We start from the raw sequence: 56,824 nt of genomic DNA on the forward strand, positions 1-56,824 counted from the left end.
CGTTCTTTCCAAAGGACATCTGATCGAAGCGGAACGTGCCGATCTGGTCGGTGAATACATCGGACACACGGCGCAAAAAACGAGAGATCTGATTAAAAAATCGCTCGGGGGCATTTTATTCATTGATGAAGCATACTCACTTGCAAGGGGCGGAGAAAAGGATTTCGGTAAAGAGGCGATTGATACGCTTGTCAAACATATGGAAGACAAACAGCATGAATTCATTCTGATCCTGGCAGGGTACTCAAGAGAAATGACACATTTCCTGTCATTAAATCCCGGTCTGCAATCGCGTTTCCCTATCAGCATCGATTTTCCGGATTACTCTGTCACTCAGCTGATGGACATCGCAAAGCGCATGATAGCAGAGCGGGAGTATCAATTAAGCCAGGAAGCCGAGTGGAAGTTAAAAGATTACTTAATGACAGTGAAAAGCACGACAAGCCCCATTAAATTCAGCAACGGGCGCTTTGTCAGAAACGTGATTGAAAAATCGATCCGCGCTCAGGCCATGAGACTTTTAATGGGAGACCAATACTTGAAAAACGATTTAATGACGATCAAGAGCCAGGATTTACTTATAAAAGATGAGGCGGCAGCTCACGAATAGACCTCTCAGCCGGTTTGAGGGGTCTCTTTTTTATTTCTCTCTTTAAAACCCGCCGGATGTGTGGTATACGCCCTGCGGGTTTGGTATGATAGTACTACTGCCCAATACGACACAGAAAGGAACATCCATTTGAACGAACAGGAAGGAAAAAAAGAAACGGTCATTTTGGTCGGCTGCCAGCTTCCGCACATGACAGATGAGCACTTTGAACATTCCATGGAAGAGCTTGCTTCATTGACAAAAACGGCTGACGGAACGGTGCTGACCCGGATTACGCAAAAACGGAACAGAGCGGATGCCGCTACATACATAGGCAAGGGGAAAGTAGACGAGCTGAAGGCGCTGTGTGAAGAGCTTGAAGCGGATCTGGTTATTTTTAATGATGAACTGTCACCGAGCCAGCTTAAATCACTCGCCACTGCAATTGAAGCGAAGATCATCGACCGCACGCAGCTTATTTTGGATATATTCGCAAAAAGGGCGAAGACGAGAGAAGGAAAGCTTCAGATCGAATTGGCCCAGCTTCAATACGCGCTGCCGCGTCTGAGCGGACAAGGAATCAATCTCTCAAGACAAGGCGGCGGAATCGGGACGAGAGGGCCCGGTGAGACAAAGCTTGAAACAGACCGGCGCCACATTAGAAACCGCATACACGAAATTAACGTGCAGCTGTCAACGGTTATCCGCCACAGAAGCCGTTATCGGGAGAGACGTAAAAAGAACGGCGTGCTTCAGGCTGCACTCGTCGGTTATACCAATGCAGGAAAATCAACGTGGTTCAATCAATTAACAAGCTCAGACAGCTATGAAGAAGATCTGCTGTTTGCAACACTTGATCCGATGACGAGAAAGATGGCGCTCCCAAGCGGCTACAGCGTCCTTTTGTCTGATACGGTCGGTTTCATTCAGGATCTGCCGACGACGCTGATTGCCGCTTTCCGTTCAACGCTTGAGGAAGTGAAGGAAGCAGACTTGATCATTCATGTCATTGATTCATCCAATGAAGATTATGCCGGGCATGAACAGACTGTCCTCGGTCTGTTAAAAGAGCTTGAGGCAGATGATATTCCGGTGCTGACCGCTTATAACAAACGTGACGAGACACTTCCTGACTTCATCCCGACAGCGGGAGAAGGCCACATCATGATCAGCGCCAGAATCGCCGGGGATGAAGCAAAACTAAAAGCGGAAATCGAAGCTTATTTGCGCCGAGAGCTGATGATGCCGTATGAAGTTCATGTGCCTGCCGCCGAAGGCAAATTGATGTCACGCATCAAATCAGAGACCATGATCGACAGCCTTTATTTTAATGAAGAAAATGAACGCTACGAAGTCTCAGGTTATGTACAGGAAGAACAAAGCATACTCGGAGAATTGAAGAAATTCATGTAAGGAAGGTATACACAACATGTTTGACACACTGACCCACGGCGCTCTTTTACAAAAAACCGCCGAAGAAACAGAAGCGGAAATCTCCGCCGTTCATAAAAGAATAGAAGAAATCAGTGAACGGAATGAATGGAGAGTCCTGCAAAGCTACAGAAAACATAAAGTAAGCGATACGCATTTTACGCCTTCAACCGGATACGGTTATGATGACATCGGACGAGATACACTGGAGAAGATCTATGCTGATGTGTTCGGAGGAGAGGCGGGACTTGTGCGGCCGCAAATCATTTCGGGTACGCATGCGATTTCAATCGCGCTCTTCGGTGTGCTGAGACCCGGGGACGAATTGCTTTATATCACAGGCAAGCCTTACGATACACTCGAGGAAATCGTCGGAGTAAGAGGCGGGGAGTATTCAGGCTCGCTTAAGGAATTTCAAATCGGATACAATGCAGTCGATTTAACATCAGAAGGCAGAGTGAACTTTGAAGCAGTCCGGGCTGCAATCCAACCGAATACAAAAGTGATCGGCATCCAGCGTTCAAAAGGATATGCGAATCGTCCGTCTTTCAGAATAAATGAAATTGAAGAGATGATTCGTTTCGTAAAGGAAATCAAAGAAGATGTCATTGTTTTTGTGGACAATTGCTACGGAGAATTTGCAGAAGAGCGGGAACCCTGCCACGTCGGAGCGGATCTTATGGCCGGCTCCCTGATTAAAAACCCGGGCGGCGGCCTTGCTAAAACGGGCGGCTATCTTGTAGGGAAAGCCAAGTGGATTGAGGCCTGCTCTTACCGGATGACCTCCCCGGGAATCGGAAGTGAAGCCGGGGCTTCGCTTTATTCACTGCAGGAAATGTATCAAGGTTTCTTTCTCGCTCCGCATGTAGTGGCGCAAAGCTTGAAGGGAGCGGTATTTACCGCCCGTTTTCTTGAAAAGCTCGGCTTTACGTCAAACCCTGCATGGAATGCGCCGAGAACGGATCTGATTCAATCAGTTGAGTTTCAGGACCCTGATAAGATGATCGCTTTTTGCCAGGCGATACAATATGCTTCACCGATTAATGCGCATGTGACGCCTTATCCGAGCTATATGCCGGGATATGAAGACGATGTCATTATGGCAGCGGGCACTTTCGTACAGGGAGCAAGCATTGAATTATCAGCAGATGGACCTATCAGACCGCCTTATGTCGCGTATGTCCAAGGAGGATTAACCTACGCGCACGTGAAAAATGCGATTTGCAGCGCCGTAAATGCTTTAATGGAAAAAGAGCTGATTTAGGCCGTTTGCAATTTTCAAAGAATTTGATGTTAAGATTCCTTACATTGTATTGACACAAAATATAACATCACCTATAATGAGACTAAGATAAGAAAAGGAGGAAATTGAGATGAGTGATAACATTCGCCGCTCAATGCCTTTATTTCCAATTGGGATTGTCATGCAGTTAACAGAACTTTCTGCCCGGCAAATTCGATATTATGAGGAAAATGGATTGATATTTCCAGCGAGAAGCGAAGGAAATAGACGATTATTTTCATTCCATGATGTAGATAAACTGTTAGAAATCAAAAATCTGATTGAACAAGGCGTCAATATGGCGGGGATCAAACAAATTCTGGATAAGGCATCTGCCGAACCGGAAGAAAAATCCGAAAAAACCGCCAAACCGATGAAACACAATCTGTCTGATGACGAACTCAGAAAGCTTCTGAAAAACGAACTGATGCAGGCAGGCCGTTTCCAGCGGGGAAATACTTTCCGCCAAGGTGACATGTCCCGATTCTTTCATTAATCCGTTAGCAACTGTTTTGCTATATACATTTACCTTTTAGAGGAGGAGTTTTACGAAATGGCAAAGTACACAAGAGAAGACATCGTAAAATTAGTAAACGAGGAAAACGTAAAGTATATCCGCCTTCAATTCACAGACATTCTCGGAACGATTAAAAACGTGGAAATTCCTGTGAGCCAGCTTGAAAAAGCACTTGATAATAAATGCATGTTCGACGGTTCTTCCATCGAAGGTTTCGTCCGTATCGAAGAGTCTGATATGTACTTATATCCTGATCTGAACACATTTGTAATCTTCCCGTGGACGGCTGAAAAAGGTAAAGTAGCACGCTTCATCTGTGACATTTACAATCCGGACGGCACGCCGTTCGAAGGTGACCCGCGTAACAACCTCAAACGGATTCTGAAAGAAATGAAAGAACTCGGTTTCAGCGATTTCAATCTTGGACCTGAGCCTGAATTCTTCCTGTTTAAATTAGATGAAAAAGGCGAACCGACGCTTGAATTGAACGATAAAGGCGGATACTTCGACCTGGCTCCGACTGACTTGGGAGAAAACTGCCGCCGCGATATCGTGCTTGAGCTTGAAGAAATGGGCTTTGAAATCGAAGCATCTCACCATGAAGTTGCTCCTGGTCAGCACGAAATCGATTTTAAATATGCCGGTGCCATCCGTTCTTGTGACGACATCCAAACTTTCAAACTGGTTGTCAAAACAATCGCCCGCAAACACGGTCTGCATGCGACATTCATGCCAAAACCGCTGTTCGGCGTAAACGGTTCCGGTATGCACTGCAACCTATCACTCTTTAAAGATAACGTTAACGCATTCTTTGATAAAGACGCTGATCTTCAGCTGAGTGAAACAGCAAAACATTTCATTGCCGGTATCGTAAAACACGCGACAAGCTTTACGGCTGTCACAAACCCGACAGTGAACTCTTACAAACGCCTTGTTCCGGGCTATGAAGCACCTTGCTACGTGGCATGGAGCGCGCAAAACAGAAGCCCGCTGATCCGTATCCCGGCTTCCCGCGGCATCAGCACGCGTGTTGAAGTCCGCAGCGTAGACCCGGCGGCAAACCCGTACCTGGCGTTAAGCGTATTGCTTGCAGCAGGCCTTGACGGAATCAAAAACAAACTTGAAGCACCGGCTCCGATTGACCGCAACATCTACGTCATGAGCAAAGAAGAGCGCATGGAAAACGGCATCGTAGATCTTCCGGCGACACTGGCGGAAGCTCTCGACGAATTCAAATCAAACGAAGTCATGGTTGCAGCGCTCGGCGAGCACCTGTTCGAACACTTCATCGAAGCAAAAGAAATCGAATGGGATATGTTCCGCACACAGGTTCACCCTTGGGAGCGCGAACAATACATGTCTCAGTATTAATCTCTCAATCCCTTGGCACTATTGGTGTCAGGGGATTTTTTAAGTTTTGGTCAAAAGGTTAAGAGGTCGATATTTTGGTCCTTGACCAAAAAAAATGAAGTTATGAATCTAACTCCATAATTGAGGACACGTATTTATTGTAATCCCTTATTCGGTTTAGGATGAAGGCTAAATGAAGCCAATTATGCTCTAAAATTGAACCGGCCATTTTTATTTTCAAAAAGCAGGAGCAGGAAATTCATCAATTTTGATACGAAGTAAACTATAAGGTTTCTGTCGTAAGTCTTCTCCATAATGAAATCTAGCCTGCCGATGTAATTGGTTCACGATGACGTATAAGTATCCATCCGGACCAATCGAAAAAGTATCCGGCCATAAAATTCTCGGATCATGTGCGATGGTTTCCATTGTGCCATTCGGCAGCATCTTTCGAATACTATTGTTCTCGTAATCTCCGGCATAAACGGCTCCTTTTGCATCTGTAATCATTCCATCAGACGCGCCTTTTTCTCCCCAATACGCCACATGATAAAGTAAATCCATGTCCGATATATTTCTATCTCTCAGGGCTTCTGTTGAGATAGAGAACAAATGGCGGCTGGTCAGGGGACAAAAAAATAATACCTTTCCGTCGGGAGAGATCGCAATACCGTCGGATGCCAGCCTAAATGGGGAAGTTGAACCATCCTTGTTACGATTCATCAAAATTTTGCCTTCTACTTTCGGTATAAAAGAGGAATCCGGTGAAGTTGGATTTGCTCCATTTAACCGTCTAAATGCGTTTCCGGTTTCTAAATCAACGACGATAATAGCTCCTGGTCCTTTGGAAGAAGAATCCGTTATATAGGCATAACCTGCAGTTCCGACACGAAAATCAAATCGGACATCATTCAGGTAAGTTGTTGGAAGGACAACATCTTCTGTAAAGGTATACACTCTTCTGATTGTATTGGTTTTTAAATCAACAGCGACTAATTTTGCCCCGCCTTTAATTGGTTCAGAAAAATTGGGCGCCGCTGTATCTAGTATCCAAAGCGCTCCTCTTCCATCAGCAACTACACTTTGGACACTGATGAAAGTCATTTTGATATTCTCAAAGTTAACCAAATTGGTTTGTAAATCAGGATAAGGCTGCAATTTATCCCCAATTATTTCCGCTACCGTAAATTTAACATCGTCTCCCCATTTCGGAAAACAAATGAATATACGTCCGGTTTCTGAGACAGTAACACCGGTAGGCATAGCTCCATAAAATGCATAAACCAGTTCTAAATCACCAAAATATTTTTCAAAAGGCAGCATAGGTTTCATCATATCCTCCTCAACCAATTAAACGGGATATCACTTATATATGATTCGCATTTTTTCAAGTGCATGTTTCTTAATAAGTTTTTCTAAACAAAAGATGATGGAAGTGCTTATCATTTAATAAATCAGTCAGGTGACACATAGGGTTTTTACTTAACGTCTGTCGAAGGAGCCGGCAATTACAACATGGTATGTCCTTTGATCGGTTTTAAATTTTCTGAAAAAAGAGTTGAAAAAGCAGAAAAGATTTTATAATATGAAATCAAGTTAGTTTGTTCGATCAACAAACTAATAAACCACTTTAATTGTCCTTCATGTAAAGGTCTTAAATGGAAGGGGGATAAGAGGCTCAATTTAATTGGAGGTATATATAAAACGAAAGCCAAGCTTTTATTCTGTTCACTATGATGAAAATGCTCTGTGAAAGTAAACCGCTATCATTTTTTTGAAAGCGCTTTTATAAAGCCTTAACTGGCCGATAAAATTGAAGAAATGTACCATTCATCATGTTCCTTATGTAAAGGATCGAAAAGGGGAGGAAATCATGCTCAGTGAAAATGTAAAGAAGATCAGCATGGTTGAAAAAGTTGGATATGCGTCTGGAGATTTTGCATGTAATTTAATTTATGCAACAGTGTCTACTTATCTTTTGTTCTTCTATACAGATATATTTGGTTTACCGGCAGCAACAGCCGGTACGATGTTTTTAGTGGTTAGAATCATCGACGCTCTCGCTGATCCTTTTATTGGAACGATAGTAGACAGAACAAATAGCAGGTTTGGACGCTTCAGACCGTATCTTTTATTCGGAGCTTTTCCATTTGTCATATTGGCAATACTCTGTTTTACAACCCCGGATTTTTCGGATATGGGGAAATTAATATATGCCTATATCACCTATGTCGGCTTGTCGCTTACATACACAATGATAAACGTGCCATATGGCGCGTTAACATCTGCAATGACCCGAAATAATCAAGAAGTTGTTAGTATAACGTCTGTCCGTATGTTATTTGCGAATCTTGGGGGACTTGTCGTTGCATTTTTTGTTCCCTTGCTGGCTGCTTATTTAAGCGATACTTCCGGCAGCGAATCTCTTGGCTGGCAGCTAACCATGGGTATTATGGGAGTTATAGGCGGGTGCCTTTTAATCTTTTGTTTTAAAAGCACAAAAGAGCGTGTCACGCTTCAAAAATCTGAAGAAAAAATTAAATTATCGGATATATTTGAGCAATTTCGTGTTAATCGGCCTCTAGTTGTATTAAGTATTTTCTTTATTATTATTTTTGGAGTGAATTCAATCAGTAATTCGGTTGGCATCTATTACGTAACGTATAATTTAGAAAGAGCGGATTTAGTGAAGTGGTACGGTTTGTTGGGAAGTTTGCCTGCTTTGGTCATTTTACCGTTTATTCCAAAGCTTCATCAATTATTAGGGAAGAAGAAATTACTAAACTATGCATTATTACTGAATATGATCGGCCTCTTAGCTTTACTGTTTGTTCCGCCAAGTAATGTATTCCTGATACTTTCCTTTCGATTGCTGGCCGCTGCAGGAAGTCTCACTGCCGGGGGATATATGTGGGCGCTTATTCCTGAAACAATCGAATATGGAGAGTATAAGACCGGGAAAAGAATGGGCGGTCTCATATACGCTATTATCGGATTTTTCTTTAAATTCGGCATGGCCTTGGGAGGGGTTGTACCGGGTTTGGTTCTAGATCAGTTTGGATATGTGGCAAATCAGGCGCAAACGCCGGAGGCATTGACGGGAATTTTAATTACAGCAACCATTATTCCCGTGTTCTTACTGGTTCTGGCCATGATTGATATTAATTTCTATAACTTAGATGAGAAAAAATATAAAAACATGGTTCGAGAATTAGAGAATAGAGACAAAGTTTATTTGGATCATATTGACGATTTCAAAGCTTAAAACATGATAGTCAACAGAAAATAGCTGAGGAGGCGTTCTGCATGAAGATTATCAATCCAGTACTTAAAGGATTCAACCCCGATCCGAGTATTTGCAGGGTGGGAGAGGATTATTATATCGCTGTATCTACATTTGAGTGGTTTCCGGGAGTCCAGATACACCATTCAAAAGATTTAGTCAATTGGCACTTAGTTGCACATCCATTACAGAGAGTTTCGCAATTAGACATGAAAGGAAATCCTAATTCAGGCGGAGTCTGGGCGCCATGTTTAAGTTACAGCGACGGAAAGTTTTGGCTGATCTATACGGATGTTAAGGTCGTAGATGGCGCTTGGAAAGATTGCCACAATTATTTAGTGACTTGTGACACGATTGATGGTGATTGGGGGGAGCCGATCACATTAAACAGCTCGGGGTTTGATGCTTCTTTGTTCCATGATACGGATGGAAAAAAATATTTATTAAATATGTTATGGGATCAGCGTATTGATCGGCACTCCTTTGGAGGCATTGTTATGCAGGAATATTCTGATAAATAGCAAAAACTGATCGGTAAACCGAAAGTGATATTTAAAGGAACTGAAAGAAAGCTGACGGAAGCGCCGCACCTTTATCATATCGGGAACTATTATTATTTATTAACCGCAGAAGGAGGAACGCGGTTCGAACACGCTGCTACAATTGCCCGTTCTGCAAATATCGAGGGTCCATATGAAGTTCATCCCGATAATCCAATCTTAACGTCATGGCATGATCCGGGAAACCCATTGCAAAAATGCGGGCATGCATCCATTGTACAAACACATACAGGTGAGTGGTATTTAGCCCATTTAACGGGACGTCCCATTCATCCGGACGATGATTCAATTTTTCAGCAGAGAGGATATTGTCCTTTGGGCAGAGAAACAGCTATTCAAAAGCTCTATTGGAAAGATGGCTGGCCTTATGTAGAAGGCGGAAAAGAAGGGAGCTTGGAGGTGGATGCGCCTTCTATACCTGAAACCATATTTGAAGACACGTATCCGGAAGTTGATGAATTTGAGGATGCAACATTAAATATTAATTTTCAAACGTTAAGAATCCCTTTTACGGAGAAATTAGGTTCATTAACTCAAGCGCCAAATCATTTACGATTATACGGCCATGAATCCTTAACTTCGACATTTACTCAGGCATTTGTAGCCAGACGCTGGCAAAGTCTCCATTTTGAAGCGGAAACGGCTGTTGCGTTTTATCCGGAAAATTTTCAGCAAGCCGCTGGTTTGGTGAACTATTACAATACAGAGAACTGGACGGCTCTTCAAGTCACGCATGATGAAGAACTTGGCCGTATTCTTGAATTAACGATATGTGATAACTTTTCTTTTTCACAACCGTTAAAAAATAAAATTGTGATTCCTCGTGAAGTCAAGTACGTCTATTTAAAAGTGAATATTGAAAACGAAAAATATTATTATTTCTATTCATTTAACAAAGAAGATTGGTACAAAATCGATATTGCATTGGAATCGAAAAAATTATCAGATGATTACATCCGCGGCGGGGGATTCTTTACAGGAGCTTTTGTAGGGATGCAATGCCAAGATACGAGCGGAAATCATATTCCGGCCGACTTCAGATATTTTCGTTATAAAGAAAAATGAATGTCCGCATGAAAAAGGAGCTTTCTATTTTGGAACTCCTTTTTCATATTAGAAAATGCCTGTGTGGAAAAACACGTCAGAAATGCTCCCATTCAGGATGAAAATAACAAAACAAAAAACCCATCTTTAAAGATGAGCGTAAAACATAGAAGTTTGTACATTTCAGTTATGAACCATGTCGAGAAAATGATCAATCACAATAGAGGACATTCCTAAAGCGGGTGCGTTTTTTCCTAAGAAAGATGGTAATAATTCATAACTATTGTCCAATTGGGAATAAACCCTGGACGATACTTCGCTTTTAATTGAATGTAAAACCATAGGATGCGATTCGATGATGCTGTTTCTTAAAATGATGGCTTGCGGATTAAATGTATTTAGTATATTGGTCAAGCCTATACCTAAATAGAATCCAAAATTCTGTAACGCATGTAAAGTTTCAATATCATTCAGATGGGCGAGGTCTATGATATCTTGAGTGGACACTTTTTTCTCTTTCGTCTGAAGAGATGTTAATAAAGCCTTTTCGGAAGCATACAATTCCCAACAGCCTCGGTTTCCGCAGCTGCATTTCGGACCATTAAAGTCTATTGTCATATGTCCCATTTCTCCAGAGAATCCGCCAACCCCTCTGTATAAATCATTGTTTATAATAACGCCGATTCCTATCCCTGTACCGATACTTGCATAAATCATGTTATCGTGATTTTTGGCAGCACCAAATACTTTTTCTCCATATGCGCCGGCATTTGCTTCATTTTCAATAAAAACGGGCACATTGAACTTCTTTTGGATGAAAGATTTTAAGTCAATATCTCTCCAGTTGGAGTTCGGAGCGAAAACAATTTTTTGATTTTTATCAATTAACCCGGGAACGCATATGCCTATACCAATAAGCCCGTACGGAGATTGCGGCATATTTGCAATAAAGTGATGAATCATCTCAATTAAAATATCTTTAGTGATTTCTGGAGAACTGCATTCCAAATGATGGTGTTGGTCAAGGACGATCGTCCCTTCAAGATCTGTTAAAATGCCATTAACATAATCCACGCCGACATCTATTCCTACGGAGTATCCTGCTTTTTTATTAAAAACAAGCATGACTGGTCTTCTGCCGCCGCTTGATTGTCCCTGACCGATTTCAAATACAAGATTTTCTTTCATTAATGTGTTTACCTGTGATGAAACAGTCGATTTATTTAATCCGGTCATTTCAGATAATTTTGCTCTTGAAATAGGAGCATTCTTAAGTATTTCGTTTAGTAATAACTTTTGGTTAACTTTTTTGACAAAGGCTTGATCAGCGATATCCACTTCATCCACTCCGTTTGTATAATCTTTAAATTAAGTTGAACGTTCTGTGTTTATCGTGCGAAACGCTACATAGCGAATCCAACCTTTATTATATCTAATGTGTTCGTAAAAAACTAAAAAAAATATTGAAAATACTGATGAGGTTATATAAGATGAAAATAAGTTAGTTTGTTTAGGCAACAAACTAATATATAACATGACATAAAATCATCTGTATTCGAATCATCAAGTTTAGAATTTATTTTTAAGGGGGAAATCACACATGGCTCACTCTCATTCCGGTTCAGTCAACTATTTTGAAAGCGTAAACAAAGTGATTTACGAAGGGAAAGAATCCACGAATCCTTTAGCATTTAAATACTATAATTCTCAAGAAGTAATTGGCGGAAAAACGATGAAAGAGCATCTGCGATTTTCTATTGCCTATTGGCATACATTTACCGCTGACGGCACAGACATGTTTGGCGCAGCTACGATGCAGAGACCGTGGGATCACTATAAAGGCATGGATCTGGCGAGAGCGAGGGTAGAAGCAGCGTTTGAGCTGTTTGAAAAACTGGATGCGCCATTTTTTGCTTTCCATGACCGGGATATCGCACCGGAAGGAAGTACGTTAAAAGAGACAAATCAAAATCTGGATATAATCGTGGACATGATAAAAGACTACATGAGAACCAGCGGCGTTAAGCTATTATGGAATACTGCAAATATGTTCACGAATCCCCGTTTTGTGCATGGTGCGGCGACTTCTTGTAATGCAGATGTATTTGCGTATGCCGCAGCCCAAGTAAAAAAAGGATTAGAAACAGCAAAAGAGCTTGGCGCCGAGAACTATGTATTTTGGGGCGGACGTGAAGGGTACGAAACTTTGTTAAATACCGATTTAAAATTTGAGCTTGATAATATGGCCAGATTTATGCATATGGCAGTGGATTATGCGAAGGAAATCGGGTATACAGGGCAGTTTTTGATTGAACCAAAACCAAAAGAGCCGACCACCCATCAATATGATACGGACGCAGCAACAACCATTGCCTTTTTAAAGCAATACGGCTTAGACAATCATTTTAAATTAAATCTCGAAGCCAATCATGCCACATTAGCCGGGCATACATTCGAACATGAATTACGCATGGCGAGAGTGCATGGCCTTCTCGGCTCTGTTGACGCGAATCAGGGTGATCCGCTTTTAGGATGGGACACAGATGAATTTCCGACAGATTTATATTCTGCGACATTAGCAATGTACGAAATCCTGCAAAATGGCGGTCTTGGAAGCGGGGGATTAAACTTTGACGCAAAGGTCAGGAGATCTTCTTTTGAGCCTGATGATTTACTATATGCCCATGTTGCAGGGATGGATACATTTGCAAGAGGGTTGAAAGCCGCCCACAAATTAATCGAAGATCGTGTGTTTGAAGATGTGATTCAACTCCGTTACCGCAGCTTTACTGAAGGGATTGGTCTTGAAATTGCAGAAGGAAGAGCTGATTTTAAGACACTTGAGCAATATGCGCTGAACAATCAGCCAATTAAAAACGAATCAGGGAGACAGGAACGGCTAAAAGCGATATTAAACCAATACATTTTACAGGTATAACAAATGAAAAAAGAAGCTCCAGATCCCGCCATAAAAGATGCAGGCAGCCAAGTTCCCGGAATTGCCCGTCATGAAGTTACTGTTATGGCGGGTCATTTCAACGGGGATCTATTTAGAGAGGAAGGAGTGAAAAAATGAAGTATGTCATTGGAATAGACCTTGGAACGAGTGCTGTTAAAACCATTTTAGTCAATCAAAACGGCAAGGTTTGTGCAGAAACGTCCAAAAGTTACCCGCTCATCCAAGAGAAGGCTGGATATAGTGAGCAAAATCCTGAAGACTGGGTGCAGCAAACAATTGAAGCGTTGGCTGAATTGATTTCGATATCCAACGTTCAAGCCGGGGATATTGACGGGATTAGCTATTCAGGACAAATGCATGGATTAGTACTGCTTGACCAAGATCGGCGGGTGCTGCGTCATGCGATTCTTTGGAATGATACCAGAACGACGCCTCAATGCAGCAGGATAACCGAGACATTTGGCAATCATCTGCTTGATATCACAAAAAATCGTGTCCTTGAAGGGTTTACATTACCTAAAATGTTATGGGTGAAGGAACATGAGCCTGAACTTTTTAACAAAACCGCTGTTTTTCTGCTTCCGAAAGACTATGTGAGATTCCGCATGACTGGCGCCATTCACACCGAATACTCCGATGCGGCGGGAACGTTACTTTTACATATGACCTGCAAAGAGTGGAGCGATGAGATTTGCAATCAATTTGGTATTTCAGCAGAAATTTGTCCTCCGCTTGTGGAATCCCATGCCTGTGTAGGATCGCTGCTTCCGAGCGTTGCGGCGAAGACAGGGCTGCTCGAAAAAACAAAAGTGTACGCTGGGGGAGCAGATAATGCTTGCGGTGCTGTCGGAGCCGGTATTCTTTCTTCCGGAAAAACGTTATGCAGCATTGGGACGTCAGGAGTCATACTTTCCTGTGAAGAAGACAAAGAAAGGGATTTTAAAGGGAAAGTGCACTTTTTTAATCATGGAAAAAAGGATTCTTTTTATACGATGGGGGTCACGCTCGCTGCAGGGTACAGCTTGGACTGGTTTAAAAGAACGTTTGCGCCGAACGAATCGTTTGAACAATTATTGCGGGGGGTGGAATCTGTTCCGATAGGAGCAAATGGACTGCTGTACACTCCTTACTTAGTCGGTGAAAGAACGCCGCATGCTGATTCATCTATTCGGGGAAGCTTGATCGGAATGGACGGAGCCCATAAAAGAGAGCACTTTTTGAGGGCGATAATGGAAGGCATCACATTCTCTTTATATGAATCAATTGAGCTATTCCGCGAAGCGGGAAAATCAGTTGATACGGTTGTCTCTATTGGCGGGGGAGCTAAAAATGAAACGTGGCTTCAAATGCAGGCTGATATTTTCAATACGAGGGTGGTTAAGTTAGAAAATGAACAAGGTCCGGCCATGGGGGCTGCGATGTTAGCTGCCTTCGGAAGCGGGTGGTTTGACTCTCTTGAAGAATGTGCAGAGCAGTTCATTCATGAAGCAGCTGCATTTTATCCAAAAGAACAAAATGTTCAAAAATATAAAACACTATTCGAGTTGTATAAGAACATTTACGTTCACACAAAAGATATCAATACAGCTTTAAAGAGCTTTAGACAAACCTAATTTTCAGGAGGTCAAAGGAAGAACAATAAACGGCCACTCATTATCAATGGCCTTGGTTTTATAAATCTGTTAACAAATGAGAAAGCCGGCATTAATAAACCATGGAATGCAATTCTTTCTCCCGCGCAATACACTAAGCGATTACAGTTTAGGTATATCAAAGCAGCGGCAGCGCTAAAATAACTTCAAATGTGTTAACACTATTGAAGGAAACAGATAAGCATTCTTGTAAGTTGTGACTGCATCAGTCTAAACTCATATGACGATGAAATGAGAAGTATACACACAAAACATCCCCTCACATTGCGTGGGGGATGTTTTTTATTATTGAGATTTTCCTGTTTCTTGAATCCGTGGGGATAGCCTTTCTGCAATGGATTCACAGGTATCACTCAACTTCAGGATTTCCTTAGAAAATGAAGAAAGAACCTCGCCAAATTGGCCAGGTTCTTTTTATATTGCACAAAAACAGACACGGTGATATAATCAGAACACGCGCGCTTTCTGTGTGAAAAGTCATAGTTATCCATCTTATATTATGATTATATCATGCTGAAAAGCTCTTGTCAAATTTTTTTGAAGGGGAGATATAGAATGAGTTCTTTGGTTCTCGGCATTCACGAAATTGAAAAAACACAGCCTTTGCTCGTTGGAGGAAAAGGGTTACATTTAGGGGAATTATCAAAAATTCAAGGAATACAAGTACCGGAAGGATTTTGTGTCACAACCGCCGGATATCAAAAAGCCATTGAACAAAACGAAACGTTACAAGCGCTGTTGGATCAACTGACCATGCTGAAAGCGGAGAATCGGGATCAAATTGGTGAAGTCAGCAAAAAAATCCGGCAAACCATTATGGAAGCAGAAATTCCTTCAGATGTAGTCAAAGCAGTCGCTTGCCATCTCTCCCGGTTCGGCGAAGAACATGCCTATGCCGTACGTTCTAGTGCGACAGCTGAGGATTTACCGCATGCCTCTTTTGCCGGTCAACAAGACACCTATTTAAATATTACCGGCGTCGATGCGATCTTGCAGCATATCGGTAAATGTTGGGCGTCCCTATTTACGGATCGCGCGGTCATTTACCGTATGCAAAATGGGTTTGGTCACAGCCAAGTTTATTTATCTGTTATCATCCAAAGGATGGTGTTCCCCCAGGCTTCGGGGATTTTATTTACCGCTGATCCGATGACCGGAAACCGAAAGCTGCTGTCCATCGATGCCGGTTTTGGACTTGGTGAAGCACTGGTCTCCGGCTTAGTATCTGCCGATTGTTATAAAGTACAGGACGGGAAAATCGTCGATAAGAGAATAGAAACCAAAAAAAAGGCTGTCTATGAACGAAGAGAAGGCGGAACGGAAACACGGGAGATTGATCTTGATCAGCAAAAGATTCAAACACTGACTGATGAACAAATTTTACAGCTGGCACGTATCGGGAGACAGATCGAAGCTCATTTCGGCCAGCCGCAAGATATCGAATGGTGTTTGGACCGCGATACTTTTTATATTGTCCAAAGTCGTCCGATCACAACGTTATACCCCGTTCCTGAAGCGAACGATCAAGAAAATCACGTCTATATCTCTGTCGGTCATCAGCAAATGATGACGGATCCCATAAAACCCCTTGGATTGTCTTTTTTTCTGTTGACGACTGCTGCACCCATGCGTAAAGCCGGCGGAAGGCTATTTGTCGATGTCACACATCAACTGGCATCCCCTAATGTCAGAGAAGTTTTCTTAAAAGGTATGGGGCAGCACGATCCGCTCTTAAAAGACGCACTTATGACCATAATAGAGCGAGATGATTTCATTAAACCGATACCTGATAAAACGGCGCCGATTCCCGGCAAAGGCAATGCAGATATGCCGGATCAAGCTGAAAACGATCCTGCAATTGTTTCTGATTTGATTAAGAGCAGTCAGGCATCGATAGAAGAGTTAAAACAAAACATCCAGACGAAATCAGGATCTGATTTATTTCGTTTTATTTTGGAAGATATCCAGGAATTAAAGAATATTTTATTTAATCCAAAAAGTTCGGTGCTGATTCGAACTGCAATGGATGCTTCATCATGGATTAACGAAAAAATGAACGAGTGGTTAGGTGAAAAAAACGCAGCAGATACGCTTTCTCAATCTGTACCCCATAATATTACTTCAGAAATGGGGCTTGCGCTATTGGACGTCGCCGATGTGATCCGTCCTTATCCAGAAGTAATTGCCTATTTAGAGAATGTAAAAGATGATCACTTTTTGGATGGGCTGGTGAAGTTTGAAGGCGGGCGGGAAACTCATGACGCTATCTATGCTTATCTCAACAAGTACGGAATGCGATGTGCCGGAGAAATTGATATCACAAGAACTCGATGGAGCGAAAAACCAATTGCACTTGTCCCTATGATTCTTAATAATCTCAAAAACTTTGAGCCAAATGCCAGCCAGCGGAAATTTGAGCAAGGGCGGCAGGAGGCGTTGAAGAAAGAACAAGAGTTATTAGACCGATTGAAGCAATTACCGGATGGTGAACAAAAAGCCAGAGAAACTAAACGAATGATCCAAATCATCCGGAACTTCAGCGGATTCAGAGAATATCCAAAATACGGCATGATCAGCCGCTACTTCGTTTATAAGCAGGCTTTACTGAAAGAAGCCGAACAACTCGCAAAAGCGGGGGTTATTCATGAAAAAGAAGACATATACTATCTCACTTTTGAAGAACTTCAGGAAGTCGTACGCACAAATGAATTGGATTACCAAATCATCAGCACACGAAAAGGCGAGTACAAAGTATATGAAAAACTATCTCCGCCGCGTGTTATCACGTCTGACGGTGAAATCGTTACAGGCGAGTACAAACGAGAAAATCTCCCGGCCGGAGCGATTGCCGGGCTGCCCGTTTCCTCGGGAGTCATAGAGGGCAGGGCACGGGTTATTTTAAACATGGAAGATGCCGATTTGGAAGATGGGGATATATTAGTTACCCCCTATACTGATCCCAGCTGGACACCATTGTTTGTGTCCATAAAAGGCCTGGTCACTGAAGTTGGCGGACTGATGACCCATGGAGCGGTTATCGCGCGTGAATACGGCTTACCTGCAGTTGTTGGAGTTGAAAATGCAACCCTATTGATAAAAGATGGGCAGCGAATCCGCGTTCATGGAACAGAAGGCTCTATTGAAATATTATAATAGCGGGTGTGTGCAGCACGTCACCAGATATTTCCCGCATTTTAACTGACAAATACCGAACAAAAAGAAAAGCCGGAACCTTTTAGAAGAGGAATCCGGTTTTTTTATGTGAAAATGATTTAATGTGAGAACACCGCATTTTGTGGGCGAACCCTTACAAAAAAGATTCAGTGGCTAAATCTAACGATGACAATTTTATAAAGGTGAGTAATATCCTTTTTAAGTTCACAGCCTCTGTAATCCTGATGAATTAAAAACGCCTTAGTTTTTTAACAACTATTTAGGGGTTTTGTTCATGAACAAGTCTTTATTCTGAATTGAATTGTTCGCCTTATTCTTCATAGCGGCAATATTGGCGCAGGCAGGGGAGAAAACTCTCCCGCTTACCAGAGTGAAAATAAAAAATGTTTATCTTAGATAGATTTTTTTAAAAAGTAAAGACGCCATAAAACTTCTTATGGCGTCTGTCCGAACTAAGGGATGCAATGTTTGGGAGACGAATATAAATCGTCAATGTGCTAGAAAAGGAATGCAGCACCTACAATGATTAACAAAATGAACAGCACAACGATCAATACGAAAGAACTTCCACCGTAATTTCCACCGTAGTTCCCCATATTATTGCCACCTCCTGTTGTTAGGATAGTACATAATATGCCGGACGATAAATTTCGACATAGATTTAAGTCTAAATAAGAAAAAATGGATATTAAGTCTAAAATGAAGAGCTTCTAAGAATATGAAATAATGGAAAGAGAGAAATGGATGGGACGGGTTGCTGTTTAAAGAGGAGGGATATGGCTCAACATGCAATAAAACTGTGTATGAAAGTGGTGAGCCATGACGTTACTTCATCATGCAGAGCCACATACGAAGAGGTACAGGGAAATTATAGTTAACGAAAATATTCATCATTTCCCGGGCAAGCGCAGTATACGACAAATCAAAACAAATCACAAAGGGACAGAAGGTACGATACAAGGAGGCTGCTTGCGGGTTTGTGGTGCAGATAAAGTTTCCGTTTCAAAAAGGTCATATGTTTATTCGACACTTTACTTTTATTTCTGCAGAATGCTTGGAAAAGAAAGTCGGCAAAACTGCCGACTTTCCTAACGGAATTTAGATCTCAACAGATCTAAAGAAACCATCGACACTATCACCGGTGCCGCTATCATATTTCAGGATGTATTCTCCTTTTTGGTTAACGCTGAATTCTTGAATGAACGTTTTCCCCGCATTTAATGTCGTAGAGGATAAGAGTGTATTTCCATTAGGATAATTAATGGTGAATTTGAAAGATTTGCTGCCGTCATTCGCTACAAAAACTCTGATTTTTCCTGGAGAGCTGCCTTGATAGTTGAATGAAATCTTACCGGTACCGCCAGAAAAAGGCTGACACGCAATATACGGAGCGTCACATGACCAACCGGCAGGTTTCATGACTTTATCTTGATTCGGCAAAGATTTTGCAGAAACATCTGCAGCCCCCATTAGCGGAATTAACCCAAAAGCAAGAGCGCCGGCAATAATTTTCTTTTTCATTCGTATTCCTCCTCTTAATAGTGAATGTGATACAGTTATAAATTCACAATATTTATAAAATAATTCCTTCTTTTTCAAGTTGAGAGAAGAAGAAAAATTTAAAGAGGACAAATAAATGTCACAAATTAACAATCCATGCACTGCAGTAAACTGGTCAAAGCATGAAGATGATTTTACGCTAATGTTTTACAAGGCGATCTTCTCACTGTGAGTTAAAGAACAAGACGATTGTTAACCCTGTGCGGGTACGTAACAACTGAAAGAAAGTAAATTCCCAAGCAAGGAGTATTTCTTTAACCTGAAACTTTTATAAAGCATTAACGTATTACTTTATAAAGGTAAATAAGGAGGCTTCTGAATGGGATTAAAAAATTTCTTTAATACTGAGTTAAAATGCTCTATCTGCGGAAAAACATTAAAATCAGGGGATGAGATAACAGCTTATCTTACACTTCCGAGTGAGAAGAAAATGCCTGTGGGGAGAATGGACAAAGTGTTAAGCAAACACTCTGATAAGGTCTGCTGTAAAAAGTGCAGTGAGTAGGTTTTTAGTGTTATGAGGAACCTCTGGTGGGTTTCCACATAACAGCTACGCTTCGGCAATGAATGACCTTGCATTATATTGGTATCAGGGTTAGTTCAGGCAGTACTTGCAAAATGAATGTCCGCCGAATGGTCTGTAGAGCTTCTTTTCTGAACTAAATGACAAAGTCTCATTCAGTCTGGGTGGGGCGCAGAGCAAGAATAGAGATCAAAGGCTGCCGTATCATTCCCGGCAGCCTTAATGATTAGGAAGTAAAATCGATAACCATGCGGCCGGTCACTTTGCCTTGCTCCATTTCTTCAAAAATATCATTCACATCTTCAATCGGGCGTTTTGTCACTTTAGGTACAACTTTACCGTCTGCAGCAAATTGAAAAGCTTCCTTCAGGTCTTCTCTGGTACCCACTAATGAACCTACTACCTGAATTCCATCTAACACGAGACGGGGAATATCTAAATCCATTTTGTCCACCGGTAAACCGACGGCGACTACGCGAGCTCCTGCTTTTACAACATCAATCGCTTGATTGAAAGGGGTTTTAGAGACAGCCGTGATGACCACTGCATCAAGCCCTAAATCGTTAGTCACTTCTTTTGCTTTAGCGACGGGGTCTTCGTTTAAACTGTTTACAACCGCATCAGCGCCTAAGCTCTTAGCAAAATTCAATTTTTCATCGCTAATGTCGAAAGCAATTACTTTAGCGTTAAAGACATTTTTTGCATATTGAACAGCCAAGTTGCCTAAACCGCCGACTCCAAATACACCGATCCATTGACCTGGCTTAATTTCACTGACTTTAACGGCTTTATAAGTTGTTACACCTGCACAAGTAATGCTGCTTGCTGCTGCAGGGTCTAAGTTTTCCGGCACCTTTATTGCATAATCAACTGCTACGATTGCTTCTTCAGCCATTGCGCCGTCAACTGTATAGCCGGCATTTTTTACATCCCGGCACAAGGTTTCACGGCCAGTTAAGCAATATTCGCAGCGGCCGCAGCTTTCAAACATCCAGGCAATAGAGACGCGGTCTCCCTTTTTCAAACTTGTTACGCCTTCACCAATCTCAGTTACAATGCCTATTCCCTCATGACCTAAAGTGATGCCTGTAACATCCCCGAAATCAGCATTTTTAACATGCAAGTCAGTATGACATACACCGCAGTATTCCATCTTAACTTTGGCTTCACCATGCCGCAAAGGACGTAATTCTTTTTGTACGATCTCTATACTTTTGTCTTTCGTTGCTACTACTGCTTTCAAATCATACACCCCTTTCAAATATTCGCAGAAAATTTTTACTTATCTTACAATTTAGCACACGACTCTTCTTTTGAAAACCCTTACATTTTTTTGCGGACAAGTGTCTCTACAAAAATTGAGGGAGCTATGCAGGGAGGATTCTACGGATGATTTGTCATCCGAAGGGTATTTAAATGGGGGTTTGTCATCTCCAAATGCACAGAATGCTTTGAATTTGCGGTCATAATCTTTCTATAGATATTTGACTTGCACTGCAGAGAATTACACCGGCAGGATATGATTTTACCCTTAGTGAAAAGAATTTCACGGGTAATTATTTGAACTTGAGCGCGGCTGATAAGGTGAATGGTGATGCAAACAGAAATCATTACTTATTGATCACAAAAGGAGCCGGCTGCGGAGATGTGTGGATTTCACGGATTCGAACACGATGAGCCGGATGCAGATTGGTGAGCGATCTTTTTTAATGGCAATAAAATTTCTGGATATTAAGATAGCGAATTGATGATATGCCAAAAAAACATAGATCTTTTAAAGTGATGGATATATACTGATTTTAAAAATAAAAAAATGGAAAATGTATTTTTATAAAAAGCAGGTGAAATTATGGGAGTGGCGTCTTGGAGCAAAAGTCGAAAGTATATTTACACGTTGGCTTTTTCAAGTTTGTCGTATGGTTTGATTTTCGGGCTATATATGTTTGTATACTCGGGTTTTGTGCCAATTGCATTGGTTACTGTAGTTATCATTGCTTTTTACGCATTCATTACTTACTTTTTGTTTGCTGTTCCTGTGCAACTATGGCTAAGAAAGAATTCTAAAAACTTTAGTTTGGTTCATCTTTTCATTTATACAGCAGTCGCCTTTTTTGCTGTGTTCTTGTTCTGGCACATAGATAATCCGCCAATTGATTTCGCAGTTTTCAGAAGTTTTATTTATTACATAATGAGCATTGCTGCTGCGTTCATATATTGGTTCTGGGACTCTATATTTCTGAGAAATTACAATGTTCACCGGAAGTAAAGCTGATGTTTCCAAAAGAAAGCAGGTGAGGAAAAATGGAATACATTGAGTTGACCAGGGACAATATTGATGACAATCATATTTGCTGTGCATTAGGTACGAAGCAATATGAGGATGCGGTAAATGAAAAGAAGAGTTGGCTCAAAGATCGGATGAGTGATGGCTTGGTGTTCTACCGCCTAAACGAACGGGCCAAAGTTTTTATTGAATATTTACCTGCAGAAGAAGCGTGGGTCCCGGTAAGCGCACCTCATTTTATGTTTATTAATTGTCTTTGGGTCTCAGGTAAATATAAGAATAACGGACATGCAAAACACTTGTTAGAAAAATGTGTGTCAGATGCAAAATCCCGCGGTATGGATGGGATAGTGCATATAGTGGGGAAGAAAAAACTCCCTTATTTAAGTGATAAGCATTTCTTCGAGCATATGGGATTTGCTGTGCAAGATGAAGCAGAACCCTATTTTCAGTTGATGTCACTGACGTGGAATGAACATGCACATCCTCCTGTATTTAAAAAACAGGTGAAAAGTAATTCCGTTAATGATGAGGGAATCACAATATTTTATACAGTTCAATGCCCATTTGCAGTCGGAGTGTTAAAGGATTTAAAGGAACTGACTGAAAAGAAAGGACTTCATTTTCAGGCCCGGCGAATATCGTCAAAAGATATGGCGCAAAAATCCCCGGCAGTTTGGACGACTTTCAGCGTGTTTTATAATGGGACATTTCTCACTCATGAGATGATGAGCGTAAATAAGTTTGAAAAAATACTCAATAAGCTTTTAATGGCTTAACTTTGTTTTATTACTATTGCTCGTTTTTATATTCGATACTGAGGGTTTTTCACGAAAATTGTTCAGTACTTTACATTGCGGGCGGCAAATGAATGATTATTGTTTTTGACAAAGATGATAACACTCTTCATTATAGTAAAAATAGATTGTGATAAGTTCTTCAACAAACGAAGAAGTTCTTTTCAAAGGTCGATAACAATGAAACAGGAGACTGCAAATGCAAAAAATTGAAACCCATCGCTTAATTTTAAGAAATTTTACCGAAAGAGATGCACAAGGTCTGTTGGAATATTCGGCACATCCGAGAGTGAATTGTTTTCTTGATGACAGAATATCTACGTTAGAAGAAGCTGCCGTAAATGTTCAAAAAAGAAGCCGAGATGACTCTTATATTGCAGTTTGTTTAAAAGACAGTAATGATCTAGTCGGAGAACTATTTTATTTAAAAGAAGAGCCAGATACCTATTCCGTTTGTTGGAATTTCAATGCCCGTTTTGAAGGGGCGGGATACGCAAGTGAAAGTGCGAAGGCTTTCTTTGAGTATCTCTTTATGCAAAAAGAAGCAAGAAGGCTTTATGCATATGTTGAAGATGATAACTGCAGGTCACAAAAACTATGTGAGAGATTAGGAATGCGTAAAGAAGGTTATTTTCTTGAATTTATTTCATTTACTGCCCACGAGGATGGAACACCTAAATATGAAAACACTTACCAATACGCATTGCTAAAGAAAGAATGGTTAAAACAAAAACATAGTTAGTTAATAGAATTTGTGGGGAAATAACCTCTCCTTTACCGAAAAAAACCTGCTGAAAGCAGGTTTTTTTAAGTTAAATACTTCATTAGGTTACCTAGTAACGATCAAAAAGATTCAGCTTGAAGGTTGGGAAAAACATGAAAATCATTATAGCAATGTTGTAAAATTAGAGAGAGGATGATTGTGACGGACATTTTGCAGTTTAGCGACAGAAGGTGCAGGAAGTAATTTGAATCAGCAATGTTCAATTCATTTTGATGAATTTAAAGAAGCGCTTGATAATCAAAATGTGAAAAGCAGTTCAGAGTCAAGACCCATTTTGCGGTGAGACCGGAAATATGCTCTTCATCTTCTGATGTTGTTCAAAGCTGACACCTCTTGATGCTTATGTATAAGAAAATAATACCATTGAAATATATGTATAAGGTTGGAAACGGAGGGGATCAAAGTTGGTGCGATCTTGTGTAAAAGAAAGGATCAGGATGAATGTGACCAGCATCCACCCTGATCAATGGGGTTCACAGTGTTCTATTTCATTGTATTCCAATCGGAATAATATTACAAGGGTGAAAAAGAAATAAGCGGAATGTTTTCGGCTTCTTCTGTCTCTGGAGCGGGAAACGGAAAGTGAGATGTTTGAATGAAAATAAATGATTATCTGAAGGAAAGGTTTCCGACTTTAAAATTAGTGCCCGGCATTTATCATCAATGGGACGTGGGAATTCATTTTTCTCTCGGCGGCAATATGTATCAATTTAATGAAAGCGGTGCTTTGAATCTTGAGTATTTTCAGCTTGTTCATCATCAAACCGCCGCACTTTTCAATGAACTGTTTGAACATAGCGATGACATGTACCTTGTTGCCAACGTATATAAGCACAAAACTCAAGGTAATCACCCGAGAAAATTAAAGGTTTATCAGCCGTTTCTGAAGTGTAAGGATGATTTATATCGGATCCAGGTGAAGACCTGCCCCTGTCCGTTTGAAGAAGATGATGCAGAAGAATATGAAATGCAGCAGTTTTCTTTATTATGTAAACGGAAAGATCTGCGTATTCCCCAATTACTTAAGGCAGCCGTCCACGAAGATTTTCCGCTGAAGCCAAGGTTCGGGGGCTGTTCCGTTGGGTATCCCGATGTTTTCTTTGTGAATATGACAAAAGATATTATTTTCTTTCTATATGATGACAGAGGGTGTGAAGTCATCGCTCTTGATGCCGGAAGAATAGGAAAGCTTTATGATCAATATCACGATTGGATTGAATTGGACTGAAAACGAACACATGAATTCGAATCCGCTTGTGCCGGCTTTGTTCTTGCCTAGTCCGGCTGCATGAGTATAATGGGCAGAATTGAAGGGCGCCGGAAACTTTTTTTCCTCTCATACCGGCCTTCTGCATGTTAAGCTTCTGTATTTATTTTGAATAAATTCCTATTTATAAAACGGCTGAATAGAATAACATAAAAGCTTTTTTACACAGTGCAGGAGGAGAGAAATGTGAGGGCTGAACACCGTGATTGTATGGAAATTGGAATTTATTCATTTGCAGAATTATATCCCGATCCTCTGACAGGGAAAACAGTCAGCGCAAAGCAGCGGATAGATGAATTGATGAAGCTGGCGAAACTGGCTGACGATGCAGGGCTTGATGTATTCGGGGTAGGCGAGCATCATCGTCTTGATTATGCGGTATCTTCGCCGCCGGCCATCTTATCAGCGATTTCACAGATCACTGAAAATATTAAGCTGACCAGTGCCACGACTGTATTATCCACCGCAGATCCCGTCCGTTTATTTGAGGATTTTGCAACGCTTGATCTGATTTCAGACGGCCGGGCGGAAATCATTGCGGGACGGGGCGCATTTTTAGACTCGTTTCCTCTTTTCGGTTATGACGTAGGCCATTATAAAGAACTGTTTGAAGAACACATTGACCTTTTTTTAAAATTAAATTCCGGGGAAGAATCGGTTACCTGGAAAGGACGTTACCGGCCGCCGCTGCGCGAGGCAGAAATTTCTCCTCGGCCTTTTTGCGGAAGCATTCCGCTATGGTTAGGTGTTTCGGGGACTCCGGAAAGCGCAGAACGGGCCGGGCGTGCAGGTGCGGGTTTGGCATTAGCTGTACTGAGCGGTGATCCGATGTCATCTAAGCCGCTTGTTGACAAATACCGGGAAGCGGCTTCTAAAGCCGGTCATCCTCCGGAAAATGTGAAGGTTGCCGTAACCGGACATATGTTCATTTCAAAAACGAATGAACAGGCAATACAAGAATTTTACCCGTATCATTCAAATTACTGGTCTCACGTTCATTCATATCACGGGATCGATGAGCCTTTAACGAAGGAAGATTTTGAGCGGGCGTCCGGAAAAGAAACAGCTTTATTTGTGGGAAGTTCACAGCAGATCATTGAAAAAATCATGCATCAATATGAGTTGTTCGGGCATCAGCGATTTCTCGCGCAAATCGATATAGGAGGTATGCCGTTTAAAAAAGCCGCGGAAAACATCGAACGATTAGCAGCGGAAGTAGCACCGGTTATCCGAAAAGAAACCCGCAAATCCAGCGAATGAAGTTCTGAGCATAAGGGGCGGGCCGGTTTTTGGCAATCGCGGATTCGACAACAGAATCGGCCCGACTTTTTCTTTATGATTATAAAAAACAAAGGGGAAAGCGCGAACCTCATTGCTTTTTCCTATCAAGAAAAGGAAGGTCATTTCATCCTCTATCGTGAAGTGTATATACCGAAAGGGTTTTTATTAACAAAAAAGGGAGGATGATGAAGTAATGAAGGGTTTGGTCAAAGCTGCAGTTTTAACTGTTACTCTTGGGATTGGAGGCGCTTTCTATTCAAGTGATGCATCTGCGCACGGGTATATAAAAGAGCCCGTCAGCAGAGCGTACATGGGAGCTTTAGAGAAACAAACATTGGGCTGGACGGCCGCTGCGCAGAAATATGGCTCCGTCATTGATAATCCTCAGTCTGTAGAAGGGCCGAAAGGATTTCCGGCTGCAGGTCCGCCGGATGGAAGAATTGCGTCTGCAAATGGGGGATCGGGACAAATTGACTTCGGTTTAGACAAGCAGACTGCAGATTATTGGGTAAAACAAAACATCCGCGGCGGTTTTAACACCTTTACTTGGTACTACACAGCTCCTCATGCGACATCAAAGTGGCACTATTATATCACCAAGAAAAACTGGAATCCGAATAAACCTTTGTCAAGAGATGAATTTGAATTAATCGGAACGGTAAACCACGACGGTTCCAAGGCAGATACGAATCTGACTCATAAGATTTTTGTGCCGACTGATCGAAGCGGGTATCATGTCATTTTGGGGGTATGGGACGTTGCGGATACTTCCAATGCCTTCTATAACGTCATCGATGTAAACCTTACACAATAATCTATGAATTACTGATCGGCTGCATGTTCATCGGCCGATCTTTTTAGTTTTAATGTGTGAAAGAAAAGGGGAAAAACAGCAGAGCGCCATAAACATTTCATTTATGGCGCCGTACGATCATGGAGGTGCTGCTGACATGGATGCGGAGGTAAGAGGATTCTTAATAACCGCCGAGGAAAGAAGCCCCAACGATGATTAATAAAATGAATAGCACCACGATTAACGCAAAGGAGCTACCATAACCACCTGAGAATCCCATATAATCTCACCTCCTAAAGAGGATTAATACATACTATGCCGAAATGAAAAGTTTGATAGGGATGCTAGTTTACTTTTTGAAAAAAGGTTTTTTAGTCTATATTTCCTTTACATGGCCATCCGTTAAAATGAGTAAAAGGAGGAATCGTACTGCTTCCTGTAATAGAAACGGATAGGCTCATACATTGAGAAGTTGCGAAGAGGATGCGCAGTTGGCTTGTTTTTTTAAAAATGAAAATGTAACACGCTATTAGGATTGGAACCTTTTGATTCAACGGAACAGGCTGAAGAAATGATTGGTTGGTTTCAAGAGCAGCAGCATGAAAAAAGTGGATGTGATGAGGAATAGAGAAAAAAGATGCGAAAGGCATAATCGGAACCATGTATCAAAACGGACTGCCTGGTGATATACGCGTATACTCCATTCCGAATGGGAACGTAACGATCTAAACAGAAGAACTTCAAGTGTTCTGCGGTAAATAAAAAAAGCCGATGAAGGCTTAAAATTGATTAGACGCTGTAAAGCATTCTTTCCGTTGCGCTTTCTGCAGACGGAGTTTGATTGTAAGAAACGATTCCGATCATCACTAACAAGATAATGAAAACCAATATGCTCCACAACACTATTTTTAAAGACTTTGACATGGCATACCCTCACTTTGAAAGACTTTACCGGGGCTGCGATCGGAGCCCGCACTTCAAGTATAGTCGTTATAACGGTGAAAAATGTACAGTATCCCGTTATCAAAATAAAAACTTGCGGGCGCTGCCGCAAGTTTTCTCTGAATTAAGGTCTGTGGAATTCAATATGCTGATTATCACGATCGAACCATCCTCTGAATGCCCAATTGATCCAGCCCCCGTCTCCTTTGTTATCAAAGGAACCGTCTTCGAAGACCCAGATTCCGTAAGTAATGCCGTCATAAACGGCTGATCCGTAAAATTGAACGCCGTTAAAGCGGTCTTCATATTCTTGATTTAAATTGAACACCATGACGTTGTACTTCTGTCCTGATGCGTAAAATGTTGTTTCCATGACATTTTTTACCCAGCCGGTTCGGTTTTGATCTGACTTAACCGCTTCAGCAATGCGATCTGAAATTCCGAGAACATCTACGTTTACGTTCAGCCCGGCATCAACACCTGCTGCTTTTACGTTTTGGTCTGCTGTTTGGGATAATTTACCTTCTAACGGATTTGCAACGGGTGAAACGTGAGGCGCATTCGGGTGTTCAGACTGACTGGCTGCTGAGGCACTGGCTGCGAAAGGAATTGTTAGAGATAAAGCTAGCATGATCCGACTATTGTTCTGGCGATTTTCATGTCTATGACCTCCTGAGGAAATTTTTAAAAATTGTTGCAAATTCATGGTATCGCAGAAAAATTGACCAAGCAAAGAGCAGATTTTCTCAAAAGTCATGTCATTCTATTTATGTTGTTTTCTGTAAATGAAATACTTTTAATCAGGCGAAAAGGGAAGAAAATAATAGATCTTTTTATGTATTGTGATAGGATGATCGGATTTTGGGTGAAAATAGCCCGGAGAAACGTCATAATAAGAAAAACACCCGGGATTTACCGGGTGCAAAAAGTGTTGATATGTCAAGTCAGCAGCATTTTTTACATTTTCTTTTATAAACAACGATGTAATCATAATCAAGATGCTTTTTATCTTGTTTCTTCTTTTTCTTCTTTTGTTTAGGCTGCTTTGGCTGGTGATCATAATGTCCGTTCATGTCCATACCCATGTCCATACTCATACTCATATTCCTCCTTTTCCTCCTTTTTTCATCTGACGGTAGTATTCTATGACAGAAAGCATGGATGGCTTGGACAAATGAAACGGTATGCTGAAAAAGAGGCATCTCATTCGGTATAAAAAACAGGATCATACCCGCCCGATAGAAAAGAGAGAAGATGATCCTGATATTGAGATCCTATTTGATAACCGCAATTGCAATGCCGTACCCTTTTTCAGCGCTGTATAAGGCCGTCAGTTTCAATACCTTCCAGCCTTCCGCGGCTTTAGTCCCGATTCCGTTATGAGCCGTGATATAATCTCCCGGGCTGACCGTACTGTCGACTCGTACGTAATGCCGGCCGTTGAGTCCGACAATATGCCATTCGTCTCTGGCCGCGCGTGCTTCATAGTCAGCTTCAAGAGCCGGACTGCAGTCCGGGTTTTGTTTCGGTACGCGTACTGTTTCTCCTGTTTCTTCGTCAGTCACATTTTCGTATATGAAACCGCCGAACTCATTTGTCAAAAAGCGGCTTTGCCATCCGAAGCTTGCGGCTCCTGAGATAAAAGCGGCTGTTTCTGAAATGACGCCGAGCATGTAATCTCCGACGTGAGCCGATTCAATTTTTTCGCCTTTCACTGTGACGATCGTCCCGGCGGGAATTGTCTGGCCGGTTACACTTTCAAAATATTCTCCGTACCCTGACAGGGAAGAGGTGACAGCTCCGGCGAACGTACCGTGGCCGCCCGCTGAATCCAGTTTCCATTTGATGGACTGATGCCCTCCGGCAACCGTGTATGGTTCTTCCAATGTAATGCTTTCTGATGACAGAATCGTTCTGGAGACTTTGCCGCCCGTAATATGGACATTGTTTGAAGCGGCGATAAATGCCCTTGAACCTTCGGAACTTGAACCTCCGGAAGAGCTGATGATCGCATTTCTGTCACCTCTGGCCGTAATATCGCCTGTTCCCGCAATAACAGCGCTTGTCGGGTTGAATGCAAAACCGGAGCTGGTCGCGAGCTGTGCGCCTCCCTTTAAATTGACGGGGATCTGCTCATAAATCTGTCCTTTTATAGATGCGGCCGCGCTGTAACCTTCAGCTTGCACCCCGAGAATGACAGCCTGACTGTTAGGGGACGTAATTCCGACGGAACCGCCGTCTCCGATCATCGTACCGTTCATAATATTTACGTTATATTGGCCTCCGCCGATTGTGATACCTTTAGGAGAAGACTTGTATATATCAAAATTTAAAATTTTAACATAATCGGTTTTATTAGATCCGCCGGATATATTGATGTCAACCCCGGCTTGTGTAAAGCCGCGTATTTTAATGCCGTTGATCGTAATATTTTGACTGCGGTATTGAAGAGCCACGACTGGATTCCCGCCATAGTCGTATGAGGGATCACCAATAGCTGTGAATCCGTTTACATTAACGTTTTTATAGGCAGAGATGACCAGCGCCCTCGGGGTTACACCGTCATAGAGGGCATTGAAAACCGGTTCAATCGCGGTGCAATCGGTTAAAGTAACATCATAAGCCGTCGTGCTTTCGGGGTCTGAGGCCTGATGATGGCCGATATGACGAATATCAAATGAACGTACATCACGATACGAAACATGACCGATAATATGAACATTTTGAGAAGCCGGCCACAGGCTGTGCGCCTTTACCTCAATCCCGCGGATATTTCCGCTCGTATAGTTATTTAAAAGCCACACATGTTTAGAGCCGTCGTCAATTTCAATGCCGTTCGAGTTTGCGCTGCCCTCAGCATGCTCTGTGCCGCGGGGGTTTCCGGAATGGCAGTTGGAAATGAAAATATATTCGCTGTAATGGGTGGTAATGCCGTCGTCTCCGGCGCCGTATGCCACACAGTTATCAATCCATATATAACGGCAGCCGTCTTTCGTCCATTCTGTTTCAGGCAAATGATCGTAAGTCGGAGATGTAATATCTATACCATGCAGACCCGCGTTAACCGTTTCAACATTCTTAATCCAGCCGTATTGCACATTAGCAAACGTTAAACAGCTGGAACACTGTCCTCCGGGGTTCCTGACTCCGCATTGACGGTCAGGATTCCAGTCTAAAGTCATGTTCTGGACAAAAATATTACGGTTTCCATTTTCGTAATCATCGTTAGTAATGACCCATTCGTATGCGGGAGTGTCCTCATGAAGCTTAAGCACGGTAATCCCTTGTCCCTCACCGGAAATAGTAGTCCATGAGGGGAGTTTTATCCCTTGAACCAAAAATTCTCCTGCGGGAACATTTACTTTGACCCGGCCGTTCCCGATCGCATTCCGAAAGGCTTCTGTATTGTCCCGGCCGTCAGGGACCGCTCCGTAATCCTCCACATTCACTTCCCGGGTGATTTTATTCATAAGCATTTCGTATTCTGTATCAAGCCGTTCTTTTAAAAGTGAGGTGACCATTCCTTCCGCCGTCACCCGGGCATCTGCGATCTCAAGATTATCATCCGTTGCGGAATGCTTAATAAAATTCTGCATCCTTGCTTTGAGATGCTCCAATTCAGAGGGCTGTGCAGGGCGAGACTGCAATGGGGCGTTTAAAGACGGATCAGGAAAGTTTTTAAATTGAACCATTCTAAAGACACCTCTTTCTTTTGATATAAGCGCCTGAGGCAGGGGACAGAAAAGAATCGCGCGCCCTTTAAGCGCTTATTCTTCAAATTCTTTATTCAGAACGAAATTCCTTTTGAAACCGAGGCGAAATTTTAAAAAAGCTCTGTTGACAGAACGGACATATAGCTTTGCATTATTGTAATTGAAACTGTCATGTGAAAATGGAGGAAAAAACTGATAGGAGGGGCCCTCATTTTAGGTTTATTCTCATTGACTTCGCCGTGCTTCCTCTTCGGCAGCATATACACCAAAATCAGCATTCTTATCAGTTAAATGGTATAATGGGGCACGGATTGGTCATCAATACGACTGAAATAGGGAAGCAAAAGGAGCAGCGAACATGACTTTACAAATCAAAATTAAATATTCAGATGATACGCAAACGAGAATCAGTAAAATTGAACAGGGCGATTGGATTGATCTGCGGGCAGCTGAACATATAACAATCAAAAAAGGCGAATTCAAACTTATCCCGCTTGGAGTTGCGATGGAACTGCCGGAAGGATACGAGGCCCATGTCGTTCCGCGTTCAAGTACATATAAGCATTTCGGGATCATTCAGACAAATTCAATGGGAGTCATTGATGAATCTTATAAAGGCGACAATGACTTCTGGTTTTTTCCTGCATTCGCGCTTCGGGATACCGACATTTCCAAGGGGGAGCGGATCTGCCAATTCAGAATCATGAAGAAAATGCCTGAAGTGGAGCTGATCGAAGTAGACAAGCTCGGGAACAATGACCGCGGCGGACTGGGATCAACAGGCACGAAATAAAACGAAAAAAAGACTGCTTAACAGCAGTCTTTTTTTTATGGATACAGCAGTTACATTCAAATTTTTTCGGGGATTCTTGAATTGGGAAATCAAACAAAACTAAGGAGAAGGGTTTCATTTTTATCATTTAAGCTTTCCGTCTCTTTGAACAGAAAGACTTTTTTAGGTTAAAGGATAGAGGTTGTTTTGATGTTTTTATTCTTCAAGATGAACGGAGGTTTTGTCCAACGTATATAATATTGTGACAAAAGTGTAAACAAAAGAAAGGATGATGTTATGGAAAAAAGGGTTAGAAGAGTAGACCGTAAAGCAGCCGGCAAAGAGGCAGAGCAGAAGAAACCGTCCAAAGTCACCCTGTTCTGCCGTTCGCTTCAAAGGCTGAAGCATTTGTATTGTAACACAAACATACAAATGCCATCAATAACCAAAAAAGGAATTTCAGTTTTAATTTTACCGTTCTTGCTTCTGCCGTTCTTTCGGGCTGATGCTGCTTCAGATATTTACGGCAATTTCGAGGAATTAAAGCTGAATGAAGATCCTTCCGATTTTTCCATTTCAACGCGGGAGCATGACCCTTCTGTCCTCATATTAGCTATACACGGCGGAGGCATAGAGCCGGGGACCAGTGAGTTAGCCAGAGAAATTGCCGAAAACCGGAGTTTATATTTATTTGAAGGGTTAAAATCAGCCGGTAATGCAGCTCTGCATTTGACAAGTTCGCATTTCGATGAAACCAAGGCCGTGCAAATGGTGAAAGGGCACTCTAATGTCATTTCATTGCACGGTTACGGCAGTGATGATAAAAAGATAAAAATCGGCGGTACAGACAGAGAACGGGCCGAACTCTTGACCGATGTGCTGAAACGGCACGGGTATCCTGCCGTTCTTCTTGGCACAAATGATAAATACGCAGGCGTCAGTCCGAACAACCTTGCCAATCAATCTTCATCCGGATTGAGTATTCAAATCGAAATGAGCACCGGCTTCAGAAAATCACTATTTGACACCTTTACGCTGAAAAGCAGAGCATCCGCACAAAACGGGACCTTTTACCAATTTACAAAAACGATTTCTGATTTTATCAGTGACAATTATTAATAAGCACGCTTATTTTGTCGGCGGGGCTTTTTCTTTTGAAATTTATGAAACTTTAAGTTCTTAAGATCGTATACATAATTGACAGGATGAAAGAAAAGAGGTGGGCAAATGAAAGTGATGATCGGGTCTATCATTCTTCTTGTCATCATCGGATTCGGTTTATGGCTGATGCTTAGTCCAATCTTTAAACAAGTGGGAAGCGGAGCCAAAAAATTAAAAAAGTCATGGGAGGAAGAAGATCAGCATGAGCGAAAATAAGCGCGGAAACACAAAAAAAATTCTCGGCGGTGTGATTATAGGTGCAGCCCTTTTAATTGCGGGCGTCACAGCGTCACTATTCATTGAAAAAATACCGAACGGTTATGTCGGGGTTGTATACTCACCGAATGGCGGGGTAAAATCCGACACATTGGACCAAGGCTGGCACTTAGTCGGATTATTTAATAAAGTAACGGAATATCCGGTGCGTATGCAGACAGTGAATAATGAAAATATAAAAGTGGCAACCTCTGACGGTAAAAATATAGAAATGGATATCGCTTACAACTATGTCGTGCAGCCTGATAAAGTAGTCGATCTGTTTAACAAATTCGGGGCGGTAGACGTCGAAACGATTGAAAATACATATTTAAAAACAAGGCTGTGGGATGCGGCGCGAAAATCAATCAGCAAATACTCGGTTATTGACACATACGGGCAAAAATCTGCTGAAGCCGCTGCCGATGTTCAAAAGAGATTTGCTGATGATATGAAGAGTCTCGGATTTTTAATTGATGATCTGACGCTTGGCGTACCGAAGCCGGATAAAGCCACACAGGAAGCCATCGATGCAAGGGTGAAGTCTTCACAGGAACTTGAACGGACACAAACTGAAATTAAAATAGCCGAAGCCGAAGCGAAAAAGAAAAAAATTGAAGCGGAAGGGATCGCTGACTATAACGAAATCATTAAGAAATCAATGTCCGATGAAATGATCAAATATAAATGGATTGAAAAATGGGACGGAAAAACGCCGAAAGCGACAGGCACAGACTCACTGCTGCAGCTGCCGCTGGACGATCAGAAGCAAAAGTAAAAAGAGAAGGAGGCGATTGCCTCCTTTTTATGTTTTTTCCTGAGGGTCTTTTTCCGGCACTAATTCTTCAGACGCCTCGGTTTGATAGCTCCATAGCGTGCTATCCGTCTCTGTTGTGTCCTTATAATCTTCGGGAAGTACATATTGCTGCAAATACCGGTGAAAAAATGCCTCAAAAACAGAAATGCAAAGTGCAGAGATAACCGCTGCCGCGGCAGGAGAGACATTAAACCCGCCAATGTTCATCAGGAATATCCATAATATAATGAATGAAATTCCGAAATCAGCTGCAACGGCTGTGAAATTGCTTGTTCTCGGCAGAATCATGCAATCACCCGCAAAATAAGTGATTAAACTTAAGATCACTGTAATAAACAGAACGTTTAAAAAGGTTACTTGGTACATAAGATCCAGAACAATGTACAGTAAAGCAAGTGTGAGCGCCGTTTTAGAAGCGAAAGCAATTACGTGTTTCATTTGAACCACCTTCGTTATTTCGTTTAGTCTTCATTGTAAGCAATCCGCAAATTTTTAAACTGGTATATAGTGGTTATAAAGTAAAATGTGAATAGACATCACAGGATTCACAAGTTAAAATATGTAAAAAGGGGGATGCAAATGAAAAAATACTGGATATGTATTGCTGTTTTTTTATTATGTTTTAGCGGAATACACTCAGCTAAAGCGGCTACCACTGAATTCGGATCAAAAACAAGCTTCACTTTGGAGGGAAACGCAAAAGAGTTTCATATTGAAAATCCGGGTGCTGTAGCTGCCGACGATTACTTTTTAGGCTATAAGTTCACCATAATGAACAACTCTTCGTGCGGTTTAAGCATGAAACTCCAGCGGATGGCGCTGAACGGAAATTTTTATACATTAAGTTCTAAAAACTACAGCGGCAGCTGGTTAAACCTCAGTGCCCAAGATAAAAAATCAATTGATCCGTATCACAAATACAGGATTCTGGTTGAAAGTTCTTCAAACGTCTGTGGTCCCGTCTATATTAAAGGGTTCTACGGTGTAGAATATTATCATTTTGATTGAAAATAGATACTCGCTAAAGGCAGCGGGTTTTTTTATATTTATATTTAACTTATTGCACTATGTACTAAATATTCATATATAAATTTTTTGACGTGCCCGCCCAAAGAAAAGATAAAAAAGCAAATTCATCACGCACAAATATATAAAAAGTTGAAAAATGAATGAAAAGTTTCTTGAGGGAAACATTATTAGTTGACTTCAAAAGTGCGATGTCGGATAATAAGAATGTAAGTTTTTCCTCCTTAGCAGGTTCGTTTCTTAAGCCAGGGCGAATCTGCTTTTTTTATGCAAAAAAACCCCTTACAGAGGGGTTTTTTACGATAAATGAAGTTTAATAGAATTAATGGACGGCTCTGAATACGCCGATCACTTTCCCCAAAATGCTTACGTTTTGCAGGATAATCGGCTCCATCGTCGGATTTTCCGGCTGCAGCCGCACATAATTGTCTTCTTTATAGAAGCGCTTGACCGTCGCTTCATCATCTTCGGTCATAGCTACGACGATTTCTCCGTTATTGGCCGTGTTCTGCTGTTTGACAATGACGTAATCTTTGTCAAAAATGCCGGCGTCAATCATACTTTCTCCCATGATTTCTAACATAAAGACATGTTCGCCCGGAGGAACCATCCGGTCAGGAAGCGGAAAATACTCGTCGATATTTTCAACAGCCGTAATCGGAATACCCGCCGTCACTTTCCCGATGACCGGAACGTTTACGACCTGGCTTTTCGGAATATGGACTTCTTCTTCATCCAATACCTCAATCGCCCTCGGTTTCGTAGGGTCCCGTCTGATCAGGCCTTTTGTCTCCAGCCGCGCCAAATGGCCGTGCACGGTTGAACTGGAAGCCAGTCCTACTGCTTCTCCTATCTCTCTTACAGAAGGCGGATATCCTTTCGTTTTTACCTCTTCTTTAATAAAACGCAGGATATCAAGCTGCCTTTTTGATAGCTTCGTCATATTTCGCACCTCAAAACGTCGATTTTAAGTAGATTATAGCATGATTTTCCTGACAGTACAAACATAGGTTCGAAAAAAACGATTGACAGAAACATTTGTTCGTATATACTGAAAGATATAAAAAGCGAACAAACATTCTTATCGGAGGTTGTTTACATGGCGAAAGAATCTATCATATTTGTCGGGCTGTTTACTGCGATTTTAAGTGCCGCTATTTTACTTGTTTCATGTGCGGGAAATGATCAGTCCCTCAGCCAATATGTTAAAATAAAGGTTCAGGACGGCGATACACTCTGGTCACTTGCAGATCATGTAGCAGAAAAGAAACACATTAATAAAGAAGATTTCATTGAGTGGGTGACGGAGAATAATCATCTCCAGACTGCTGATATAAAGCCCGGAGACGAACTTATTCTACCGGTTAAGAAGAAGCATCCGGCCGTATATCAGCTGGCCATTGTCAATTAGAGAGGAAAGAGAGAAATGAAGGCGCTCATTTATGCCCGCGTAAGCACAAACAAAGAACAGCAGCAAACGTCATTAAAAAGACAGGAAGAGGAGCTCAGTGAGATCGCTGCTGCAAACGGCATGGAAGTCGTGAAAGTCATTTCTGAGAAAGCCAGCGGTTACGAAATGGACCGCGACGGAGTATTTGAAATGCTTGATGAAATTAAAAAATCACATATTGACGCGATATTGGTGCAGGACGAAACGAGATTGGGAAGAGGAAACGCCAAGATTGCGCTTTTGCATTGTATTTACAGGGAGAACGTTAAAATATATACGACGGCTCATAAAGGTGAACTGGAGCTTTCCGAAGCTGATTCGATGGTACTTGAAATCGTCAGTATTGTTGAGGAATATCAAAGGAAAATTCACAATATGAAAATCCGGCGGGGAATGAAAAGAGCCGTGAAAAACGGCTACAAGCCTGAACGGAATCTGAAAAACAGACGTGAAAACAGCGGAAAAGAAAAAAAAGAGGTTCCGGTTTCGGAAATTATCAGGCTGAGAGCCAACAAGCTTACCTTTGCAGAAATCGCAGCGACCTTAAGAGGATTCGGCTATGACGTGTCCAAAGCCACGGTTCACCGGCGGTTTCAGGAATATACCGCAGACACAGAAGGCAGCTGACGCGCATCAGTTGTAAAAAAGACTGCGTTTTAGTAGTATATAATCAACACGCACCAAAGGAGCTTATTATGATTTCTAAAGAAAAAATCGCAAGAATTAACGAATTGGCTCAAAAAGCTAAATCAAACACAATAACGGATGAGGAAAAAGCTGAACAGCAAAAGCTTCGCCAGGAGTATTTGAAAGGATTCCGCTCCTCAATGAAAAATACGTTAAAGAGCGTAAAAGTGATTGATCCGGAAGGCAACGATGTCACTCCTGAAAAATTAAAAAGAGAACAACAGAAAAATAATCTTCACTAAACAGAAAGAATACGGCAATACGTATTCTTTTTTCGTATATACTAATATCAGGATGTGCTTTACGACAATTTTCAACAAGTTTATCTCAAATTTAAGCTGAAAGAGTTGAGAAAAAGTCAGCATCGCTTTATGATGAAAAGGTACAACAATAAGGAAGGGGATTATAATGGATACAATTGAAAAGAAATCAGTTGCCACCATTCGTACACTATCTATAGACGCAATTGAAAAAGCGAATTCCGGACATCCGGGCATGCCGATGGGAGCCGCTCCGATGGCATACACGTTGTGGACGAAATTTATGAATGTAAATCCGCAGAATCCGGGCTGGTTTAACCGCGACCGCTTTGTTTTATCAGCAGGCCACGGTTCAATGCTTTTATACAGCATGCTGCATTTAAGCGGATATGACCTCAGCATTGAAGACTTGAAACAGTTCCGTCAATGGGGAAGCAAAACACCGGGACATCCGGAGTTCGGGCATACAGCCGGAGTAGACGCAACGACCGGGCCGCTTGGACAGGGGATTGCAATGGCAGTGGGAATGGCAATTGCAGAACGCCATCTGGCTGAGACATATAACCGTGATTCATTCAACGTAGTTGATCATTATACATACAGTATTTGCGGAGACGGCGATTTAATGGAAGGCATTTCTTCCGAAGCCGCTTCTCTTGCAGGCCATCTTGAATTAGGCCGCCTGATCGTATTATACGATTCTAATGACATTTCCTTAGACGGCGATTTAGACCGTTCTTTCTCTGAAAATGTAAAGCAGCGTTTTGAAGCAATGAACTGGGAAGTTCTTTATGTTGAGGACGGAAACAACATCGCTGAATTGACGGCTGCAATTGAAAAAGCGCGCCAGAATGATAAAAAACCGACTTTGATTGAAGTGAAAACCACGATCGGTTTCGGTTCTCCAAACCGTGCGGGCACATCCGGCGTTCACGGCGCTCCGTTAGGACTAGAAGAGAGCAAGCTGACAAAAGAAGCGTATGCTTGGACGTTTGAAGAAGATTTTTATGTTCCGGAAGAAGTATATGGGCATTTCAATCAAGCTGTAAAAGAAGCCGGCTCGAAAAAAGAACAGGAATGGAATGAACTGTTCGCGGCTTATAAAGAAAAATATCCTGGGCTTGCTGAACAGCTGTCACTCGGCATGAAAGGCGAGCTTCCTAAAGACTGGGATCAGGAAGTTCCCGTTTATGAAAAAGGCAGCAGCCTTGCTTCCCGCGCATCTTCAGGTGAGGTACTGAACGGGATCGCCAAGAAAATTCCTTTCTTTGTCGGGGGATCTGCTGACCTTGCGGGTTCAAATAAAACGACAATCAAAAATGGAGGAGACTTCACGGCCAAAGACTACGCCGGGAAAAACTTCTGGTTCGGTGTCCGTGAATTTGCGATGGGCGCTGCATTAAACGGAATGGCGCTTCACGGCGGCCTCCGCGTATTCGGCGGCACATTCTTTGTATTCTCTGATTATTTAAGACCTGCCATTCGTCTGGCATCATTGATGGGACTCCCTGTCACTTATGTATTCACGCATGACAGTATTGCCGTAGGAGAAGACGGGCCGACTCACGAACCGGTTGAGCAGCTTGCTTCTTTACGCGCACTTCCTAACCTTTCTGTGATCAGACCTGCTGACGGAAATGAAACCGCAGCTGCATGGAAGGTTGCCGTTCAAAGCCAAGATCATCCGACAGCTCTTGTATTGACACGCCAAAACCTGCCGACGATTGATCAGCAGGCTGAAGAAGCGTATGCGGGCGTGGAAAAAGGGGCTTATACCGTTTCCAAAGCAAAAACCGATTCACCGGACGCCCTTCTTTTAGCGACAGGCTCTGAAGTCGGACTTGCGATCGAAGCTCAAGCGAAACTGGCTGAAGAAAACATTCACGTATCTGTAGTCAGCATGCCGAGCTGGGACCGCTTTGAAAAACAATCGGCTGAGTACAAAAACAGCGTGCTTCCTCCGAATGTGACGAAACGTCTTGCGATCGAAATGGGTTCAAGCTTCGGATGGGGCAAATTTACCGGTCTTGAAGGAGACGTTCTCGCAATTGACCGTTTCGGTGCTTCAGCTCCGGGAGAAACAATTATGAAAGAATACGGGTTTACTGCAGAAAACGTAGTTGACCGCGTGAAAAAACTTCTAAACAAATAACGAGACAAAAGAGGATGAGTCAAATCATCCTCTTTTTCCTGTTTATGCGACAAAAATAGAAGGGGCGGCGTAACAGTAATAGACAATTCTTTCTTTTCTCCTTTTGTATAATAGAAAGCAATAACGAAGCGCTGTAAAAGGGGATGAGGAAATGGAACGTCATTACTATACGCACCTGATAAAGGATGAGTTTGCGAACCACTACTTCGGGCGGGAAACGGCTATGTTTGAGTTGTTTCGAGACTATCATTGGACAGATCTGACACCCCAGGAATATCAAATGACAGAAAAGCAAGTTCAATATATAACGGAACCGATTCCGGTGATACATATGCATCAGCGGCTCCAGCTGCATTTAAACCGAATGAGTTACAGCCGTTTGGATTCCATTTACCGGCTTACACTGCCCGGAGAAAAGGGCCGCGCCACCTTCATGATGAAAGACAGTTTAATTGAGATTGCGGCTTCGGGAGATTATGAGGCGGAAACGATTTTCTTTGAGATTCTGCGTAAAATCAGCCCCTGTTTTCTTGCAATGGATTTCAAGACACGGCGCTACGGGTGGTTAAATCCGGTCAGGGAAAGAAATTTTGTCTAAAAACGAGGAAAAAGAGATGTAAATGTTGTATAATAGCCTTTGGTTTAGTACACTTTAAACTAGACAACATGAAGGAGGAAATAAAATGACTTTATGGGTTGGCATCCTAGTGGGCGTTGTCGCATTGCTCATAGGTGTTGCACTCGGGTTTTTTATTGCTCGTAAATATATGATGAGCTATTTGAAAAAGAATCCGCCTATTAATGAACAAATGTTACGCATGATGATGATGCAAATGGGAATGAAACCTTCTCAAAAGAAAATTAATCAAATGATGAAAGCCATGAATAATCAAGCGAAATAATACGTACAGATTATGATATAGAGATACATGGTTATAAAAATAAAAAACCCGGAGAGGGTTTTTTATTTTTGCGTCATGTTTCACCCCAACTGCCGGTGTGCAGTTCTTTTTGGTATTGTATGAGAAGGTGGTCAAGCTCCTGGCTGAGTTCTATCGTAATGTTTGATGTCATTCCGTTTGTCATGACGATTTTAAGCAGCTCTGCCCGTTTTTTTTCAATTTCATTTAATAGATGCTCTCTAATCACAGGGATATATCCTTTCATACATAAATCTTTCACCTGAGTCGCTATTATTATATCCACATTTATACTGTTTTTCAAATAAGAAGGAGTATAATATCTCGATGTCAAATTAAATTATATAAGCTTTTTCTATAAAAAGTAATCCTTCTCGGGAAAGTGTTAAAAAAATGAAATGATTTTGTCATAACTCGAAGGGAGTGTGTCATCGTGAGTTTTAATTACTTTCTGACGTTTGGGGCCGGATTTCTGTCTTTCATTTCTCCATGCTGTCTGCCGTTGTACCCCGCCTTTTTATCTTACATAACTGGTGTCAGTATGGACGAGGTGAAAACAGAAAAGGTGATGCTGCAAAAGCGTGGCCTCGTGCATACACTTTGTTTTTTGCTTGGCTTCTCCGTGATTTTTATCGCATTGGGATATGGAACTTCGTTTATCGGCAGTTTTTTTACCCAATATCATGAAGCGATCCGCCAGTTTGGCGCTATCATGCTGATCCTTTTCGGGCTGATTACTGCCGGTGTGTTTCAGCCGAAATTCATGATGAAAGAGCGGCGCATTCACTTTAAGCGCCGTCCGGAGGGGTTTATCGGTTCGGTTCTGATCGGTCTTGCGTTTGCAGCCGGCTGGTCGCCGTGCAGCGGGCCTATTTTAGGAGCTGTGTTTTCGCTGGCAAATACAAATCCTTCTTCAGCAGTGCCGTATATGTTTTTATATGTTCTCGGTTTTGCGATTCCTTTTCTTGTTCTTTCATTTTTTATTACCAGAATGAATTGGATTCGCAAGCATCAGCTGCTTATCATGAAAATCGGCGGCATTCTTATGATTCTGATCGGAGTTATGCTGTTTTTTAACTGGATGAGCTACATTCTGATCGTTCTGTCAAATCTTTTCGGAGGATTTACGGGTCTGTAACGGATTAATAACTTTTGAACTATTATATACCCTTTCGTTTTTGGTACAATAAGACTAGTTAATGTTAAATATGTGGAGGGGAATATGACACGAGTTTTAGTTGTAGATGACGCCAAGTTCATGAGGGTGAAAATCAGAGAGATTCTGGAATCGGCGAATTACACAGTGGCCGGGGAAGCGGCTGACGGGGAGGAAGCCCTGGCAGTATATCAAAAAATCCGTCCCGACCTGGTGACAATGGATATTACCATGCCGGTCAAAAACGGTATACAGGCGCTGCAGGATATTTTAGCTTTTGACCCGAAAGCCCGGATCATCATGTGCACCGCCATGCGGCAGCAGCGGATCGTTCTGGAAGCGATTGAATTAGGCGCTAAAGACTTTATCGTTAAACCGTTTGAAGCATCTAAAGTGCTGGAGGCCGTAGGCCGGGTAACGGGAACGTAAACGTGTTCTCTTTTCAAATTGGTTTTTTTTATGTTTTTGGAGTATAGTATATAGTATCAAACTCCGTGCAAGCAAAGGAATGATAAAGATGATGATTATAATTTCATCCGTTATTGCAGCGGCAATGGCCATTTCCGTGATGATCGTCAGGATTAAAGCCTCCGACAAGCCCGCTTCACCTAAAAAAATAATTCTCCCGCCGATTTTCATGAGTACGGGAGCGCTTATGTTCCTTTTTCCGATTTTCAGAGTGACGGGCGAAGAATTTTTGGAGGCCATTACGCTGGGCGTGATCTTCTCTATTTTTCTGATTAAAACATCTAAATTTGAGATTAAAAATAATGAAATCTATTTAAAACGGTCAAAGGCGTTTGTGTTTATCCTGATTGGTTTGCTCGTTATCAGAATCGCTATGAAATCCATTTTGAGCACGACGATTGATTACGGAGCTTTAAGCGGAATGTTTTGGATTCTGGCTTTCGGAATGATTGTCCCGTGGCGCATCGCGATGTTTATGTCTTACCGCAAACTTTCGAATGAACTGAAGACCGCTGATATTCAGATGAATTAAAACCTTTCCGTCCGCCGGAAAGGTTTTTTATTTGAGCAGGGCCTGATAAGGAGTAAGATCAATCTGTTTTTCGCGGAGATGCTTTTTTAAAAATTGATGATCACGCTTAGGAGTGGCCAGTATGTAACCCCTGATGATTAAATCACGGTTTATTTGTTCAGCTTCCTCCGCTAAGGAAAGTTCACCGATTTTTCCGGCGATTTTCGCTTTGGCTACATCCCGAAAGAGCTCCGGCACGGGAGCGACCAATTCATCCAAAAACGCCTTGTCACCCGCATTCCATAAGTGCCTGCTTTTTTCAATATAATAGTCCTGCCAATCCAGTTCTGACCGGCCGTCTTCTTTCGGTAAGCGTTTTAAAAATTTTCGAAACATAAAAAATCCGCCGATAGACAGCAATCCGATCATCACGATGACCCAAAATAAAATAAACCACATAAACCAGCCTTCTAGCATTGTTCTATCTCCTCCTTACTTTAACCATATTGTAAACGAAGACAGAATAGAAGAACACATGAAAAAAAGAATAGAAAAAATGATAGATGTCCAGTCAATTCGGTTGCTAGAACATATTCTATCGTATAGTGATTCTGCTATTTGGCCATGGGAGATTCACTTTGAGGGTATATGACTGATATGACCGGACAAAAAAGCCGCTTCCATTGAGGGATGAAAGCGGCTTTTTTATGTTATAGAGGAAATTGAAAGGAAAATGAGGCAGGAGTCTCATTAGGCTCCTTGTTCATGGAGACGGTCAGAATATGGTTGGTGAAATCAGTGAAAATATGTTTGTCATTCAGATAAAAAGGAAGCACCATTTGTTTGTTTAATGTCCGTTCAAGCGTTTTAACAGAGAGCATAAACTCATTTCCCGAAAGAGTGACGGTGATCGCCTGCACCTGCTTCAGGGCCGTCAGGTCGGCTTCAATGATATATTGACGGCTTGTTTCATATAGATCGATCGGCAGCGTCTCGTCATACCAAGCATACGGGTCCTCGTAAAACTGCCGCAGCCATTCTTCCGTATCATCAAATTCTTCAGCGTTTTTTGAGTGATTCATGGAAGCATTCCTCCATATTAAAAAGCCTTGCTATAACGTATGCAGAAGCTTTAAATGGGTGAATGGCACAAAAAAACAGACACCGGGGTCTGTTTTACATATCGTGGCTTGTATTATGTTTTTGTCTTGTATGGTTGCGGTTTTTCACTTTTTTGCTTCCGCTCAGCGGTTCCGGCTGGCCGGGGTTATGGCCCTTCGGAGCATTTTTATGCATATCTTTACCCGTATTTTTATTTGTCATGTTAAAGCCTCCTTTTTAAGGTGTTCCGGCTATTGGTTTGTTTTTCTTTTTTTATTGTTCTGCCGTTCTTCTTCCGTCAGGACGAGCTGGTCATTTTCTATATAACCCGCGCCTTTGCCTTGGCTTTTCGCATCATTCATGCCGTTAATTACATGATTGGCTTTCCGTTTTACCATGATCATCACCTCAACATTAATATGGCTCTTTACAGCCCGTTGTATGAGGCGGAAAATCGGACAAAATTTACCGAAAATATGCTGATAAGACGATCTTATTGTATTTAATAAAAACATTGATATTTACTTATGTATGATTTTATACTAAGATGAAATTGTGAGAAAATTGTGATGGAATGTGAACATTCATCTAAAGAACGATCTTGATCATTGAAGGGGGATTTTGGAGAATGACAAATCAGCAAAAAGTCGCAACACAAGACGTTTTCCAAGCAAGAAAAACATTTTCTTCAAATGGGAAAACATACAACTACTATTCATTAAAAGCATTGGAAGACGCAGGGGTCGGCAATGTTTCAAAACTTCCTTATTCTATTAAGGTTCTTTTGGAATCCGTTTTGCGTCAGGTAGACGGACGCGTCATTACAAAAGAACATGTTGAAAATTTAGCAAGATGGGGTACTGCTGAATTAAAAGATATCGATGTGCCGTTTAAACCGTCACGGGTTATTCTGCAGGACTTTACCGGCGTCCCGGCCGTAGTTGACCTGGCATCTTTAAGAAAAGCCATGGCCTCTGTCGGCGGAGACCCTGATAAAATCAATCCTGAAATTCCGGTTGACCTGGTCATTGACCACTCCGTACAAGTTGACAAAGCCGGTACGGAAGATGCGTTAGCCATTAATATGGACTTAGAATTCGAAAGAAATGCAGAACGTTATAAATTTTTAAGCTGGGCAAAGAAAGCGTTTAACAATTATCAGGCCGTTCCGCCTGCAACAGGTATCGTTCACCAGGTAAACCTTGAGTTTTTGGCAAGTGTTGTTCATACGAAAGAGGAAGACGGAGAACTTGTGACCTATCCCGATACTTTGGTGGGAACAGATTCCCATACAACAATGATTAACGGAATCGGCGTCCTCGGCTGGGGTGTCGGCGGTATTGAGGCGGAAGCGGGAATGCTCGGCCAGCCTTCATATTTCCCTGTTCCTGAGGTCATCGGCGCGAAACTTGTCGGAAAATTGCCTAACGGAACGACGGCGACTGACTTGGCGCTGAAAGTCACTCAAGTGCTGCGTGAAAAAGGCGTAGTCAATAAATTTGTTGAATTCTTCGGTCCTGGTGTTGCTGAGCTTCCGCTTGCGGATCGGGCGACTATTGCCAATATGGCGCCGGAATACGGAGCGACTTGCGGATTCTTCCCGGTTGACGAGGAAGCACTTTCTTACCTGCGTCTGACCGGCCGTGAAGAAGAGCAGATCGATATTGTGGAAGCATACTGCCGCAGCAACGGTTTATTCTATACGCCTGACGCGGAAGAGCCGATTTTTACAGACGTTGTGGAAATTGATCTGTCAAAAATCGAAGCGAACCTTTCAGGCCCGAAACGTCCGCAGGATTTAATCCCGCTTTCCGTTATGCAGGAAACGTTTAAAAAACATCTTGTCAGCCCGGCCGGCAACCAAGGATTCGGAGCGGATGCTGCTGAAGAGAACAAAGAAATTTCATTTAAACTTAACAGCGGTGAAGATGCGGTTATGAAAACAGGGGCGATTGCAATCGCCGCTATTACAAGCTGTACGAATACATCAAACCCTTATGTATTAATCGGTGCCGGATTGGTAGCCAAAAAAGCGGTAGAATTAGGCTTGAAAGTGCCGAATTATGTGAAGACTTCACTTGCACCGGGGTCTAAGGTTGTTACTGGATACTTAGTCAACTCAGGTCTGCTTCCTTACATGAAGGAGCTCGGCTTTAACCTTGTGGGGTATGGCTGTACGACATGTATCGGGAACTCCGGCCCGCTTTCTCCAGAGATTGAAGAAGCGGTTGCTAAAAATGATCTCTTGATCACTTCTGTCCTGTCGGGTAACAGAAACTTTGAAGGCCGGATCCATCCGCTTGTTAAAGGAAACTACCTTGCGTCACCGCCGCTTGTTGTCGCATACGCATTGGCGGGCACTGTAAACATCAACCTGAAAACGGACCCGATCGGTGTCGGAAATAACGGACAAAATGTTTATTTCGATGACATCTGGCCGTCCATGGATGAAATCAATTCTCTCGTCAAACAGACTGTTACGCCGGAATTATTCCGCAAAGAGTATGAAACGGTATTTGACGACAACCAGCGCTGGAACGAAATCGAAACGACGGATGAAGCGCTGTATAAGTGGGACCAGGATTCCACTTACATTCAAAACCCGCCGTTCTTTGAGGAAATGTCTGTAGAGCCGGGAAAAGTTGAGCCTTTAAGAGGACTTCGCGTTGTCGGCAAATTCGGCGATTCCGTGACGACTGACCACATTTCTCCGGCTGGAGCGATCGGAAAAGACACACCGGCGGGCAAATACCTGCAGGAAAAAGGCGTTTCTCCTCGTGACTTTAACTCTTACGGCTCACGCCGCGGAAACCATGAAGTCATGATGAGAGGAACATTCGCCAATATCCGCATTAAAAACCAAATTGCACCGGGTACAGAAGGCGGCTACACAACACATTGGCCTACCGGGGAAGTGACATCTATTTATGATGCCTGCATGCGGTATAAAGAAGATAAAACGGGTCTTGTCGTCCTGGCCGGAAAAGATTACGGAATGGGCTCTTCACGTGACTGGGCTGCAAAAGGAACAAACCTGCTCGGCATCAGAACAGTTATTGCCGAAAGCTTTGAAAGAATTCACAGAAGCAACCTCGTCTTCATGGGTGTGCTGCCGCTTCAGTTCAAACAGGGTGAAAACGCGGATACACTCGGCTTAACCGGTAAGGAAGTCATCGAGGTGGATGTTGATGAATCTGTACGTCCGCGCGACTTGCTGACTGTCAGAGCAATCAGTGAAGACGGTACGGTAAAAACGTTTGAAGTCGTTGTCCGTTTTGACAGTGAAGTGGAAATTGATTACTATCGCCACGGCGGCATTTTACAAATGGTGCTTCGCGATAAAATGAAACAGTAGCAGAATGAACAAAAGAGAGAAAGCAGTCTGCTTTCTCTCTTTTTATGCGGGAGGCTTAAGATGCTTGCAAAATGGCTGGGCGGAATGTTACTTATCGGGTTGTTAGTATATGCGGGCTGGAACATTTATTCCGTGCAAAAAAGTCCGAAAGAAGGGACAGAAGAAGGGATGAAAGCCCCTGACTTTACACTTGATACATTGTCAGGAAAAAGTATCTCCCTATCTGATTATAAAGGAAAAAAAGTGCTCCTCAATTTCTGGGCGACGTGGTGCAAGCCGTGCCGAATGGAAATGCCGGATATGCAGGAGCTGCAGAAAGAATATCCTGATATTGCGGTAGCAGCCGTTAATTTTACGTCTTCTGAAAAAAATATACAGGCTGTGAAATCATTTGCTGATCATTATCAGCTGACCTTTCCTATTCTGATTGACAAAAGCGGAATTAACGGGGATTTCAACGTGCTTTCTTATCCGACAACATACATATTAGACGAAAAAGGAACCATTCAGCACATTCGCGTAGGCACGATGACAAAAAAAGAAATGAAAGAAAAACTGGATCTCAAATAGAGGTTCAGTTTTTTTATTGTGAAGGGCTTAGGTTTTGAAAAATTGGAAAAAATGAATGAAAACACGGAGGTGAGAAGATTGAAAAAAATGCGAAAACGTTCTTTTCATGAATTGGTTATGGAAAATAAACGTGAGCTGATGACCAATACGGAATATTTGAATCAGCTTGAAGAAAAGCTGGAGCAGCGGTTCAAACAAAAATAACCTTTAATTTGCAGTCATGTTTGCACCTCCTTTTGCAAAATATACTCTTAAGGAGGGATGAACATGGGCATAAACAAGAAAGACGGCCAGCCGCAATACGCTCCGAGCCACTTAGGGACAAAACCCGTTAAATATAAACGCAACAAAGGGGAAAAGTTTCATGACAAGTCAAACGGACATCCGATTGTCATGCAGACGAAAGGCGAATAACATCATCAAAGGAGAGCAGACATTATGACAAACAATGATCAAAAACCGAATCCGGATGACCGTTCCGATAACGTTGAAAAGCTGCAGGATATGGTGCAGAATACAATTGAAAATATAGAAGAAGCGAAAGAATCAATGGAATTTGCGACAGATGAGGAAAAACAGCGCATTCAAGAAAAGAATGCCAGACGCAATGAAAGCATTGAATCGTTCCGCAGTGAAATTCAGGATGAATCGGCTGCAAGAGAAAACGGCTATCAATCATAATAAAAACCAGGGAAACCTGGTTTTTTTCTCTTTCCGGCTCGTTGTGATAAAATGGGGCTAATCTGATAAAAAGGGAGCAGAGAACGTTGCATGTGTCAAAAAAAGAAATAGAAGTGCGTTATGCGGAAACAGATCAAATGGGCATCGTCTATCATGCCAATTACTTAGTCTGGATGGAGGTCGGCAGAACGGCGCTGATTAAGGAACTCGGATTCCTTTACAAGGATATGGAAGATAGAGGAGTGCTGTCCCCTGTATTGGATATCAGCATTTCTTATAAAAAGCCGCTCCGCTACGGTGAAACGGCTGTCGTACATACTTGGATTGAAGAATATAACGGATTTAAAACCGTTTACGGCTACCACATCTATAATCCGGATCAAGAACTTGCCATCAAAGCGACATCCTCTCATATATGCGTTGATAAAGAGAGCTTCAAACCGATTCAGTTTCGCAAGGCTTTTCCTGATTGGCATGCCGCTTACGAAAAGGCAAAAAAATAAGGAGCGGCTGCACTTATGGCATTTGGAATTACGCGTAAGGAACTGGAAAGATGGAAGCGGGATGTATCGGAAGGGAAAATCGCTTTTTTAACGCATTACTGGCTGGACGACCGCTTTCCGGAGGCTAAGACCGTGACGAAGGCTGGTTCAAGCGATCTCAATAAACTGATCAGATGGGGAGCGGAGTACGGGCTGAAGCCGGAGTGGATTCACCATAAAAATGAATTTCCCCACTTTGACCTGCTCGGAGAAACGCAAAGAAGCATATTAGAAAAAGAACGTCTGACTGATCACCTAAAAAGGTTCAGGCTGTAAAAAAAAGAACGCATCCGCTGCGTTCTTTTTTTTACACGTAATCAAATACCGGCTCTTCTGCTTGATCTGAATATGTGACTGACAAATCGTGATTATCAAAGTACCATAAGTCGCTTTCTTCAATAAAAAAGGTAATGCCTTCAACTTCCGTGCTGGTGCCGATGTTCATCGGCAGGTCTTTTAAAATGCCGAGAGAAAAGCCTTTCTGAACGTTGCTGCATCCCCCGTAACGGACAAAGAAACGGACGTGGTCGCCTGTTTCCAGATCGAGCTCTTCTTTGTACCAATCCAGCGCGCCTTTCGTTACTTTCATGTTCATCCGGAACACTCCCTTTTTGTTTCTCATATAAAGAAATTATCTCTATTATAAACGCATATGGCATTTTGATGTCAAAATTGAAGTTTCATCAAAACCATTTGATCTTCGGTTCTGTTTTGTTTATAATCCGTTTGATGTTTGCCCTGTGTCTGTAGATAACAAACGCGGTCAAGAGCGTCACTACGATTAATAAATAAGGGTCTTTTACAAACAGACAGTAAATAATCGTATAAATCCCTGTTAACATTGAAGACAGAGAAACAAATTTCGTAAGGAATAAAAATACGAAAAATACTGCAACCATCGTAACGAATAACAGCGGAGCATAAAACAGCAGGACGCCCCCTGATGTGGCTACGGCTTTGCCTCCTTTAAACTTTGCGAACACGGGGAATACATGGCCGATCACTGCTGCCACCCCTGCGAGAAGAGGATGAATGGGGACGTGCAGTAAATATGGGAGCGCCGCGGCCAGGGTGCCTTTTAAAATATCGGCTGCGACGACGACAGATCCCGCTTTAACGCCAAGCGTGCGAAAAGCATTTGTAGCGCCCAAATTGCCGCTTCCGTGTTCTCTAATATCGATCCCTTTCGCAAGTTTGCCTACGACTAAACCTGACGGGATGCTGCCTATTGCATAGGCCAAAATAATCAATAAAGCAATCAACATCTACATTTCTCCTTTTCAATGTCCCTTCACTCTATTTTAACACGAGTTGTTACCGTCTGATGACAAGTTTTTTGAGAATTAAGCTGACAAATCGCTTTTTTTGATTCCGGCGAAGCGGTCATGTACAATATATCAAAAGGAGATGGTAAAGATGCAAAATCCTTCAAAATCAGAGATTAAAGAAATTCTGGACCGGAGCAAACGGATCGCAGTCGTCGGGCTGTCAGACCGTCCCGACCGGACTTCTTACATGGTTTCCAAAGCGATGCAGGATGAAGGGTATGAAATTATTCCCGTCAACCCAACGATTGATGAGGCGCTTGGCGTTAAAGCCGTTGCTTCATTAAAAGACGTGGAGGGACCGATTGATATCGTGAATGTGTTCAGACGCTCTGAGCAGCTTCCCGGCGTTGCTAAAGAATTTTTACAGACGGACGCTCCCGTTTTTTGGGCGCAGCAGGGCCTTGCAAATGAAGAAGCGTATCGCATGATTACAGACAAAGGACGGACCGCTGTAATGGATTTATGTATAAAAGTCGCCCGCGCTGTTATAAAATAGGAACAAAAAAGGCAAAAATCCTTGGCAAATCAGGGGTTTTTGCTTTTTTATTGAAAGAATACTCTTTGCGTATGATGATGAAACAGATACAATAAAGCATGAACAGCTTTTTTAGAAACCCCTTTATACAGGGGTTTGCAGTCTGTTTGCGATGGCCGGCATAAAGCTATATAATAGAAAGCGAACTCATGTTCTTATCTGCCGAAAAGGGCACCAAAAAGATGAAAAGCCGTTCGAATGTATGTCTTGCGGCCTAAAAAACGAGCCATTCGCTTAAATATGTTGCGAAATCAAGCATATTGGTTATAATTGTGAGTCCGAGGAGAATTGGACCGAAGCTTGCGCATACTGAAAAACAAAGACATGAAAACATTTAAAAAAGAGAATGATTAAGAGCAGGTTTTTTGAAAGGGGTTTGTACGTTTGGCTAGAAAACAGCAATTTGATTACAACGAAGATGCCATACAGGTGCTTGAAGGCCTGGAAGCCGTCAGAAAACGACCGGGAATGTACATCGGTTCGACGGACGCACGCGGCCTGCACCATCTGGTATATGAGATCGTCGACAATTCCGTCGATGAAGTTCTTGCCGGCTACGGAGATCATATTATCGTAACGATACATAAGGACAACAGCATCTCCGTTCAGGATAGAGGACGCGGAATGCCGACCGGGATGCATAAGCTCGGAAAGCCGACGCCGGAAGTTATTTTCACCGTGCTGCATGCCGGGGGGAAATTCGGACAGGGCGGCTATAAAACAAGCGGCGGTCTGCATGGTGTCGGCGCATCTGTCGTAAACGCATTATCGGAGTGGCTGACAGTTACTATTGAGCGTGACGGATATGTCTATAAACAGCGGTTTGAAAACGGCGGCAAGCCCGTGACTTCACTTGAAAAAATCGGAACGACCAAAAAAACGGGAACGCTTACCCATTTTAAACCTGATCCGTCAATGTTCAGCGCAACGGTTTATAATTTTGACACGCTGTCAGAACGTCTGCGCGAATCGGCTTTCTTGTTAAAAGGTTTGAAAATAGAATTAATTGATGAACGGAACGGCGTAAAAGAAGTATTTTATTATGAGAACGGAATTGAAGCATTTGTCGCTTATTTAAACGAGGAAAAAGACGCTTTATGCGAAGTGGTGTCCTTTGAAGGCGAGCATCATGACATTGAAGTCGATTTCGCGTTTCAGTTTAATGACGGGTATTCAGAAAATATGCTGTCATTCGTTAATAACGTCAGAACAAAGGACGGCGGCACCCACGAATCAGGAGCCAAAACGGCAATGACAAGAGCGTTTAACGAGTATGCGCGAAAGGTCGCCCTTTTAAAAGAGAAAGACAAGAACCTTGAAGGCGCCGATATCAGGGAAGGTTTGTCCGCAATCATTTCCGTCCGTATCCCGGAGGAACTGCTGCAATTTGAAGGCCAGACGAAAGGGAAGCTCGGCACAAGTGAGGCGAGATCCGCCGCGGATGCCGTCATTTCTGAGAATCTTGCTTATTTCTTGGAAGAAAACCGCGATACGGCAACCCTGCTTGTCAAAAAAGCGATTAAAGCAAGCCAGGCCCGTGAAGCGGCCCGTAAAGCGAGAGAAGAAGCGAGAAGCGGCAAAAAGCGCAAAAAATCAGAAGCGACGCTGAGCGGAAAACTTACACCGGCCGGTTCCAGAAATCCGGCGAAGAATGAATTGTATCTGGTGGAGGGAGACTCTGCTGGAGGCTCTGCAAAACAGGGAAGAGACCGGAAATTCCAAGCCGTGCTGCCCCTTCGCGGAAAGGTCATCAACACAGAGAAAGCAAAGCTTGCAGACATCTTCAAAAATGAAGAAATCAATACGATTATTCATGCGATCGGCGGCGGTGTCGGCGCAGATTTTGATATAGAGGACATCAACTATGACAAGATCATCATCATGACGGACGCGGATACCGACGGCGCGCACATTCAAGTCTTGCTGTTAACGTTTTTCTACCGCTATATGAAACCTTTAATCGAGCACGGAAAAGTTTTCATCGCCCTTCCGCCTCTTTACAAAGTGAGCAAAGGAAGCGGCAAGAAAGAGATTATTGAATATGCTTGGTCCGACGAAGAAATGGACGGCGTTTTAAAGAAAGTCGGCAAAGGATATACCATCCAGCGCTATAAAGGTCTGGGAGAAATGAACGCAGACCAGCTCTGGGAAACGACGATGAATCCCGAATCGCGAACGCTCGTCAGAGTCAAGATCGACGATGCGGCACGGGTAGAGCGCCGTGTAACGACATTAATGGGAGACAAAGTAGAACCGAGAAGAAAATGGATTGAAAAGAATGTTGCCTTCGGATTAGATGAGGAAAGCAATATTTTGGAAAATGAAAACTTGTCGGTCGCTGAGGAGGTTTAATAGTGGCACAGCCAGAATTATTTCATGATTTACCGTTAGAAGAAGTAATCGGCGACCGTTTCGGACGCTACAGTAAATACATTATTCAAGACAGGGCGCTGCCCGACGCTCGTGACGGTTTAAAGCCGGTGCAGCGGAGAATTTTATACGCCATGCACGCAGACGGAAATACATTCGATAAAAATTTCCGTAAAGCGGCGAAAACGGTCGGAAACGTTATCGGTAATTATCATCCGCACGGTGACAGCTCCGTTTATGAAGCGATGGTGCGGATGAGCCAGGATTGGAAAGTGCGGAATGTGCTGATTGAGATGCACGGCAACAACGGAAGCATTGACGGTGATCCGCCGGCTGCCATGCGTTATACGGAAGCGAGATTATCTTCTATCGCGTCAGAGCTTTTGCGTGATATTGATAAAAATACGGTTGAATTCGTTCCGAACTTTGATGACACCAGTAAAGAGCCGGTTGTTTTGCCCGCCATGTTCCCTAATTTGCTTGTTAACGGATCAACCGGGATTTCAGCGGGCTATGCGACTGATATTCCCCCTCATCATCTGGGTGAGGTCATTGATGCCGTCATTAAACGGATTGAATCTCCGGATTGCACTGTCGATGACTTGATGCAGGTGATTAAAGGGCCTGACTTTCCGACAGGAGGCATTATTCAAGGAGTCGACGGCATTCGGAAGGCTTATGAAACCGGTAAAGGCAAAATTATTATCCGCGGCAAGGCTGAAGTGGAATCCGTAAGAGGCGGACGGGAGCAGATCGTCATTACAGAAATTCCGTTTGAAGTAAACAAAGCCAATCTCGTTAAGAAAATGGACGAATACCGCATAGACAAAAAAGTCGAAGGCATTTCTGAAGTCAGGGATGAAACTGACCGCACGGGGCTTCGGGTGGTCGTTGAGTTAAAGAAAGAAGCCGATGCAAAAGGCATCCTGAATTTCTTATATAAAAACACTGATCTGCAGACAACATATAACTTTAATATGGTCGCCATACATAACCGCCGGCCGATGCTGATGAGTCTTACGGCCATCCTGGATGCGTATATTTCCCATCAGAAGGAAGTGGTGACAAACCGCTCCGTCTTTGAATTACAAAAAGCAAAAGAGCGGCATCACATCGTTGAAGGACTGATGAAGGCACTGTCCGTGTTAGATGAGGTCATAGCGGTCATCCGGGCAAGCAGCGACAAGAAAGATGCGAAACAAAACTTAATTTCTAAATTCGCATTTACGGAGCCGCAGGCCGAAGCGATCGTATCCTTGCAGCTGTATCGTCTGACAAACACGGATATTACGGCGCTAAAAGAGGAAGCGGAAGAGCTCAGCAAGAAAATTCAGGAGCTCGAAGCCATTTTAAGTCATGATAAAAAGCTGTTAAAAGTCATTACAAGCAGCCTGAAAAAATTGAAAAAGACCTATGCTGACAGCAGACGGTCTGTCATTGAAGAAAAGATAGAGGAAATTAAAATCAATCTTGAAGTCATGGTTGCCTCTGAGGACGTATATGTGACAGTCACAAAAGACGGCTATGTAAAACGAACAAGCCAGCGGTCATTTGCCGCTTCTAACGGCCAGGATTTCGGTATGAAGGATACTGACAGGCTGATTCACCAATTTGAAATGAATACAACGGATGTTCTTCTGCTCTTTACCAATAAGGGAAGCTATGTTTATTGTCCGGTTCACCAGCTTCCCGATATCAGGTGGAAAGACATGGGGCAGCACGTAACGAACATCATCACGATTGACCGTGATGAAACCATCGTGAAAGCTATACCGGTAAAAGAATTTGATCCATCTTCATATTTACTGTTCATGACGAAAAACGGTATGGTGAAGAGAACTGAAATGACGCATTACAAAGCGCAGCGTTACTCGAAAGCGCTTGTTGCCCTTAACCTTAAAGGGGATGATGAGCTGATTGATGTTCATGTCACAGACGGCGGCAGCCAGCTGTTTATCGCCACCCGCCTCGGGTACGGTTTATGGTTCGGTGAAGATGAAGTAAATGTAGTCGGTGCCCGTGCGGCCGGCGTAAAGGGCATAAATTTAAAAGACGGTGATACCGTCGTATCAGGGCAAATCCTGCATGAAACAGATTCGCTTGTCCTCGTCACACAGCGGGGAGCAATCAAACGGATGAACCTATCTGAATTCGAAAAAACATCCAGGGCGAAACGCGGTGTCATCATGCTGCGTGAGCTAAAAAAGAACCCGCATCGGGCAGTCGGCGTATTTGCGTGCGCTTTGGCCGACATGATCGCTGCGGAAACAGAAAAAGGCGAGAGAATCGAAATCGCCGTGAAGTCCTTGCGGGCGAATGACCGATACAGCAACGGCTCCTTCTTTACCGATGAAGATGAGACAGGGCCGGTAACAGATGTATGGCGTATCCCTGCATACGATGTTTAAGAGTAAAAATAAAATAAAAAACCTCCGCTCATTGAGCGGAGGTTTTACTATTTAGCTTTCATGGCTGCCGAATAAGTCAGTGATAGCGTGAATGACTTCGATTCCCTGCCATACAAATAAATTCAATGCAGTGAATGAAAACAACCCTAAAATCACCATTCGTAAGATAAACAACATGTTTAACAACCTCCTCATTTTATGTTACATAGATAGGCGATGTTGAACATGAAGCTCATCGAAATACGAGGACTGATAAAATTTAGCGATTAAAAAGCTTTTCTTTCGCTGTCTTCTCCGGGAAGCGGGGCGTCTCCTGTCTGATATCACGATCAGTGAGACAGAAGCGGCAAAAAGCGCCGTCAAGATATATGAGCCCGTCAGCGATTTTTTCTCATCATCAGCATTTTGGCCGGCCTTCATTTCGTGCATTTCCTGTTGGTCGGCTACCGCTTTAAAATGATGAGCGGTATCAAACGCATGGGGAATGGAGAGCAAATGAAAGCTTGCAATCGCT

62 protein-coding genes and 1 pseudogene (2 of these 63 only partly in view) are annotated in these 56,824 nt (G+C 42.6%); 42 read left to right on the forward strand and 21 right to left on the reverse strand.

Annotated elements, in window-relative coordinates:
- The 5 genes from spoVK to glnA all read left to right on the forward strand — a co-directional run.
- Positions 1 to 610, forward strand: partial view of a stage V sporulation protein K gene (gene spoVK, locus L3V45_RS08615; protein ID WP_015417523.1) — the 3' portion only. It extends 359 nt beyond the left edge of the window; the window shows 610 of its 969 coding nt (coding positions 360-969); its start codon lies beyond the left edge, outside the window; its stop codon occupies positions 608 to 610.
- Positions 611 to 739: 129 nt separating this feature from the next.
- The gene (gene hflX / locus L3V45_RS08620; protein ID WP_003154051.1) at positions 740 to 2,002 is read left to right on the forward strand and encodes a GTPase HflX; all 1,263 of its coding nucleotides are present in this window, start codon (positions 740 to 742) and stop codon (positions 2,000 to 2,002) included.
- A 16-nt stretch (positions 2,003 to 2,018) separates the two neighbouring features.
- The gene (locus L3V45_RS08625) at positions 2,019 to 3,284 is read left to right on the forward strand and encodes a methionine gamma-lyase family protein (RefSeq protein WP_003154050.1); all 1,266 of its coding nucleotides are present in this window, start codon (positions 2,019 to 2,021) and stop codon (positions 3,282 to 3,284) included.
- 109 nt (positions 3,285 to 3,393) lie between these two features.
- Positions 3,394 to 3,798 (forward strand): MerR family transcriptional regulator, encoded by a 405-nt coding sequence (locus L3V45_RS08630; RefSeq protein ID WP_007410366.1) that lies wholly within the window; start codon positions 3,394 to 3,396, stop codon positions 3,796 to 3,798.
- A gap of 57 nt (positions 3,799 to 3,855) precedes the next feature.
- The gene (gene glnA, locus L3V45_RS08635) at positions 3,856 to 5,190 is read left to right on the forward strand and encodes a type I glutamate--ammonia ligase (RefSeq protein ID WP_003154048.1); all 1,335 of its coding nucleotides are present in this window, start codon (positions 3,856 to 3,858) and stop codon (positions 5,188 to 5,190) included.
- 216 nt (positions 5,191 to 5,406) lie between these two features.
- Here the strand turns inward: glnA and L3V45_RS08640 are convergent, their stop codons facing one another.
- On the reverse strand, positions 5,407 to 6,501 hold the full coding sequence (locus L3V45_RS08640) for an L-dopachrome tautomerase-related protein (protein ID WP_003154047.1): 1,095 nt from the start codon (positions 6,499 to 6,501) through the stop codon (positions 5,407 to 5,409).
- A gap of 541 nt (positions 6,502 to 7,042) precedes the next feature.
- Between L3V45_RS08640 and L3V45_RS08645 the strand changes: the two genes are divergently transcribed.
- Together L3V45_RS08645 and xynB are read left to right on the forward strand one after the other, a co-directional pair.
- A complete protein-coding gene (locus L3V45_RS08645) occupies positions 7,043 to 8,434 on the forward strand; it encodes an MFS transporter (protein ID WP_003154046.1) in 1,392 nt (463 codons plus the stop codon).
- A gap of 41 nt (positions 8,435 to 8,475) precedes the next feature.
- Positions 8,476 to 10,077, forward strand: a pseudogene (gene xynB, locus L3V45_RS08650) (xylan 1,4-beta-xylosidase).
- 162 nt (positions 10,078 to 10,239) lie between these two features.
- Here xynB and xylR read toward each other — a convergent pair.
- A complete protein-coding gene (gene xylR, locus L3V45_RS08655) occupies positions 10,240 to 11,394 on the reverse strand; it encodes a transcriptional repressor XylR (RefSeq protein WP_003154043.1) in 1,155 nt (384 codons plus the stop codon).
- 262 nt (positions 11,395 to 11,656) lie between these two features.
- On the opposite strand from xylR, the gene xylA reads away from it, so the two are divergent.
- From xylA to ppsA, 4 genes are all read left to right on the forward strand, one after another.
- A complete protein-coding gene (gene xylA, locus L3V45_RS08660; RefSeq protein ID WP_003154041.1) occupies positions 11,657 to 12,994 on the forward strand; it encodes a xylose isomerase in 1,338 nt (445 codons plus the stop codon).
- 3 nt (positions 12,995 to 12,997) lie between these two features.
- Entirely contained in the window at positions 12,998 to 13,132 is a 135-nt protein-coding gene (locus L3V45_RS19500; RefSeq protein ID WP_255764307.1) for a hypothetical protein, read from the forward strand.
- Positions 13,129 to 14,628 (forward strand): xylulokinase, encoded by a 1,500-nt coding sequence (gene xylB / locus L3V45_RS08665; protein ID WP_003154039.1) that lies wholly within the window; start codon positions 13,129 to 13,131, stop codon positions 14,626 to 14,628. Before L3V45_RS19500 ends, xylB begins: the two co-directional genes overlap by 4 nt.
- A 594-nt stretch (positions 14,629 to 15,222) precedes the next feature.
- Positions 15,223 to 17,820 carry a phosphoenolpyruvate synthase gene (gene ppsA, locus L3V45_RS08670; RefSeq protein WP_236837350.1) on the forward strand — a complete coding sequence of 866 codons (2,598 nt, stop codon included), beginning with the start codon at positions 15,223 to 15,225 and terminating at the stop codon, positions 17,818 to 17,820.
- 518 nt (positions 17,821 to 18,338) lie between these two features.
- Here the strand turns inward: ppsA and L3V45_RS08675 are convergent.
- Positions 18,339 to 18,437: a YjcZ family sporulation protein gene (locus tag L3V45_RS08675; protein WP_003154037.1), complete on the reverse strand. Its 99-nt coding sequence runs from the start codon at positions 18,435 to 18,437 to the stop codon at positions 18,339 to 18,341.
- 502 nt (positions 18,438 to 18,939) lie between these two features.
- Positions 18,940 to 19,362, reverse strand: a complete 423-nt coding sequence (locus L3V45_RS08680; protein WP_003154036.1) for a hypothetical protein — start codon at positions 19,360 to 19,362, stop codon at positions 18,940 to 18,942.
- Positions 19,363 to 19,720: 358 nt separating this feature from the next.
- Here L3V45_RS08680 and L3V45_RS08685 point away from each other — a divergent pair, with 358 nt between their 5' ends.
- Positions 19,721 to 19,906: a hypothetical protein gene (locus L3V45_RS08685; RefSeq protein WP_003154035.1), complete on the forward strand. Its 186-nt coding sequence runs from the start codon at positions 19,721 to 19,723 to the stop codon at positions 19,904 to 19,906.
- A 244-nt stretch (positions 19,907 to 20,150) separates the two neighbouring features.
- Here the strand turns inward: L3V45_RS08685 and adhP are convergent, their stop codons facing one another.
- Complete coding sequence (adhP, locus tag L3V45_RS08690) at positions 20,151 to 21,167, reverse strand: alcohol dehydrogenase AdhP (protein ID WP_003154034.1); 1,017 nt, start codon at positions 21,165 to 21,167, stop codon at positions 20,151 to 20,153.
- 606 nt (positions 21,168 to 21,773) lie between these two features.
- Here adhP and L3V45_RS08695 point away from each other — a divergent pair.
- From L3V45_RS08695 to L3V45_RS08720, 6 genes are all read left to right on the forward strand, one after another.
- Positions 21,774 to 22,190: a UPF0715 family protein gene (locus tag L3V45_RS08695; RefSeq protein ID WP_003154033.1), complete on the forward strand. Its 417-nt coding sequence runs from the start codon at positions 21,774 to 21,776 to the stop codon at positions 22,188 to 22,190.
- Positions 22,191 to 22,225: 35 nt separating this feature from the next.
- Positions 22,226 to 22,987 (forward strand): N-acetyltransferase, encoded by a 762-nt coding sequence (locus tag L3V45_RS08700; protein ID WP_236837351.1) that lies wholly within the window; start codon positions 22,226 to 22,228, stop codon positions 22,985 to 22,987.
- Positions 22,988 to 23,204: 217 nt separating this feature from the next.
- Positions 23,205 to 23,747, forward strand: a complete 543-nt coding sequence (locus L3V45_RS08705) for a GNAT family N-acetyltransferase (protein ID WP_003154031.1) — start codon at positions 23,205 to 23,207, stop codon at positions 23,745 to 23,747.
- Between the two features lie 637 nt (positions 23,748 to 24,384).
- Positions 24,385 to 25,017 carry a DUF3885 domain-containing protein gene (locus L3V45_RS08710; protein ID WP_003154029.1) on the forward strand — a complete coding sequence of 211 codons (633 nt, stop codon included), beginning with the start codon at positions 24,385 to 24,387 and terminating at the stop codon, positions 25,015 to 25,017.
- Positions 25,018 to 25,242: 225 nt separating this feature from the next.
- Positions 25,243 to 26,316 carry an LLM class flavin-dependent oxidoreductase gene (locus L3V45_RS08715; protein WP_003154027.1) on the forward strand — a complete coding sequence of 358 codons (1,074 nt, stop codon included), beginning with the start codon at positions 25,243 to 25,245 and terminating at the stop codon, positions 26,314 to 26,316.
- 214 nt (positions 26,317 to 26,530) lie between these two features.
- Entirely contained in the window at positions 26,531 to 27,151 is a 621-nt protein-coding gene (locus L3V45_RS08720) for a lytic polysaccharide monooxygenase auxiliary activity family 9 protein (protein WP_003154023.1), read from the forward strand.
- A gap of 160 nt (positions 27,152 to 27,311) precedes the next feature.
- Here the strand turns inward: L3V45_RS08720 and L3V45_RS08725 are convergent, their stop codons facing one another.
- The 5 genes from L3V45_RS08725 to L3V45_RS08740 all read right to left on the reverse strand — a co-directional run bounded on the left by L3V45_RS08725 (position 27,312) and on the right by L3V45_RS08740 (position 31,764).
- Positions 27,312 to 27,410, reverse strand: coding sequence for a YjcZ family sporulation protein (locus L3V45_RS08725; protein WP_003154022.1), 99 nt, complete (start codon positions 27,408 to 27,410; stop codon positions 27,312 to 27,314).
- Between the two features lie 509 nt (positions 27,411 to 27,919).
- The gene (locus L3V45_RS19505; RefSeq protein ID WP_254900091.1) at positions 27,920 to 28,054 is read right to left on the reverse strand and encodes a hypothetical protein; all 135 of its coding nucleotides are present in this window, start codon (positions 28,052 to 28,054) and stop codon (positions 27,920 to 27,922) included.
- A 142-nt stretch (positions 28,055 to 28,196) separates the two neighbouring features.
- Positions 28,197 to 28,703 carry a stress protein gene (locus tag L3V45_RS08730; protein WP_236837352.1) on the reverse strand — a complete coding sequence of 169 codons (507 nt, stop codon included), beginning with the start codon at positions 28,701 to 28,703 and terminating at the stop codon, positions 28,197 to 28,199.
- A gap of 313 nt (positions 28,704 to 29,016) precedes the next feature.
- The gene (locus tag L3V45_RS08735; protein WP_015388185.1) at positions 29,017 to 29,169 is read right to left on the reverse strand and encodes a hypothetical protein; all 153 of its coding nucleotides are present in this window, start codon (positions 29,167 to 29,169) and stop codon (positions 29,017 to 29,019) included.
- Positions 29,170 to 29,346: 177 nt separating this feature from the next.
- Entirely contained in the window at positions 29,347 to 31,764 is a 2,418-nt protein-coding gene (locus L3V45_RS08740) for a peptidase G2 autoproteolytic cleavage domain-containing protein (RefSeq protein WP_043867159.1), read from the reverse strand.
- 379 nt (positions 31,765 to 32,143) lie between these two features.
- Here L3V45_RS08740 and L3V45_RS08745 point away from each other — a divergent pair, with 379 nt between their 5' ends.
- The 4 genes from L3V45_RS08745 to L3V45_RS08760 all read left to right on the forward strand — a co-directional run bounded on the left by L3V45_RS08745 (position 32,144) and on the right by L3V45_RS08760 (position 34,751).
- The gene (locus tag L3V45_RS08745; protein ID WP_014305062.1) at positions 32,144 to 32,578 is read left to right on the forward strand and encodes a dUTP diphosphatase; all 435 of its coding nucleotides are present in this window, start codon (positions 32,144 to 32,146) and stop codon (positions 32,576 to 32,578) included.
- Positions 32,579 to 32,854: 276 nt separating this feature from the next.
- Complete coding sequence (locus tag L3V45_RS08750; protein WP_015388183.1) at positions 32,855 to 33,676, forward strand: poly-gamma-glutamate hydrolase family protein; 822 nt, start codon at positions 32,855 to 32,857, stop codon at positions 33,674 to 33,676.
- A gap of 108 nt (positions 33,677 to 33,784) precedes the next feature.
- Positions 33,785 to 33,934, forward strand: coding sequence for a hypothetical protein (locus L3V45_RS08755; RefSeq protein WP_003154013.1), 150 nt, complete (start codon positions 33,785 to 33,787; stop codon positions 33,932 to 33,934).
- A complete protein-coding gene (locus tag L3V45_RS08760) occupies positions 33,921 to 34,751 on the forward strand; it encodes a prohibitin family protein (protein WP_003154011.1) in 831 nt (276 codons plus the stop codon). The genes L3V45_RS08755 and L3V45_RS08760 overlap by 14 nt, the downstream gene beginning before the upstream one ends.
- 27 nt (positions 34,752 to 34,778) lie before the next feature.
- On the opposite strand, the gene L3V45_RS08765 is transcribed toward L3V45_RS08760, so the two are convergent.
- Positions 34,779 to 35,228, reverse strand: a complete 450-nt coding sequence (locus L3V45_RS08765) for a YndM family protein (RefSeq protein WP_015388182.1) — start codon at positions 35,226 to 35,228, stop codon at positions 34,779 to 34,781.
- Positions 35,229 to 35,369: 141 nt separating this feature from the next.
- Between L3V45_RS08765 and L3V45_RS08770 the strand changes: the two genes are divergently transcribed.
- Positions 35,370 to 35,798: a hypothetical protein gene (locus tag L3V45_RS08770; protein WP_003154006.1), complete on the forward strand. Its 429-nt coding sequence runs from the start codon at positions 35,370 to 35,372 to the stop codon at positions 35,796 to 35,798.
- Positions 35,799 to 36,138: 340 nt separating this feature from the next.
- Here the strand turns inward: L3V45_RS08770 and lexA are convergent, their stop codons facing one another.
- Positions 36,139 to 36,759 carry a transcriptional repressor LexA gene (gene lexA / locus L3V45_RS08775; protein WP_003154004.1) on the reverse strand — a complete coding sequence of 207 codons (621 nt, stop codon included), beginning with the start codon at positions 36,757 to 36,759 and terminating at the stop codon, positions 36,139 to 36,141.
- A gap of 156 nt (positions 36,760 to 36,915) precedes the next feature.
- Here lexA and yneA point away from each other — a divergent pair, with 156 nt between their 5' ends.
- From yneA to L3V45_RS08805, 6 genes are all read left to right on the forward strand, one after another.
- The gene (yneA, locus tag L3V45_RS08780) at positions 36,916 to 37,227 is read left to right on the forward strand and encodes a cell division suppressor protein YneA (RefSeq protein ID WP_003154001.1); all 312 of its coding nucleotides are present in this window, start codon (positions 36,916 to 36,918) and stop codon (positions 37,225 to 37,227) included.
- A gap of 15 nt (positions 37,228 to 37,242) precedes the next feature.
- Positions 37,243 to 37,893 (forward strand): YneB family resolvase-like protein, encoded by a 651-nt coding sequence (locus tag L3V45_RS08785; RefSeq protein WP_015388181.1) that lies wholly within the window; start codon positions 37,243 to 37,245, stop codon positions 37,891 to 37,893.
- A 68-nt stretch (positions 37,894 to 37,961) separates the two neighbouring features.
- Positions 37,962 to 38,195: a DUF896 domain-containing protein gene (locus L3V45_RS08790; RefSeq protein ID WP_003153997.1), complete on the forward strand. Its 234-nt coding sequence runs from the start codon at positions 37,962 to 37,964 to the stop codon at positions 38,193 to 38,195.
- 166 nt (positions 38,196 to 38,361) lie between these two features.
- Positions 38,362 to 40,365: a transketolase gene (gene tkt, locus L3V45_RS08795; protein ID WP_109567513.1), complete on the forward strand. Its 2,004-nt coding sequence runs from the start codon at positions 38,362 to 38,364 to the stop codon at positions 40,363 to 40,365.
- Positions 40,366 to 40,516: 151 nt separating this feature from the next.
- Positions 40,517 to 40,963, forward strand: a complete 447-nt coding sequence (gene sirA / locus L3V45_RS08800) for a sporulation inhibitor of replication protein SirA (protein ID WP_003153995.1) — start codon at positions 40,517 to 40,519, stop codon at positions 40,961 to 40,963.
- 85 nt (positions 40,964 to 41,048) lie between these two features.
- Positions 41,049 to 41,267, forward strand: a complete 219-nt coding sequence (locus L3V45_RS08805) for a YneF family protein (protein WP_003153994.1) — start codon at positions 41,049 to 41,051, stop codon at positions 41,265 to 41,267.
- 73 nt (positions 41,268 to 41,340) lie between these two features.
- Here the strand turns inward: L3V45_RS08805 and L3V45_RS08810 are convergent, their stop codons facing one another.
- On the reverse strand, positions 41,341 to 41,514 hold the full coding sequence (locus L3V45_RS08810) for an aspartyl-phosphate phosphatase Spo0E family protein (RefSeq protein WP_012117647.1): 174 nt from the start codon (positions 41,512 to 41,514) through the stop codon (positions 41,341 to 41,343).
- 201 nt (positions 41,515 to 41,715) lie between these two features.
- Here L3V45_RS08810 and L3V45_RS08815 point away from each other — a divergent pair, with 201 nt between their 5' ends.
- The 3 genes from L3V45_RS08815 to L3V45_RS08825 all read left to right on the forward strand — a co-directional run bounded on the left by L3V45_RS08815 (position 41,716) and on the right by L3V45_RS08825 (position 43,441).
- Positions 41,716 to 42,423: a cytochrome c biogenesis protein CcdA gene (locus L3V45_RS08815; protein WP_088056486.1), complete on the forward strand. Its 708-nt coding sequence runs from the start codon at positions 41,716 to 41,718 to the stop codon at positions 42,421 to 42,423.
- An 84-nt stretch (positions 42,424 to 42,507) separates the two neighbouring features.
- Entirely contained in the window at positions 42,508 to 42,870 is a 363-nt protein-coding gene (locus L3V45_RS08820; protein WP_007410327.1) for a response regulator, read from the forward strand.
- Positions 42,871 to 42,949: 79 nt separating this feature from the next.
- The gene (locus tag L3V45_RS08825; RefSeq protein ID WP_088005392.1) at positions 42,950 to 43,441 is read left to right on the forward strand and encodes a CcdC family protein; all 492 of its coding nucleotides are present in this window, start codon (positions 42,950 to 42,952) and stop codon (positions 43,439 to 43,441) included.
- Between the two features lie 27 nt (positions 43,442 to 43,468).
- Here the strand turns inward: L3V45_RS08825 and L3V45_RS08830 are convergent, their stop codons facing one another.
- The 4 genes from L3V45_RS08830 to sspO form a co-directional block, all read right to left on the reverse strand.
- Positions 43,469 to 43,897, reverse strand: coding sequence for a DUF2621 domain-containing protein (locus L3V45_RS08830; RefSeq protein ID WP_003153987.1), 429 nt, complete (start codon positions 43,895 to 43,897; stop codon positions 43,469 to 43,471).
- Positions 43,898 to 44,130: 233 nt separating this feature from the next.
- Positions 44,131 to 44,502 (reverse strand): Hsp20/alpha crystallin family protein, encoded by a 372-nt coding sequence (locus L3V45_RS08835; protein ID WP_003153985.1) that lies wholly within the window; start codon positions 44,500 to 44,502, stop codon positions 44,131 to 44,133.
- 94 nt (positions 44,503 to 44,596) lie between these two features.
- Positions 44,597 to 44,743, reverse strand: a complete 147-nt coding sequence (locus L3V45_RS08840) for a small acid-soluble spore protein P (protein ID WP_109567514.1) — start codon at positions 44,741 to 44,743, stop codon at positions 44,597 to 44,599.
- A gap of 29 nt (positions 44,744 to 44,772) precedes the next feature.
- Positions 44,773 to 44,919 carry a small acid-soluble spore protein SspO gene (gene sspO / locus L3V45_RS08845; RefSeq protein ID WP_003153982.1) on the reverse strand — a complete coding sequence of 49 codons (147 nt, stop codon included), beginning with the start codon at positions 44,917 to 44,919 and terminating at the stop codon, positions 44,773 to 44,775.
- 230 nt (positions 44,920 to 45,149) lie between these two features.
- Here sspO and acnA point away from each other — a divergent pair, with 230 nt between their 5' ends.
- From acnA to L3V45_RS08880, 7 genes are all read left to right on the forward strand, one after another.
- A complete protein-coding gene (acnA, locus tag L3V45_RS08850; RefSeq protein ID WP_014305071.1) occupies positions 45,150 to 47,876 on the forward strand; it encodes an aconitate hydratase AcnA in 2,727 nt (908 codons plus the stop codon).
- A gap of 60 nt (positions 47,877 to 47,936) precedes the next feature.
- Complete coding sequence (locus L3V45_RS08855) at positions 47,937 to 48,446, forward strand: TlpA family protein disulfide reductase (RefSeq protein ID WP_003153980.1); 510 nt, start codon at positions 47,937 to 47,939, stop codon at positions 48,444 to 48,446.
- A 78-nt stretch (positions 48,447 to 48,524) separates the two neighbouring features.
- The gene (locus L3V45_RS08860) at positions 48,525 to 48,650 is read left to right on the forward strand and encodes an FbpB family small basic protein (RefSeq protein WP_012117651.1); all 126 of its coding nucleotides are present in this window, start codon (positions 48,525 to 48,527) and stop codon (positions 48,648 to 48,650) included.
- Between the two features lie 63 nt (positions 48,651 to 48,713).
- A complete protein-coding gene (locus tag L3V45_RS08865; RefSeq protein WP_003153977.1) occupies positions 48,714 to 48,860 on the forward strand; it encodes an acid-soluble spore protein N in 147 nt (48 codons plus the stop codon).
- A 24-nt stretch (positions 48,861 to 48,884) separates the two neighbouring features.
- Complete coding sequence (gene tlp, locus L3V45_RS08870; RefSeq protein ID WP_003153975.1) at positions 48,885 to 49,127, forward strand: small acid-soluble spore protein Tlp; 243 nt, start codon at positions 48,885 to 48,887, stop codon at positions 49,125 to 49,127.
- Positions 49,128 to 49,213: 86 nt separating this feature from the next.
- Positions 49,214 to 49,630 (forward strand): YbgC/FadM family acyl-CoA thioesterase, encoded by a 417-nt coding sequence (locus L3V45_RS08875; protein WP_003153973.1) that lies wholly within the window; start codon positions 49,214 to 49,216, stop codon positions 49,628 to 49,630.
- A gap of 15 nt (positions 49,631 to 49,645) precedes the next feature.
- Positions 49,646 to 49,945, forward strand: a complete 300-nt coding sequence (locus tag L3V45_RS08880) for a hypothetical protein (protein WP_003153968.1) — start codon at positions 49,646 to 49,648, stop codon at positions 49,943 to 49,945.
- 31 nt (positions 49,946 to 49,976) lie between these two features.
- On the opposite strand, the gene L3V45_RS08885 is transcribed toward L3V45_RS08880, so the two are convergent.
- Both L3V45_RS08885 and plsY read right to left on the reverse strand, forming a co-directional pair.
- On the reverse strand, positions 49,977 to 50,264 hold the full coding sequence (locus tag L3V45_RS08885; protein WP_003153966.1) for a HesB/YadR/YfhF family protein: 288 nt from the start codon (positions 50,262 to 50,264) through the stop codon (positions 49,977 to 49,979).
- An 88-nt stretch (positions 50,265 to 50,352) separates the two neighbouring features.
- Positions 50,353 to 50,934 (reverse strand): glycerol-3-phosphate 1-O-acyltransferase PlsY, encoded by a 582-nt coding sequence (plsY, locus tag L3V45_RS08890; protein ID WP_003153964.1) that lies wholly within the window; start codon positions 50,932 to 50,934, stop codon positions 50,353 to 50,355.
- 151 nt (positions 50,935 to 51,085) lie between these two features.
- Here plsY and L3V45_RS08895 point away from each other — a divergent pair, with 151 nt between their 5' ends.
- From L3V45_RS08895 to parC, 3 genes are all read left to right on the forward strand, one after another.
- On the forward strand, positions 51,086 to 51,493 hold the full coding sequence (locus L3V45_RS08895; protein ID WP_015388178.1) for a CoA-binding protein: 408 nt from the start codon (positions 51,086 to 51,088) through the stop codon (positions 51,491 to 51,493).
- Positions 51,494 to 51,916: 423 nt separating this feature from the next.
- Positions 51,917 to 53,884 (forward strand): DNA topoisomerase IV subunit B, encoded by a 1,968-nt coding sequence (gene parE, locus L3V45_RS08900; RefSeq protein WP_025851072.1) that lies wholly within the window; start codon positions 51,917 to 51,919, stop codon positions 53,882 to 53,884.
- Between the two features lie 2 nt (positions 53,885 to 53,886).
- Entirely contained in the window at positions 53,887 to 56,310 is a 2,424-nt protein-coding gene (gene parC / locus L3V45_RS08905; protein ID WP_032858581.1) for a DNA topoisomerase IV subunit A, read from the forward strand.
- 51 nt (positions 56,311 to 56,361) lie between these two features.
- Here the strand turns inward: parC and L3V45_RS19510 are convergent, their stop codons facing one another.
- Together L3V45_RS19510 and L3V45_RS08910 are read right to left on the reverse strand one after the other, a co-directional pair.
- Positions 56,362 to 56,487, reverse strand: a complete 126-nt coding sequence (locus tag L3V45_RS19510) for a hypothetical protein (protein ID WP_003153957.1) — start codon at positions 56,485 to 56,487, stop codon at positions 56,362 to 56,364.
- Between the two features lie 24 nt (positions 56,488 to 56,511).
- Positions 56,512 to 56,824, reverse strand: partial view of a hypothetical protein gene (locus L3V45_RS08910; protein ID WP_003153956.1) — the 3' portion only. 41 nt of this gene lie beyond the right edge of the window; only the last 313 of its 354 coding nucleotides appear in the window; the start codon falls outside the window, past its right edge — the gene reads right to left on this strand; its stop codon occupies positions 56,512 to 56,514.

Origin of the sequence: Bacillus sp. R45, assembly GCF_021729365.1 — a bacterium.
Lineage (GTDB): Bacteria > Bacillota > Bacilli > Bacillales > Bacillaceae > Bacillus > Bacillus velezensis.

Bases quoted from the DNA above. Each gene is read 5' to 3' on its own strand.
- L3V45_RS08625 (WP_003154050.1), top strand. From the start codon at position 2,019: ATGTTTGACACACTGACCCACGGCGCTCTTTTACAAAAAACCGCCGAA.
- L3V45_RS08630 (WP_007410366.1), top strand. From the start codon at position 3,394: ATGAGTGATAACATTCGCCGCTCAATGCCTTTATTTCCAATTGGGATT.
- glnA (WP_003154048.1), top strand. From the start codon at position 3,856: ATGGCAAAGTACACAAGAGAAGACATCGTAAAATTAGTAAACGAGGAA.
- L3V45_RS08640 (WP_003154047.1), bottom strand. From the start codon at position 6,501: ATGAAACCTATGCTGCCTTTTGAAAAATATTTTGGTGATTTAGAACTG.
- L3V45_RS08645 (WP_003154046.1), top strand. From the start codon at position 7,043: ATGCTCAGTGAAAATGTAAAGAAGATCAGCATGGTTGAAAAAGTTGGA.
- xylA (WP_003154041.1), top strand. From the start codon at position 11,657: ATGGCTCACTCTCATTCCGGTTCAGTCAACTATTTTGAAAGCGTAAAC.
- L3V45_RS19500 (WP_255764307.1), top strand. From the start codon at position 12,998: ATGAAAAAAGAAGCTCCAGATCCCGCCATAAAAGATGCAGGCAGCCAA.
- xylB (WP_003154039.1), top strand. From the start codon at position 13,129: ATGAAGTATGTCATTGGAATAGACCTTGGAACGAGTGCTGTTAAAACC.
- ppsA (WP_236837350.1), top strand. From the start codon at position 15,223: ATGAGTTCTTTGGTTCTCGGCATTCACGAAATTGAAAAAACACAGCCT.
- L3V45_RS08675 (WP_003154037.1), bottom strand. From the start codon at position 18,437: ATGGGGAACTACGGTGGAAATTACGGTGGAAGTTCTTTCGTATTGATC.
- L3V45_RS08680 (WP_003154036.1), bottom strand. From the start codon at position 19,362: ATGAAAAAGAAAATTATTGCCGGCGCTCTTGCTTTTGGGTTAATTCCG.
- L3V45_RS08685 (WP_003154035.1), top strand. From the start codon at position 19,721: ATGGGATTAAAAAATTTCTTTAATACTGAGTTAAAATGCTCTATCTGC.
- L3V45_RS08695 (WP_003154033.1), top strand. From the start codon at position 21,774: ATGGGAGTGGCGTCTTGGAGCAAAAGTCGAAAGTATATTTACACGTTG.
- L3V45_RS08700 (WP_236837351.1), top strand. From the start codon at position 22,226: ATGGAATACATTGAGTTGACCAGGGACAATATTGATGACAATCATATT.
- L3V45_RS08705 (WP_003154031.1), top strand. From the start codon at position 23,205: ATGCAAAAAATTGAAACCCATCGCTTAATTTTAAGAAATTTTACCGAA.
- L3V45_RS08710 (WP_003154029.1), top strand. From the start codon at position 24,385: ATGAAAATAAATGATTATCTGAAGGAAAGGTTTCCGACTTTAAAATTA.
- L3V45_RS08720 (WP_003154023.1), top strand. From the start codon at position 26,531: ATGAAGGGTTTGGTCAAAGCTGCAGTTTTAACTGTTACTCTTGGGATT.
- L3V45_RS08725 (WP_003154022.1), bottom strand. From the start codon at position 27,410: ATGGGATTCTCAGGTGGTTATGGTAGCTCCTTTGCGTTAATCGTGGTG.
- L3V45_RS19505 (WP_254900091.1), bottom strand. From the start codon at position 28,054: ATGTCAAAGTCTTTAAAAATAGTGTTGTGGAGCATATTGGTTTTCATT.
- L3V45_RS08730 (WP_236837352.1), bottom strand. From the start codon at position 28,703: ATGCTAGCTTTATCTCTAACAATTCCTTTCGCAGCCAGTGCCTCAGCA.
- L3V45_RS08735 (WP_015388185.1), bottom strand. From the start codon at position 29,169: ATGAGTATGGACATGGGTATGGACATGAACGGACATTATGATCACCAG.
- L3V45_RS08740 (WP_043867159.1), bottom strand. From the start codon at position 31,764: ATGGTTCAATTTAAAAACTTTCCTGATCCGTCTTTAAACGCCCCATTG.
- L3V45_RS08745 (WP_014305062.1), top strand. From the start codon at position 32,144: ATGACTTTACAAATCAAAATTAAATATTCAGATGATACGCAAACGAGA.
- L3V45_RS08750 (WP_015388183.1), top strand. From the start codon at position 32,855: ATGGAAAAAAGGGTTAGAAGAGTAGACCGTAAAGCAGCCGGCAAAGAG.
- L3V45_RS08755 (WP_003154013.1), top strand. From the start codon at position 33,785: ATGAAAGTGATGATCGGGTCTATCATTCTTCTTGTCATCATCGGATTC.
- L3V45_RS08760 (WP_003154011.1), top strand. From the start codon at position 33,921: ATGAGCGAAAATAAGCGCGGAAACACAAAAAAAATTCTCGGCGGTGTG.
- L3V45_RS08765 (WP_015388182.1), bottom strand. From the start codon at position 35,228: ATGAAACACGTAATTGCTTTCGCTTCTAAAACGGCGCTCACACTTGCT.
- L3V45_RS08770 (WP_003154006.1), top strand. From the start codon at position 35,370: ATGAAAAAATACTGGATATGTATTGCTGTTTTTTTATTATGTTTTAGC.
- lexA (WP_003154004.1), bottom strand. From the start codon at position 36,759: ATGACGAAGCTATCAAAAAGGCAGCTTGATATCCTGCGTTTTATTAAA.
- yneA (WP_003154001.1), top strand. From the start codon at position 36,916: ATGGCGAAAGAATCTATCATATTTGTCGGGCTGTTTACTGCGATTTTA.
- L3V45_RS08785 (WP_015388181.1), top strand. From the start codon at position 37,243: ATGAAGGCGCTCATTTATGCCCGCGTAAGCACAAACAAAGAACAGCAG.
- L3V45_RS08790 (WP_003153997.1), top strand. From the start codon at position 37,962: ATGATTTCTAAAGAAAAAATCGCAAGAATTAACGAATTGGCTCAAAAA.
- tkt (WP_109567513.1), top strand. From the start codon at position 38,362: ATGGATACAATTGAAAAGAAATCAGTTGCCACCATTCGTACACTATCT.
- sirA (WP_003153995.1), top strand. From the start codon at position 40,517: ATGGAACGTCATTACTATACGCACCTGATAAAGGATGAGTTTGCGAAC.
- L3V45_RS08805 (WP_003153994.1), top strand. From the start codon at position 41,049: ATGACTTTATGGGTTGGCATCCTAGTGGGCGTTGTCGCATTGCTCATA.
- L3V45_RS08820 (WP_007410327.1), top strand. From the start codon at position 42,508: ATGACACGAGTTTTAGTTGTAGATGACGCCAAGTTCATGAGGGTGAAA.
- L3V45_RS08825 (WP_088005392.1), top strand. From the start codon at position 42,950: ATGATAAAGATGATGATTATAATTTCATCCGTTATTGCAGCGGCAATG.
- L3V45_RS08830 (WP_003153987.1), bottom strand. From the start codon at position 43,897: ATGCTAGAAGGCTGGTTTATGTGGTTTATTTTATTTTGGGTCATCGTG.
- L3V45_RS08835 (WP_003153985.1), bottom strand. From the start codon at position 44,502: ATGAATCACTCAAAAAACGCTGAAGAATTTGATGATACGGAAGAATGG.
- L3V45_RS08840 (WP_109567514.1), bottom strand. From the start codon at position 44,743: ATGACAAATAAAAATACGGGTAAAGATATGCATAAAAATGCTCCGAAG.
- sspO (WP_003153982.1), bottom strand. From the start codon at position 44,919: ATGGTAAAACGGAAAGCCAATCATGTAATTAACGGCATGAATGATGCG.
- acnA (WP_014305071.1), top strand. From the start codon at position 45,150: ATGACAAATCAGCAAAAAGTCGCAACACAAGACGTTTTCCAAGCAAGA.
- L3V45_RS08855 (WP_003153980.1), top strand. From the start codon at position 47,937: ATGCTTGCAAAATGGCTGGGCGGAATGTTACTTATCGGGTTGTTAGTA.
- L3V45_RS08865 (WP_003153977.1), top strand. From the start codon at position 48,714: ATGGGCATAAACAAGAAAGACGGCCAGCCGCAATACGCTCCGAGCCAC.
- tlp (WP_003153975.1), top strand. From the start codon at position 48,885: ATGACAAACAATGATCAAAAACCGAATCCGGATGACCGTTCCGATAAC.
- L3V45_RS08880 (WP_003153968.1), top strand. From the start codon at position 49,646: ATGGCATTTGGAATTACGCGTAAGGAACTGGAAAGATGGAAGCGGGAT.
- L3V45_RS08885 (WP_003153966.1), bottom strand. From the start codon at position 50,264: ATGAACATGAAAGTAACGAAAGGCGCGCTGGATTGGTACAAAGAAGAG.
- plsY (WP_003153964.1), bottom strand. From the start codon at position 50,934: ATGTTGATTGCTTTATTGATTATTTTGGCCTATGCAATAGGCAGCATC.
- L3V45_RS08895 (WP_015388178.1), top strand. From the start codon at position 51,086: ATGCAAAATCCTTCAAAATCAGAGATTAAAGAAATTCTGGACCGGAGC.
- L3V45_RS19510 (WP_003153957.1), bottom strand. From the start codon at position 56,487: ATGTTGTTTATCTTACGAATGGTGATTTTAGGGTTGTTTTCATTCACT.